Raw genomic sequence first — 57671 nt, forward strand, 5'->3', positions numbered from 1 at the left:
CTCTGGATACTCAGGGCGACCCCCAGTTGCAGCAGGATCACGAAGCAGATGGCCAGGATCCGCGCCTTGCGGGTCGGCTTGATGTGCTTGATCGAATCGACGCAGGTCAGGGTGGTCAGTTTCGCGCTGTAGATGTTCATCGCGATCACCGGCAAGAAGGCCAGGATCGTGACGACCACCACGGCGGTGCCCATCAGTGGCGAAACCGTGTTGCCGACTTGCCCAAGGGCTACCAGCACATCAGTGGAGTGCAGGTGATCGGCCAGCCAGCCACCCACGGAAATCATCCACGCACCGGACAACGAGGCGCCGAGAAACACCACGGCGATCAGTTTTCCGCTGGAGGTGTTCTTCGGCAGGTAACGCGAATAGTCGGACACGTACGGGGCGTATGCGATGTTGTAACTGGCTGCCGCCGCGAACTGGGCAATGAAACCCGTCCAGTTGAAGCCCAGCGGCGCTGGCGCCACTTCACCGGTTGCGAGCACCGGCGCCAAGGCGTCAGGCACCCAGCCCATCAACACCGCCAACGTCACAAGGCCATACAGAGGGAGCGACAGAAACAACGCCCATTTGAAGCTGCGGTGCATCCAGTCATGACCGAGGATTGCCAGTATTGCCGCCGGCACTGTCACGGCCACCGCCACCACAACGGGGTTGAAGCCGAAAAGCGTGTGCAGGCCCTGCATCATCAACACCAGGTTGACGATGTTGAAACCGGCGAACACGAACAATGTCGCCAGCAACACCAGAATCACACCCCGGTAACCAAACTGCGCACGAGACTGGATCATTTGCGGCAGGCCAAGGTGCGGGCCTTGCGAGCCATGAAAAGCCATGAACAGCGTGCCGAACATAATGCCCAGCGTGCCGGCGAGCGTGGTCCAGAGCGCGGTCAGGCCGACGCTTGGACCGACGAAGCCGATGGTCATGGTGAAGAACGTGAAATTGCCGAGGAACCAGAACGGGCCCTGGCTCGACAGTTTGTCGGTGCGCTCATCCTCCGGTATGAAGTCGATCGAATGCGCTTCGACGATAGGTTTGTCGTCGAGGAGCGACATGCTTGGGGCGGCTTTGGCGTCAATGTTCATGATGTACTCTTATTTTTGGAAGATCATGACGAGATAACTGCATTCTTTTGAGTAAACGACGCACCTGTGGGAGCGCGCTCCCACAGGGGTTGAGTCAGCCATGACTCAGGGGAGCGTGATCCAGACCGCTTTGGTTTCGAGCAGGTAATCGAGCTGCTCCGCACCCAGGTCCTTGCCGAAACCGGACTGTTTGTAGCCACCGAACGGCATCGACGGGTCGAGGGTGCCGTGGGCGTTGACGTAGACCGAACCTGCTTTCAGTTGCGGGATCAGGCTGTGCACCTTTCCAAGGTCATTGGAATACAGCGCGGCCGCCAGGCCGTAGGGTGAGTCATTGGCCAGGGCCAGCGCCTCTTCTTCATCGTCGAACGGTGCGGTCACCAGCACCGGGCCGAAGATCTCTTCCTGGACGATGCGCATGTCGTTGCGGCAATGGGCAAAAATCGTCGGTTCGACGAAGAAGCCAGGGCCCTCGACAGGCTGGCCGCCATAGACCAACTGGGCGCCCTCTTGCTTGCCGGTTTCGATGTAATCGGTCACTCGCGCCTTTTGCAACGCCGAGACCAACGGGCTGATAAAGCAGTCGGGATCCAGGCCCGGCGCAATCTTCAACGTCCGTGTGTAGGCGATCAACTCGCGCAGGAACTCGTCGTAGACGCTGCTATGAATATAGGCGCGTGTGCCGGCGTCACACACTTGGCCCGAGTTGAAAAACACGCCGTTGGCGATGGCTTGGGCGGCGGCTTTCAGATCGGCATCGGCCAATACGATTACCGGTGATTTTCCTCCGAGTTCGAGAGTGAGTCGCTTCATTTCGTCCAGCGCGGCGCGCCCGACGGTGCGACCGACCGGTGTAGAACCGGTGAAGGTCAGTTTGTCGATGCCAGGGTGTGTGGCCATCGCGGCACCGACCACGCTACCGCGCCCGGTGACGATGTTGATCACCCCGTCCGGGATGCCGGCTTCCTTCACCAGTTCGGCAAAGCGCAAGGCCGACAGCGAAGTCAGTTCGGCCGGTTTGACCACCACGGTGCAACCGGTGGCCAGGGCGGCACCCAGCTTCCAGGCCATGGTTTGCAGCGGGAAGTTCCACGGCACGATGGCGCCGACCACCCCTACCGCTTCCTTGCGTGTATAGGCCAGGTAATTGCCCGGCAGCGAGGGCTCGACGGTGCGCCCGTGAAGCTTGGTCGCCCAGCCGGCGAAATAGCGCAGGGTGTCGACTGTGCCCTGGATGTCAACATCCTTGGCGAACGCTGCGGACTTGCCCATGTCGATCGATTCGATTTCCGCCAATTCAGCGGCGTTGAGTTCAATCAGGTCGGCCAGGCGCTGCATCATCCGCTCGCGTTCCGCCGGTTTGGCCTGACGCCAGGCACCGCCGTCAAACTGGGCGCGGGCGGCTTGCACGGCGCGATCCAGATCCTCTGTCGTGCCCATCGGAATCCGAGTGATCAGGCCCTCGGTTGAAGGCTCGATGACATCGGACGTCTGCCCGTCACTGGCTTCGACGAAGGCACCGCCGATGAACATCTTCTGCACTTTGCTCAGGAACGTCTGGGTGGCTTCGGATACACCGAATTTCTGCAAATACTGTTTAACGATCGCGTCCATTTTTGTTCTCTCTGTCAGGCGGTCTGGTCACGCCGAGGCCGTGGTGGTTTCGCTCATGACGTGTCGCGCCTGAGCCCGTTCGTGGAAGATGAAACCAATGCTGTTGAGCAGCAGTTGCGCCGCCAGAATCGAGGTCATGCCGGTAGGGTCATAAACCGGTGCGACCTCCACCAGATCCATCCCGACGATGTTTCCTTGGCTGCGTTTGGCCAGGGCCTGAATGATTTCCAGCACTTCGTAGTAGAGGAAGCCGCCATGGCTGGGCGTGCCCGTGCCGGGAGCGATGGACGGGTCGAAACCGTCGATGTCGATGGTGATGTAGTAGTTGATGTTCTGCGGGATCAACGCCAAGACACCGTCCACGCCGAGACGGCGCACATCGCGCACCGAGAGAATTTTCGAGCCGGCCGCGTGAGCCGCTTCGTAGTCATCGCGATTGGACGAAGACACGTTGCGGATGCCCATCTGGGTCATGCCGACAATGTGGTTCATTTCGGAGGCGCGGCGCAGTGGGTTGCCATGGCCGTAGCGGACGCCGTGGCGTTCGTCGACGAAATCCAGATGCGCATCGAAGTGGATGATGTGAATCGGGCCGCGGCCCTCGAAGGCCTTGATCACCGGGGCGTGAATCGAGTGGTCGCCCCCCAGCACCACGGGCATGACACCGGCATCGAGAATCTTGCGCACGGCGTACTCGGTATTCTCGTTACTGGTGACCATGTCGGTGTGCACGATGTCGGCATCACCGACGTCGACCATGCGCACGTCCGAGGCGGTCAGGTACATGACGTCATCTTCGTGGTCATAAGCGCCGGCATGGCCGAACGAAAACAGGGTCGATGCCTCGCGAATGCCGCGTGGTCCAAAACGTGCGCCGGAGCGCCACTGGGTGCCCATGTCGTTCGGTGCGCCGAGGATCGCGACGTCGGCGTCGAGCGCATCCCAATCGGTGCACACCGGGGATTTGGCAAAGGTGCAGTGGCCCACGAAAGGCAGGTTCAGGCGACCGGATTCATAACCGTTCTTCGACATTTCAGGCATCTCCAATTCTTGTTATCAGCAAGCAGTCGTGGAAGGCGACTGCTGTTGGAATGACTATGGGCGCAGGTTTTCGTGGAAAAAATGCTAAACATCAGATACTCATATCGGCATTACCGATGCATCCACACGCGGGAGGTTCAAGGTGATCCAGCTGCACGATGTCGATCTGAAACTGCTCAGGGTGTTTGCCACGATTGTCAGGTGCGGAGGGTTTTCCGCAGCCCAGGCGGCGTTGAATGCCGGCCAGTCGACCATCAGCGAACAGATGACCCACCTGGAAACAAGGCTTGGGGTCAAACTCTGCCAACGCGGGCGCAGCGGCTTTCGCCTGACCGAGCAAGGCGTGGCGATTCATGAGGCGACTCAACGCCTGCTGTCGGCGGTAGAAAACTTCTGCATGGATGCCGACGTGCTCAAACAGCACATCAGCGGCAAGCTGAATCTGGGGATCATCGACACCACCATCACCGATCCCGATTCACCGCTGCCGCGCACCACCCAGCGCTTCGTGTCGAGGGGGCATGACGTGCACCTGAACGTGTACGTCGGCACCCCGGCGGAACTGGAAGAACGCGTACTCGACGGCCGACTGCACCTGGCCATCGGGCACTTCCCGATCTACGTGCCGGGCCTGTTGCACTCGCCGCTGTATCAAGAGGCCCTGGGGTTGTATTGCGGGCGACGGCACCCGTTGTATGGCAGCAAGGCCGAGGGTGATGAACTGCTCGAAGAAATTGCCGCAAGCCGGATCGTCGTCCGGGGCTACATGCAGCAATACGACCTGGAACACCTGGGCGTGAGCAAGGCCGCGGCCACCGTGGACAACATCGAAGCGCTGGCGATTCTGTTGATCTCCGGCGCCTACCTGGGATTTCTGCCGATGCACTTCGCTGCCCAGTGGATCAAGACCGGCGAGATGCACCAACTGGCCCCCACCAGCCTGCAACTGATGTCACCGTTCGACGTGATCACTCGCCGAGGCACTGCACCGCCGCCGATCCTCCAGGCGTTTCTTGAGGATTTGGCCGCGTGTTCGCGCAGCGTCGGCAACACCTGACAGACTCGGCACAGGCCGGTCATACTCATTTTCATCCACCACCTTGCAGGTCACCCATGCGCATCCATGTCACTTTCATCGACCGCGTCGGCATCACCCAGGAAGTGCTGGCCCTGCTCGGTGGGCGCAGTTTCAATCTGGACGCCGTCGAAATGGTGCCGCCGAATGTCTACATCGACGCCCCGACGCTCGGTGCCGATGTCCTGGAAGAATTGCGCGGCGCCTTGCTTGATGTGAAGGGCGTGCAAGCGGTGACGATGGTCGACATCCTCCCGGGGCAACGCCGACGCCTGCAACTGGATGCCTTGCTCGCGGCCAGCGTCGATCCTGTGCTGGCGGTGGATACACGGGGCCATGTGCTGCTGGCCAATCCGGCGCTGATTGCACTGTGCGGACGGGAGCCGGCCGGTGAACCGCTGACGGCGCTGTTTGATGATCCTGCCTTGCAAAACACCCTGATCGAGCACGGTTTCCGTCTGCCCATGCATGAGGTCAGCCTGGGTGGCCGAACGTTGCTGTTGGACGCCATGCCGATTACCGACGCAGGCGCCCTGCTGACCTTGTATCAACCGAACCGCATTGGTGAACGCCTCTCCGCACTGCACCACGACCATGCCGAAGGCTTTGATGCGCTGCTCGGTGAATCGCCGGCGATCCGCACCCTCAAGGCCCGTGCCCAACGCGTGGCAACGCTCGATGCGCCTTTGTTGATTCAGGGCGAAACCGGCACCGGCAAAGAGCTGGTGGCCCGCGCCTGCCACGCCATCAGCACGCGGCGTGACGCCCCCTTTCTTGCGCTGAACTGCGCGGCACTGCCGGAAAGCCTGGCCGAAAGCGAGCTGTTCGGCTATGCCGCCGGCGCTTTCACCGGCGCGCAACGGGGCGGCAAACTCGGCTTGCTGGAACTGGCGGACCAGGGCACGGTGTTCCTCGATGAAGTCGGCGAGATGTCGCCCTACTTGCAAGCCAAGTTACTGCGCTTCCTCAGTGATGGCTGCTTCCGGCGAGTCGGTGGGGATCGTGAGGTCCGGGTCAATGTACGGGTGCTCAGCGCGACCCACCGTGACCTGGAAAAAATGGTCAGCGAAGGCAGCTTTCGTGAGGACCTGTTCTACCGCCTCAACGTACTGAACCTGCAAGTACCGCCGCTGCGTGAACGCGGCCACGACATCCTGTTGATGGCCAATCACTTCATGCAGCAGGCCTGCGCGCAGATCCAGCGCCCGGTCTGTCGACTGGCCCCCGGGGCCTTCGCGGCGCTGCTGGGCAACCGCTGGCCGGGCAATGTGCGGCAACTGCAAAACGTGATCTTTCGTGCTGCCGCGATTTGCGAAAATCCGCTGGTGGACATCGACGACCTGGACATCGCCAGAACCGCCATGGAGCGCCAGAACGATGGCGAGGTCGGTAGTCTGGAGCAGGCCATCGAAGGGTTTGAAAAGAACCTGTTGGGGCAGCTTTACCAAAGTTATCCCTCCAGCCGTTTGCTGGCTGCCCGCCTGCAGACTTCACACAGCGCGATTGCCATTCGACTGCGCAAGTACGGCATTCCCTGCAAGACCTGATCGCTTAACCACAACACAATCCCTCGCCTGACACTTGCCCCTGTGGGAGTGAGCCTGCTCGCGATTGCGGTGTGTCATTCAACGTAAATTTCGCCTGCCACGCCCTCATCGCGAGCAGGCTCGCTCCCACAGGGACTGCGTGTCTATCAATCGATACAGTGTATCGAAATCAAGACAAAACCCTTGCAACCTGTCTGGCCCGGGGTTCACCCCCTCCTCCACGACTGCCTGTATTGATTTCAATACAAACCCATTGCCTCGAATCACCCGGATTCATACCAAGCTATTGATTTAAATAGATAAAACAAGATTGGCACCACCCTTGCTATCAACCCTCAAGCCACGCTCGCTGCCCCGGCACGAGCCTGTCCATCGCTATCCGCCATCAGTAGCGGATGAGTCTGAACAATGAGGAGTTGATATGAGCGAATTGCGTTTTACCGTCGATCACGAATGGCTGCGTCTTGAGCACGATGGCCTGATCACCGTGGGTATCACCGCTTATGCCCAACAGGCCCTGGGGGATGTGGTGTTCGTTCAGGTGCCCGAATTGCGCACCTTCGGTGCCGGCGATGAAGTGGCCGTGCTGGAATCGGTGAAAGCCGCGAGCAGCGTGTACATGCCGTTGGACGGTGAAGTGGTCGAGGTCAATTCGACGCTGGAAAGCTCCCCCGAATTGATCAACGAAGACGCCCTGGGTGAAGGCTGGTTTTTCCGTATGCGCCCCAGCGACGTGGGGGCTTTGGACACCCTCCTCGACCAGGCCGCTTACGAGCGCCTGACCCACGACGACGCGTGAGGACTTCCGTATGACCCTCCTCCTCGACACCCGTAACGAATTCATCGCCCGTCACATCGGCCCACGCGCCGGTGACGAGCAAGCCATGCTCAACAGCCTCGGCTTCGACTCCCTGGAAGCCCTGAGCGCCAGCGTCATCCCCGACAGCATCAAAGGCACCAGCGTCCTCGGCCTCGAAGACGGCCTGAGCGAAGCCGATGCCCTGGCCTTGATCAAGTCCATCGCCGGCAAAAACCAGCTGTTCAAGACCTTCATCGGCCAGGGCTACTACGGCACGCACACGCCGTCGCCGATCCTGCGCAACCTGCTGGAAAATCCGGCCTGGTACACCGCCTACACCCCGTACCAGCCAGAAATTTCCCAGGGCCGTCTCGAAGCGCTGCTGAACTTCCAGACCCTGATCAGCGACCTGACCGGCCTGCCGATCGCCAACGCATCCTTGCTCGACGAAGCCACCGCCGCCGCTGAAGCGATGACCTTCTGCAAACGCCTGAGCAAGAACAAGGGCAGCCACGCCTTCTTCGCTTCCGTGCATTGCCACCCGCAGACCCTCGACGTGCTGCGCACCCGTGCTGAGCCACTGGGCATCGACGTGGTGGTCGGTGACGAGCGTGAACTGGCCGACGTGACGCCATTCTTCGGCGCGCTGCTGCAATACCCGGCGAGCAACGGTGACGTCTTCGATTACCGCGAACTGACCGAACGCTTCCACGCCGCCAACGCGCTGGTCGCCGTCGCGGCGGACCTGCTGGCCCTGACCGTGCTCACGCCGCCGGGTGAGTTCGGCGCCGACGTGGCCATCGGCAGTGCACAACGCTTCGGCGTGCCGCTGGGCTTCGGTGGCCCGCACGCCGCGTACTTCTCCACCAAGGATGCGTTCAAGCGCGACATGCCGGGCCGTCTGGTCGGCGTTTCCGTGGACCGTTTCGGCAAGCCGGCCCTGCGCCTGGCGATGCAGACCCGCGAGCAACACATCCGCCGCGAGAAAGCCACGTCGAACATCTGCACCGCCCAGGTGCTGTTGGCCAACATCGCCAGCATGTACGCCGTGTACCACGGCCCGAAAGGCCTGACGCAGATCGCCAATCGCGTGCATCACCTGACCGCGATTCTGGCCCAAGGCCTGAAAGCCATCGGCCTGAACGTCGAGCAGGAAAGCTTCTTCGACACGCTGACTCTGAACACTGGCGCCAACACCGCCAAGCTGCACGACAAGGCTCGCACCCAGCAGATCAACCTGCGCGTGGTCGATGCCGAGCGTCTGGGCCTGTCCCTCGACGAAACCACCTCGCAAGCCGACGTGGAAACCCTGTGGGCCCTGCTGGCCGACGGCAAAGCGCTACCGGACTTCGCGGCATTGGCCACAAGCGTTCAAAGCACTATTCCGGCTGCGCTGGTGCGCCAATCGCCGATCCTCAGCCACCCGGTGTTCAACCGTTATCACTCGGAAACCGAGCTGATGCGCTACCTGCGCAAGCTCGCCGACAAGGACCTGGCGCTGGATCGCACCATGATCCCGCTGGGTTCGTGCACCATGAAACTCAACGCCGCCAGCGAAATGATCCCGGTGACCTGGGCTGAATTCGGTGCCCTGCACCCATTCGCCCCGGCCGAGCAAAGCGCCGGCTACCAGCAACTGACCGACGAGCTGGAAGCGATGCTCTGCGCCGCCACCGGTTACGACGCGATCTCGCTGCAACCGAACGCCGGTTCTCAAGGTGAATATGCCGGCCTGCTGGCGATCCGTGCTTACCACCAGAGCCGTGGCGAAGACCGTCGCGACATCTGCCTGATCCCGTCTTCGGCCCACGGCACCAACCCGGCCACCGCCAACATGGCCGGTATGCGCGTAGTCGTCACCGCGTGCGACGCCCGCGGCAACGTCGACATCGAAGACCTGCGCGCCAAGGCCATCGAGCACCGCGAGCATCTCGCGGCATTGATGATCACCTATCCGTCGACGCACGGCGTGTTCGAAGAAGGCATCCGCGAAATCTGCGGCATCATTCATGACCACGGCGGCCAGGTGTACATCGATGGCGCCAACATGAACGCGATGGTCGGCCTGTGTGCGCCGGGCAAGTTCGGCGGCGACGTGTCGCACCTGAACCTGCACAAGACCTTCTGCATTCCGCACGGCGGTGGCGGCCCGGGTGTTGGCCCGATTGGCGTGAAGTCGCACCTGACGCCGTTCCTGCCGGGTCACGGCACCATGGAACGCAAGGAAGGCGCGGTCTGCGCGGCACCGTTCGGCAGCGCGAGCATTCTGCCAATCACCTGGATGTACATTCGGATGATGGGTGGCGCGGGTCTCAAGCGTGCTTCGCAACTGGCGATCCTCAATGCCAACTACATTTCCCGTCGCCTCGAAGAGCACTACCCAGTGCTGTACACCGGCAGCAACGGCCTGGTGGCGCACGAATGCATTCTCGACCTGCGTCCGCTGAAAGACAGCAGCGGCATCAGCGTCGATGACGTCGCCAAGCGCCTGATCGACTTCGGCTTCCACGCTCCGACCATGTCGTTCCCGGTCGCCGGCACGCTGATGATCGAGCCGACCGAAAGCGAATCCAAGGAAGAACTGGACCGCTTCTGCGACGCCATGATCCGCATCCGCGAAGAAATCCGCGCCGTGGAAAACGGCACCCTGGACAAGGACGACAACCCGCTGAAAAACGCGCCGCACACCGCTGCGGAAATCGTAGGCGAGTGGACGCATCCGTACAGCCGTGAGCAGGCCGTTTACCCACTCGACACCTTGATCGACGCCAAATACTGGCCGCCCGTAGGCCGGGTCGACAACGTCTTCGGCGACCGCAACCTGATCTGCGCCTGTCCATCGATAGCCGACTATCAAGACGCCTGAAAGCCAACACAGCTCCAGGCCACCTTATTCAGAGAACACCAGAGGATTGCACCATGTTCAGCAAACACGACCAGATCAAAGGCTACGATGACGAACTGCTGGCGGCGATGAACGCCGAGGACGCGCGGCAAGAGCATCACATCGAGCTGATCGCCTCGGAAAACTACACCAGCCAACGGGTGATGGAGGCACAAGGCAGCGGCCTGACCAACAAGTACGCCGAAGGCTATCCAGGCAAGCGTTATTACGGGGGTTGCGAACACGTCGACGTGGTCGAGCAACTGGCGATTGATCGCGCCAAACAGCTGTTCGGCGCCGATTACGCCAACGTCCAGCCACACTCCGGCAGCCAGGCCAACGCCGCGGTTTATCTTGCGCTGCTGCAAGCCGGCGACACCGTGCTGGGCATGAGCCTGGCCCATGGTGGCCACCTGACCCACGGTGCAAAAGTCAGCTTCTCCGGCAAGCTGTACAACGCCGTCCAATACGGCATCGACACCGCCACCGGGCTGATCGACTACGACGAAGTCGAACGCCTGGCCGTCGAGCACCAACCGAAGATGATCATCGCGGGTTTTTCCGCTTACTCCAAAACCCTGGACTTCCCGCGCTTCCGTGAGATTGCCGACAAGGTTGGCGCCTATCTGTTCGTCGACATGGCCCACGTTGCGGGCCTGGTGGCGACCGGGTTGTACCCCAATCCGATTCCATTTGCCGATGTTGTCACCACGACCACGCACAAAACCCTGCGCGGCCCGCGTGGCGGCCTGATCCTGGCCAAGGCCAATCCGGAACTGGAGAAGAAACTCAACGCGGCGGTGTTTCCTGGTGGCCAGGGTGGTCCGTTGATGCATGTCATCGCCGCCAAAGCCGTGTGCTTTAAAGAAGCGCTGGAGCCAGCCTTCAAAACCTATCAGGCGCAAGTGATCCGCAACGCTCAGGCGATGGCCAAGGTCTTTATCGACCGAGGCTACGACGTGGTGTCGGGTGGCACCGACAATCACTTATTCCTGGTCAGCCTGATCCGCCAGGGGTTGACCGGCAAAGACGCTGACGCCGCGCTCGGCCGCGCCGGTATCACGGTGAACAAAAACGCCGTGCCGAACGACCCGCAATCACCGTTCGTGACGTCCGGCCTGCGTATTGGCACGCCGGCCATCACCAGCCGTGGTTTCAAGGAGGCCCAGAGCGTCGAGCTGGCGGGCTGGATCTGCGACATCCTCGATCACCTCGGCGATGCCGATGTCGAGGCTCAAGTCGCCCGGCAAGCCGCTGCAATGTGCAGCGATTTCCCGGTGTACCGCGACTGATCCGCTGCACTGACGATGTAGGAGCGAGCCTGCTCGCTCCCACAGGTTGCGATGCGATCTCGCTTTTCCCACTCGAACAGAAGACCACTACACATGAGCGTACTTGTGGAATCGACTGGCCAAAGCCCGGCCAAAATGGAAGTCGGCATCAAACTGCGCGGCGCAGAAAAGGTCGCGCGAATTCCGGTGAAGATCATCCCGACCGATGAGTTCCCGCGCAAACCCGACTGGATTCGCGTACGCATTCCAATCTCACCCGAGGTCGACCGGATCAAACAGCTGTTGCGCAAACACAAGCTGCACAGTGTCTGTGAGGAAGCCTCCTGCCCGAACCTCGGCGAATGTTTTTCCGGTGGCACGGCGACCTTCATGATCATGGGCGACATCTGCACCCGCCGCTGCCCATTCTGCGATGTCGGCCACGGAAGACCCAAACCTTTGGACACCGAGGAGCCGATGAACCTGGCAGTGGCCATCGCCGACCTGCGTCTGAAGTACGTGGTGATCACCTCGGTGGACCGCGATGACCTGCGCGACGGTGGCGCCCGTCATTTCGTTGATTGCCTGCGCGAGATCCGCAAGCTGTCGCCGGGCGTGCAACTGGAAACCCTGGTGCCGGATTACCGAGGCCGCATGGACGTCGCCCTCGCGATCACCGCCACAGAACCGCCCGATGTGTTCAACCATAATCTTGAGACCGTACCGCGCCTGTACAAAGCCGCACGGCCGGGCTCGGATTTCGAGTGGTCACTGGACTTGCTGCAGAAATTCAAACTGTTGGTCCCGCACGTACCGACCAAATCCGGCCTGATGCTGGGACTTGGCGAGACCGACGAAGAAGTCATCGAAGTCATGCAGCGACTGCGTGAGCACGATGTCGACATGCTCACCCTCGGCCAGTACCTGCAACCGTCGCGCAATCACTTGCCGGTGCAGCGTTTCGTACACCCGGACACCTTCGCCTGGTTCGCCGAAGAAGGCACCCGGATGGGCTTCAAGAACGTCGCATCCGGCCCGCTGGTGCGCTCGTCCTATCATGCCGATCAACAGATGATAGGGACGAAGTCCGGGAACGTGAGTGCTTGAGCTCAGACCGGCCTGAAAGCGCACTGACGCCTTCCCTCAGATCATCGGAGTGCTGCTCACCACCCGCAGGGCCAACCCTTCGTAGGCATCCAGCGTAATGGTGAACTCACCCTCAGGCGTGAGATCACCCTCGACTCGCTCGTTGATGATGTCGACCACGGGGCCCGGCGCAATATTGGGCAGGTGCAAGGTTTCGGTGATCGGCGTCGAGCCGAAGTTCAGCGCGGTGATTTGCGTGCCTTTGCCGGCCGGCAATTCGTGGACCATGATCAGCAGCCCCGGGTGCTGGACATCCGGGATCAGGATCTGGCGACTCGCGGCGATGTCATAGGAGCGCCGCACGGCGAGGATTCTGCGCAGTTGCGAGACGAACGAATCCGGGTCCTTCAATTGGCTGGGCAGGCTGCCATACAACGTCTTCGGACGCGGCATCTGGCCGGCGGACAGCGGCGCCTCCGGATTGAGGTCGACCAGATCGTAGGCACCCCGGTGAATCCAGCGCGTGTCGCCGTCACCCATCAAATGTGCAACCTCTTCAGCCGGCAACGGCAACGCGCCCACCAGGTCCCAGCCTGAGAGTGCGAACACGCCCGGTTGCATGGCGTTGTACATCACCAAGAGCAAATGGACCTGGCGAATCTGCTGGATATCTGCCGTCGAAATCGCGTCCAGATCACGAATCCCCAACGCCGCCGTGATGATGCTGACGGTGGTGCAGGACACGCCGTTGGTGACGAACTTCAAGTTGTAGGGTGCGTGTTCGCCGGACAGACGCTCGTACATCTGCTCGCGAATGTGTTCGCGCAAGATATTGCCGGGGAAGGTCTGGCCCTGAAAAAGGTAAGTGTCGTGGGCGTGCAGCGTCCAGAAATGCACCAGTTCCAGGGTCAACTCGTCGTGATTCTGCAGGGCATGGATCAGCGAACCCGGATCGATGCCCAGGGTGTGCATCTGGCGAAGCATCAAGCGCAGGAATTCGGTATCGCCCATCAGTAACGCGTGTTGGTAGGCCGGTCGGGTGATGAAGTCGTAGGACAGGTCGGCACCGCCGTGGGACATGCTGGCGATGTCGTCGACGGTCAGGTTGAGCTCTTGAAAACTGAAACCGCCAGCCTTGCGGATCGCGCCGGCCAGCAACTGGTTACCGGTGATCGATAACGGGTGGCTTTCAGACCAGGCCGTGCCGTCGAGCTTGCGCTCCACGCCGAGAAATCCGTTGGCGTCCAGGCGCAGGATCTTCGCGCCCATGACGTCAATGGCGTGCAAAGCATCGCCGATGATCATCTGCTGCGCGGCGAAGGTCGGGTCGAGCCAGTTCAGCGACGGCTGCCCTTCCTTGAAGTAATGCAGATAGACCCAGCGTCGCGGCTTGCCATCGACACCGATGACGATCGGTGTCGCGCTCCAGTCGGTTTCCTTGACCCCCGGTTCGAAGAAGATCACTCGCTGCAACTGGCCAACGATGTAGTGCTTGTCTCGCAGCACGTCGACCTGCAACGGGCTGAGGTTTTGTGAATCACGGCCGTCGGCGATGTCCGGCAGCAGAGGCCAGTCCTCTTCGCGGATTTCGACCATGTGGTAGAGGCCCGGATAGTCTTCGTAGGCCATCTCGGCCAGGCGGAAGTCCGCGCCTTTGCCGGTGTGCGAGGGAATAACGTCATCGATGATCACGGCGTTGTGCGCGGCGGCCATGCGCACCAGCGCTTGAAGCTGCGCTTCGGTGCCCAGTTGTGGGTCGATTTCGAAGCTGATGCGGTCGAAGTTGCCGTCAATGGTCGGCGTGAGTCGGGTGCCTGTGAGGCCGCCAGACATTTTCAGCGGGCCGTTGTGTATGCCCTGGATGCCGATTCTTGACAGTGCATGCCACAGGGTTTCGTCGCCCAGGGCTTCGAGCACGGTGCCGTTTTCGCGGGTGACGATGGAGGCCGGGTAGGCGGTGAACCATACGGACGCCAGCGCGGAGGCATCCCGGGGCCGGGTATGGGCATAGGGCTGCTGCCACATCCGACCTTGCCCTGAGTAGAGTTTGGCCCGCTGTCTGGCGGCATGAAGCATCGATTGTTCAACCAACCAGGTCACGTGGTTTTTGTCAGCCGCAGTCATAGAAACAATTACCTGTTGTCTGGGTAAATATCTGTTGGGGCATCGTTCGCTTGTTGGCGTCGGTGGCCACTTCCTTCTTATATGAGGGCCTGGGTTTGTATTCGTTGCATTGAGGGTTGATTGGGGTTGTTTAAACGAGGCCGCCTGCCGGCCAAACTGTTTGCTCAACCCTTGCGCGTGGTGATGGTGATCGTTCCCGGCTCTGCGTGGGAACGATCAACAGCATCGCGAGCAGGCTCACTCCCACCACCCAAAAACGGATATGTACACGACCAAAAAAAAACGCCCGACCAAAGCCGGGCATTCCAAACCACACAAGCAACGTAATCAGTCAGCAAACCCCAACCGCGAAACCCTGCCCTCCTGCACCTGCCCCCGCGTTGCCAGGCAATAGTAAAGCGGACAGGTCACCACCAACCCCACCAACCAGGACAAATCCGCACCGTCCACCAGATTGGCATACGGCCCCACATACAACGACGTATTGGCAAATGGCAGCTGCACAACAATCCCGATGAAATACGCCACAATCGCATGCCAATTGAACCGCCCGTAAATCCCGCCGTCCGCACGGAAAATCGAGGCGATGTCATAACACCCGCGCTTGATCAGATAAAAGTCGATCAAGTTGATCGAAGCCCAAGGCACCAACACCAGCAACAACGCCAGAATCAACCCGATGAACTGCGAAATGAAATCCGCCGAAGCCCCCAACGCCACCACACAGCAGCCCGTCAGCACCACACTCGACAACACCACACGCACCTTGATGCTCGGCGTCCATTGACTGGCAAACGTCTGGATCGAAGTAATGATCGACAGTACCGCGCCATACAGATTCAAGGCGTTGTGGCTGATGATATTGAGCAGAAACAACACCATCAAAATCGGCCCCAACCAACCGGTGGATTGCTTCACCGCTGCCATCGCTTCAGTGCCTTCCGGCGTCGCCAGCACTGCGACCGCACCAAAGGTAAAAGACAAAATGGTGCCCAGGGTTGCGCCCAGGTAAGTGGCGAAAAACGGACGGGCAATCCCGATGTCGGCGGGCAGGTAACGCGAATAGTCCGACACGTACGGCGAAAAGCTGATCTGCCAGATAATGCCCAGCGATACCGTCGCCAGCCAGCCGGACACATTGAAACTGCCGCGAGTGAAGAAGTCCGCTGGCAAATCGTGGGCAAAGATGTAGAGGAAACCGGCCAGCAAGGCACTGCCCATGACCCAGGTTCCGATGCGGTTAAGGGTATGAATGAAGCGGTAACCGATCACCCCGATCGCGGTGGCGCTCAAGGCACCGATAAGGATGCTCGCTGGCACCGGAACCGAAGGCGCAAGGCCGACGATGGATTTGCCGGCCAGCACGATGTTGGAGATGAAAAACCCGACGTAGATGAGTGCGGCAAAGAACACTATCAGCAGCGCACCATAACGACCGAACTGGCCGCGACTCTGGACCATCTGCGGAATGCCCATGCGCGGGCCTTGCGCCGAGGCCAAGGCAATCACCAAGCCTCCCGCCATGTGCCCAAGCGCAATGGCCAGCAACCCCCAGAACAGATTGAGGTGAAACACTTGCACCACCATCGCACCAGTGACGATAGGCAGCGGCGCAATGTTGGTGCTGAACCATAAAGTGAAAAGATCGCGGGCCTTCCCATGGCGTTCCGCGAGAGGGACGTAATCGACCGTATGATTCTCGATCAGGGGGTCTTGCCGGGACATCTGGGACATGTGCATGAACTCGAGTTTGTCTGATCTTATATTTGTATGAAGCCAAACCGGGGGAGCTCTTGGGCCGCCCCTCAGATGGCAGGCATATTATGGTATTCCAACTTTTTCACAAGACTGATCCGGTCTTTTTACGACGATCTGCCCCGCTATTCTGAGTCATACGAGATCGCACTTAATCGTTAAAGCCTCAGCAATCATTGGCCTAAACCAGAATTCAATACGTTTATCGGGCGACAAAAAAAGCCCTTGCAAACTATGTATTACGGTATACCATCAGACCTACAAACACATAAAAACCCGTACCACACCGCCAGAGGACCGTCCCATGATCGATGCCGCCATCTACAAACAAGTAATGGGTTCGTTTCCGTCCGGGGTCACTGTCATCACTACACTCGATGACGACGGACAGATCGTCGGCCTGACCGCCAGCGCCTTCAGCTCGCTGTCCATGGACCCGGCCCTGGTGCTGTTCTGCCCCAACTACAGCTCCGACTCGTATCCGGTACTGATCAAGAACAAACGCTTTGCCATCCACGTGCTGTCCGGCGGACAGCAAAGCGAAGCCTATGCGTTCGCCCGCAAAGGCAAAGACAAGGCGCAAGGTATCGAATGGACCTTGAGCGAGCTGGGCAACCCGATTCTGGCGAATGCCACGGCCGTGATCGAGTGCGAACTGTGGCGCGAATACGAAGGCGGTGACCACGCAATCATGGTCGGCGCGGTGAAGAACCTGATCGTGCCCCAGCAGAACGCCGGTCCACTGGTGTATTGCCACGGCAAGATGGGCGCCCTGCCCGTGCTCGCCTGATTCGACAATACTCAGGAATATTTTTGCGTAGATTGCGAATTCCTAGACTCCAATAAACAGCCTGTCGACAGGCCGACAACAAAAGAATCCGAGGTAAGCGTCATGAAATTTTCGCTGTTCGTGCACATGGAACGTTGGGACGAGAGCGTCAGCCATCGCCAGCTGTTCGAAGACTTGACCGAACTGACCCTGATGGCTGAAACCGGTGGTTTCAGCACCGTCTGGATCGGCGAACACCACGCCATGGAATACACCATCTCGCCAAGCCCGATGCCGCTGCTGGCCTACCTGGCAGCCAAGACCACCACCATTCACCTGGGCGCCGGCACCATCATCGCGCCGTTCTGGCACCCTCTGCGGGTCGCCGGTGAATGCGCGTTGCTCGACGTGATCAGCAATGGGCGTATGGAAGTCGGCCTGGCCCGTGGCGCTTACCAGGTTGAGTTCGACCGGATGGCCGGCGGCATGCCTGCTTCGTCCGGCGGTCAGGCACTGCGCGAGATGGTTCCGGTGGTCCGTGCGCTGTGGCAAGGCGACTACGCCCACGACGGCGATATCTGGAAATTCCCGACGTCCACCAGCGTGCCAAAGCCGATCCAGAAGCCCAACCCGCCGATGTGGATTGCCGCTCGCGACCCTGACTCCCACAACTTCGCCGTGGCCAACGGTTGCAACGTCATGGTCACGCCGCTGATGAAAGGCGACGAAGAAGTCCTCGACCTGAAGAACAAGTTCCAGACCGCGTTGGACAACAACCCGGACGTGCCGCGCCCGCAACTGATGGTGCTGCGTCACACCCACGTCCACGCCGTCGATGACCCGGAGGGCTGGAAAGTCGGCGCCAAGGCGATCTCGAAGTTCTACCGCACTTTCGACGCCTGGTTCGGCAACAAGCAAACACCGGTCAACGGTTTCCTGGCACCGAGCCCGGAAGAAAAATTCGCCGAGCGTCCGGAGTTCCAGCTGGAGAGCCTGCACAAGACCGCCATGATCGGCACGCCGGAAGAAATTATCCCGCGCATCAAGTATTACCAGGAACTGGGCGTCGACGAATTCAGCTTCTGGTGCGACAACAGCCTGCCCCATGCGGAAAAGAAAAAATCCCTGGAGCTGTTCATCAAACACGTGGTCCCGGCGTTCCGCTGAGTCCACCCTTGCGCCCCCGGATGCGAAGCCCGGGGGCTGACTGACGTGTAGGGTCGATTGCAATGTTCAATAGTCGCCGCCCATCACCCGCCCTTCCCTCCAGCGCTGCGCAGGCTTATCTGCGCGGCGAATGGACGGCTTCGCATATCCATCTCAAACGTCTGCGTGCCAGCGTTTCCGCCAAGCAGAACGGCTTCTGGCAAATAGTTAACTGATCAATCCGAACAGAAACCCACGCACCTCACGTCCCGCCATGGCGCACGTCTGCGGTGCATTGTGCTTCGGCTCATGATCAGGTTTGCCCAATGAACAATAAAAACGCTCTGTTGATCATCGACATGCAACAGGAGGACGGTTTCGTCCTGGAAAACATCGACACCGTGGTCGCCAATACGGCGGCACTGCTCGATACCGCCCGCCTTGCACAGGTGCCTGTGATCTTTACCCGGCACATCAATCAGGCCGACGGCAGCGACATGCCGCGCGGCGAACCCCGGGCGACCGACGGCGGCCCGAGCAGCTATCGCGCGGGCACCCGGCAAGTGCAAATCCTCGAACGCCTGGCCCCACGGCCAGAGGAATGGGTGCTGGATAAAAGTCGCTACAGCGCCTTTCACCGCACAGACCTGGATGCCCGACTCAATGCGCTGGGCATTGACACGTTGACCATCACTGGCGTGTTGACTGACGTCTGCGTGCTCAGCAGCGTGTTCGATGCTTTCGCCCTGGGCTACCACATCCGCCTGGTCAGCGACGCTTGCACCACCACGACCCAATCAGGCCACCATTCGGCCCTGTTGATCATGGCCAACTGGGTCTATTCGCTGGAAATCCTGAGCACCGAGCAATGCCTGCGAGCCCTTGAAAACCTCGAGTACGTGAGCCTGACCCCGGGGCGGCCGGACTTCTTTGCCCACCAGCCTCATGAGTTCGAAAGCACCATCGCCCGTTTCCAGTCCCACCTCGCCCGGACTCAGGAGTAATCGCCATGCAAGTCGAAAAAAGAAGCATCGATTTCATCCCTGAGTCCGAACGCCACGGCCACCCCGGCTCGCTGTTTTTCATTTGGTTCGGCGCCAACATGAACATCACGACCATTGCCTGCGGCGTGCTGCCGGTGGTCATGGGGCTCAATCTTTTCTGGAGCGCCCTGGCGATGATCATCGGCTCGCTGCTGGGAGCGATTTTCATGGCCTCGCATTCTGCCCAAGGCCCCAAACTGGGCATTCCGCAAATGATCCAGAGCCGCGCGCAGTTCGGCGTTCTCGGCGCCATCTTGCCGCTGCTGTTCGTGATGTTGATCTACCTTGGGTTCTTCGTCAGCAACACCCTGCTCGCCGCCCAGGCGCTGGCGTCCGTCAGTCCGTTGCCGGCGACCGGCAATGTCTACCTGATCGGTGCCTTGTGCTTCGTTGTCGCGCTGTATGGCTATCGATTGATCCACCGTTTGCAGAAGTGGCTGTCGCTGCTCTCGCTGGGGGTATTTTTCGCCGCCACGCTGCTTGCATTGCAATTGCCTATACCCGCTGAACAATGGCTGCCGATGGGGTTCTCGCTCTCGAAGTTTCTGGTAGCGGTCAGCATCGCGGTGACCTGGCAGCTGTCGTACGCCCCGTATGTCGCGGATTATTCGCGCTACCTGCCGAGCACGACGTCCACGGCAAAAGTGTTCTGGTACAGCTATGCCGGCACCGTCAGTGGCGGCGCGTGGATGATGATCCTCGGCGCGATCCTGAGCGTCGGCATCGGCGACTTTTCCAGCAATGTCGGCGGCCATGTCGCCGGATTATTCGGTGCTGGCGCGGTGTTGTTGTTCGCCTTCATCCTTTATGGCCAGGTGTCGATCAACGTCTTCAACCTGTATGGCGCCTTCATGTCGACCATCACGGTGATCGAGCCCTTCGCCCGGTTCAAGGTCACGCCACGGGTACGCGGCGTGTTCATGCTAGTGATCAGCCTGATCGCCACGGCGCTGTGCACCATCGGTCAGGACGACTTCATCAACTTCTTCCTCAACTTCATTTTCTTCATGAGTTATTTCCTGATCCCCTGGACGGCGATCAATCTGGTGGACTACTACTGCCTGCGCAAAGGCCAGTACCGGATTGACGATATCTTCGACCTCAACGGCATGTACGGGCGCATCAACTGGATCGCGTGTGGCAGTTTCCTGCTGGCCATCGCCCTGCAAATTCCGTTCATGAACACCACGTTATACGTGGGGCCGGTGGCCACTGCGCTGGACGGTGTGGACGTGGCCTGGATCGTCGGGCTGCTGGTTCCGGCCTTGAGTTATTACGGGTTAATGAGGCTGGGCAAACGCACGCTGGAGGTGAATCCGCTGTCCAGCTAGCCATTGAAAAGTACAACGCCGGCTCATGGCCGGCGTTGTACTTTCAGCGAAGGGATCGACGGTTGATGATCAAGCAGCGACTCTGCCGCTCCTTTACTTCACCGACACAGCACTAGTCAGATTTTGCTGCATATAGGCAAGAAAGCGTCGCTGGAAAAGCATCGTATGCTCGTGAGCGGCTTGCTCGGCCTGATCGGGATTGCGTGCAGCGATGGCGTCGATGATTTCATCATGGTCGCGTCCCAACCGCGTGGTCGTGCTCGCGGCACTGATGATGTAGTCAAAATGCAAATGCGCGAGTCTTTGGCCCTCTCCCAACAGTTTCTCGTAGTAGCTGATGAAATAGGGATTCTTTCCTGCCTGGGCAATGGCAATGTGAAAGGCCTTGTTCGTCTCCGACATTGCCTGAAAATCCCCCGAGGTCACTGCATCGAGATAGGCCGCATCAGCCGAGCGTATCCGCTCCAGATCTTCCTCGTCGTGCTGAGTCGCTGCCAGCCGCGTGACAGCCCTTTGAATAAGATCGAGTGCGGAAATATAGTTTGGAAAATCTTCAATCTCGAACGGCGTTACCAGCGTTGTCCTGTTAGGCAGGATAGTGACCAGCCCCTCACTGATGAGTCGTGCCAGGGCGTCCCTTACCGGCGAACGGGAAAGTCCGAACTGCGCAGCCAATGACACCTCATCCAGCGGAGATCCTGGTTTGAGCTTGAGTGTCAGTATTTGTTTACGAAGCTCTTCATAGATATAGCGCCCACCATGGCGTTTGACGCTTGCGTTGGTCTCTGGGGTATCGTTGCTCATTGAGTAGCTCTCAGGGAACTGGCTGGTCGTTTGGCCGGACGTAAGCCTAACACCAGCCATCATTCAGTTAGAAACCTTCGCCCCAAGTGTCGCTCAGCATAAATCCATCAGCGAGCGGATCATCAGGGTCGACGCCAATCTGATGCATGCCATACACCCATGCTCGGCCGGTGACTCTGGGCAATACCGCGGCCCGATCTCCAACTTCCGTCAAACCCAGAAGTTCGACCTTGAACTCGCCGCCAATGGTTGAGCGAGAGGTCAGTTGATCGCCCGGCACCACTTGCCCACGGGCGCTCAGGGTGGCCAGGTTCGCCGAACTGCCAGTACCACAGGGTGAGCGATCTACCCGACCAGGGGGCAATGTGGTGCAGGTTTGCCAGGTGAATTGATCGATGCGGTTGCGGAACATCACGTAGGCGACCTCATTCAGACTATCGATCAGCGGATGCTTCACCGACACCTGTTCGTTGATGATGCCTCTCAAGCGCACACCCGCATCGGCAAGTTCTCGGGCCTTGCCGGGCTCGATACTCAGCCCCACCTGCTCGACATCGATCAGGGCGTAATAAACGCCCCCAAAAGCGATATCCGCTTTGACGGGACCAAACTCGTCGGTCTGTATGACAACATCCAGATGCTCCACAAACGAGGGCACCATATCCAGCGAGACACTCACACAGCGGCCATCTGCACAGTGCGCACGTGCGGTGACCAAGCCGGCTGGAGTATCCAGCACGACCGTCGTATACGGCTCCTCCATCGGCAGGATGCCGAGTTCAAGCAATGCCGTGACAACGCAGATACAGTTACTGCCCGACATCGGATGGGCCTTGTCAGCCTGCAAAACGATGAAGCCTGCCTGAGCCTCGGGCCGTGTCGGCGGCAGTAACAGATTGACCGACATCTGCAGACATCCACGCGGCTCCAGCACGACCAGGCGACGAAGGCTGTCATCGACCTCGTTGATGTAGTTCATCTTGTCGAGCATGGTCTTGCCGGGGATGTCGAGGACACCCCCGGTGATGACTTTGCCGATCTCACCTTCGCAATGCACATCGACCAATTGAAGCGTTTTCTTCCAGCGCATGACGCCCTCTCTTACTTGATGTACCAACCCCAGGGTTGATCGCTGTCGTATCGGGTGATCTGTTTGGTTTCGAGGTAGTTGTTCAACCCCCATTCACCCAACTCCCGACCGATACCGCTTTGCTTGTATCCACCCCAGGGTGCCTCGGTAAACGTCGGTTGCGAGCAATTGATCCAGACGATACCGGCGCGCAGACGGCGTGCGATCCGCTCTGCGCGAACCAGGTCTTTTGACATGACTGCCGCCGCCAGACCGAACCGCGAATTGTTGGCACTTTTAAGCGCTTCGACTTCATCGTCGAACGGGCGTACGCAAACCACCGGGCCAAAGATCTCTTCATTCCATAACCAGCTGTCGACTGGCACGTCCGCAAAGATAGCGGGAGTGATGAAATACCCCGATTCGCAATGCGCCGGCTTCGTGCCACCGTACAGCAGAGTGGCGCCTTCTTCCTGGCCGCGTGCAACGGCTTGCAGAATCTTGTGGTATTGACCGCTGCTGACCAAAGGCCCGAGCAGCACGCCTTCCTTCAATCCGTCACCAATGCTGAGTTTGCTCGTCTCCTCGACCAGCCGTTTCAGCAAAGGCTCGTATAGGCTGCGTTGTACCAACACCCGCGAGGTGGCTGAACAGACCTGACCCTGATTCCAGAAAATGCCGAACATGATCCATTCGACGGCCGCTTCGATATCGGTGTCATCAAAAATGATAAAGGGTGATTTACCACCCAGCTCAAGACTGATGTTTTTGATGTCACGCGCCGCCGCTTGCATGATTTTGGAACCGGTCGGGACACTGCCGGTAAACGCCAGCTTATCGATGCCCGGATGTTCGCTTAGCGGAGCGCCTGCATCAGGCCCCAAGCCGGTCACTACGTTCAGCACACCTGCCGGCAGACCTGCCTCGTGTGCAATTTCAGCCAACTCCAGCGCTGTCAAAGGCGTGAGTTCGGAAGGTTTGAGCACCATGCTGCAACCGGCAGCCAACGCAGGGGCCACCTTCCAGGCGGCCATCAGCATTGGGAAGTTCCACGGAATGATCGCCCCAGCCACACCCATCGGTTCCTTGCGAGCGATGCAGCTGAAACGCTCATCAGCAAGGTTGATGCGCTTCTCTTGCTGAGCATCGAGTTCCTCTGCGAGGTCGGCATAGAAATCGAAGCACCCCGCCGTATCACCAATGTCCCACTGAGCCTCCGGTAGAGGCTTGCCATTGTCACGCACCTCAAGCTCTGCAAGAACGTCAAGGCGGTCCCGGATACCCGTTGCGATGCGGCGTAAAACGGCTGCTCTTTCGGTGCCAGCCATCAGCGGCCAAGGGCCCTCGTCGAAGGCTCTGCGTGCCGCTTTTACTGCCAGGTCGACATCTGTCGCCGTGGCTGCAGCAACGTGCGCAATGACCTTTTCATGACTGGGGTCGATGGTTGCGAAAGTGCCGCCCAAGGCAGGTTTTACCCATTGGCCGTCAATATAGAGATGGTCGTAGGATTTCATGATTTACCTCAGTTGAACGCAAAGCGTTTGGCGCTGAAAGGAGTCAAGTCTTGGGCCGGTTGGCGCCCTGCGACCATGTCGGTGATGAGGCGTGCGGTGGTTGCCCCCAGTGTCAGTCCGAGCTGGCCATGGCCGAATGCAAGGAAGACATTCTTGAGGCGCGAGCTCCTGTCGATTACAGGCTTTGTGTCCGGCAGAAACGGCCGATAACCAATGCCGTATTCGATGTCGTCAAGTCTTAGCTGTGGAAGGATTTTGCGGGCCTTTTCCAAAATGATGTCGGCCCGTTTGAAATTTGGCTCGGCGTTAGGGCCGGAGAATTCGATGGTGCCGCCGATCTGCAATCCTCGCGTCATCGGTGCGAAACAGAAACCGCCGTCGGCATAGATCACCGAATGACGTACTTCCACGCCCGAATGCGGTAACAACACCTGATATCCGGCAATGCCGGCCAGTGGCACCGATCCGCCAATCTGCGAGAAAAACTGACTTGAACCGGTGCCCGCAGCGATGACGACGTGGTCAGCTTTGTAACGATCTCCATTGGCCAATGTCACGCCGTTGGCGCGGTCAGAAACCTCGTCGATCTTTTCGACCTGACCACGAACGCGGACGCCTCCTTGCTCGATGAAGCTTTGTGTCAGGGCGGCGATGAATCCTTTGGTATCACTGACCGCGCGCCAATCAGGGAACAATAAACCGTGGCTGAATTTTCCAGCCAATGCAGGTTCCAGATCCGATATTGCCGCACGATCCAGCACTTCGGACCTGAAACCCAGGGATCGACGCAGATCCATATGCCCCCCCTCTTGGGCTAACCCTTCAGGGGTGTCAAATACCTCAATGATTGGCCGTTCGCCCATCAACGTTTTGTCTGCGCATCGCTCCAGTAACGGCGCGTAGTCTTCGTAGACGTGGTGAGTCAATGTCGCCATCTCATTGGCGATTTCGACGATGCGCGAATGACGAGCACAAGCAACGAAGCGCAGGAACCACGGCAAGATTCCAGGCAGAGCGCTTGGTCGAAGCGCCAGCGGCCCCTTTTGATCAAGCAGCCAGGCAGGTATTTTCTTGAGAATGCCCGGCTTGGACAGCGGGATAACCTCACTCACCGCCATCTGCCCACAACTCCACTTGGCGGTGCTGTCGCCCGGTGCTTGAGGGTCGACCAAGGTGACTCGATAACCTTCGCGTTGCAGATACAAAGCGCAGCACACCCCAACGATGCCACCGCCAATGACGACGGCCGTTTCGCCATTGATGGTCTGATGGGTTGGCGGTTGCATAGTGTTCATAAAGACTCTCGATTAGCGCGGAACCTGCAGGCATGAGTCCATCATGGACATTCATCAGTGACTGAAGAATCCGCATCAGCGCTTATCGCCGATGCGGGATAGATCTCAGCCCTGAAGCCTCTCGAACTCTTTGCGGAATTCGGCTTTTTCCTCATTGGTCAGTGGCAACAACGGCATGCGGGCGATACCGACGTTGAACCCGGCCAACTCGCAGCCATACTTGACCTTTTGAATGAATTTGCCACTTTCCAGGTTGTTCATCAGTGGAAACAGCGAGCGTACGATTTGCTGGGCTCCTGCGAGTTGCCCGCTGACGTAGTTTTCATAGAACGCCACGATTTGCGGTGCCAGGAAATTCGCTGGTGCGCAGATCCAACTGGTGGCGCCCCATAGGAAAAAGTCCAGAGCCTGATCATCAGAACCGCACGAAAGCTGGATTTTTCCCTTGTAGCGGTCATCGATTTCGATGGCACGCAGCAAGTTACCTGCGCTCTCTTTGATGGCAATGACCCGGTCATGGTCCTTGAGTGCATCCATGACGCTGTATCCCACCTCCACATTAGTGCGGATCGGGTAGTTGTACAGAACGATGTTCACGTCGGGCACCGCGTCGAGAATTGCGTTGTAGTGCCCGATGAGTTCGTCTTGAGTCGGGATCGCGTAATACGGCGGAGCAATCAGCAAATTGCTGTATCCGGTATCCCGCGCCTGCTTGACCTGCTCAATGACTTCGCGGGTACAGGCGCCATTCGCACCGGCAATCAGCATGACGCGATCATTGGCGACCTCTCGAACGGTCGCCATCACCTGACGCCGCTCCTCATTGGTCAGTGCGTAGTATTCACCGGTTGAACCCAAGGGAACCAAGCCGCCTACACCCTGCTTGATTTGGTACTCGACCAAGGACGCCAACACGTCGTAATCGACTGCGCCATTTTTATCGAACGGGGTCACCAGGGCTGGCATGATGCCGTTAAGTTGCTGCATGGGAGAATCTCCAGTGTGATTGTCAGTATGCGTAGCGTTTGAGCATCCGGGTCTCGACCACCCCAACCAGTCGGGTCAGGGGGAACGCCACCAGGAAATAGATCACCGCCACCGCCGATAAAAACTCCACCGGGCGGGCAGTGCTGTTGGAAATGTTTTGTCCTACGAACATCAGATCAGCGATGCCGACAGATGAAATCAGCGCACTCTCCTTGAACAGGCTTACTACGTTGGAAAGAAGCGGAGGCACCGCTCTGAGAAGCGCTTGCGGAAAAATGACGTAAAGCACCTTGTTCCACTGGGCGACACCCAGGGCCGTACAGGCATCGTGTTGCTCGCTGGGAATGGATTTCAGCGCTCCACGAAATGTCTCGCTGGTAATGGCCGTCATGTACAGGGTCAACGCCAGCATCACGGAGACGTAAGGCGCAACGGATATGCCGAACACCACAGGCAGGCAGAAAAAAATCCAGAACAATTGGATCAACAACGGCGTGCCGCGAAAGAGCTCGACATAAAGCCCTGTGGGAATGCTGATAAAGCGGTTTTTCGAGAGGCGCAAAAGGCTCAATAGAAAGCCAAGCGCACTGCCCAACACCGCGCAGCTGACCGTGAACGCCAGCGTCAGCGCGAGCCCTTTCGCCAAGACCTGCCAGTAAGAAAAGACCACCGTAAAATCAAGCTGCATGACGATCTCCTCAGCGCGCGAGCGCAGTGTCCTGACGACGTTCGATCCACTGCACCCATTGCGCGATGGGCAGTGAAAGCGCGAAGTAGATCAAGGCAATGAGTGAGTAAGTTTCCAGTGGGCGATACGCTTCAGTGGCAATGCTCTTGCCGACGTACATCAGGTCAGCAACAGCCACGATGGCGACCAGCGCACTCTGTTGAAGTATCGAGATGCCATTAGTCATCAACACCGGCAATGCGGTACGAACCGCTTGCGGCAAAATCACATAGATCGTTCGCTGCCACGGACGCAGACCCAGCGCTACACAGGCGTCTTCGTGTTCCCTTGGAACAGCCTGCACACCCGCCCGATACGCTTCAGCATTGAACGCGGTGAGATTCAGGCCCAAGGCAAGCACGCCCATGGTGATAGGGTCGATGAACACGTTGAACAGCATCGGCAAGCAGTAGAAGAACCACACGATCTGCAGCAGTGCTGGCGTGCAACGGAAAAACTCAATGAACAACTGAGCGGGCCAACGAATGAAAAACCACCGGTTAAGCGTCAAGAGACAAAGCCCAAACCCCAGCACCAGACCCACCACGTTCGATATCAAAGCGAGCTGCAATGTGACCTTCAGGCCATTCCAGAGCGCTGCGGCATTACCGGTCAGAAAGTGAAAATCGAATTCATAGTTCATGGACACGAGCCTCAATCCAGGTGCAGGACTTTTTCCAGGAACTCGCGGGTTCGCGGCTCCCTGGGCTTAGTGAAAATCTGCTCTGGCGGCCCTTGCTCCACTACTTTTCCGTTGGCGCAGAACACAACACGCGAAGCGATGCTGCGGGCAAAGTGCATGTCGTGCGTGACAATGATCATGGCCATTTTTTCTTCAGCCAATTGCATCATCACGCTCTGCACTTCGGTGACCATTTCGGGATCGAGCGCCGAGGTGACCTCATCGAAGAGCATCAGCTTTGGCTCCAGCATCAAGGCGCGGGCGATTGCCACTCGCTGTTTTTGCCCGCCTGATAGCTGACTCGGATAAACATTCAGTTTGCTTTCCAGGCCCAGTCGAGCGAGGAATACACGCGCTTTTTCTGTCGCCTGAGCCTTGGAAAGACCATGCACTTTCATCGGTGCAAGAATCAGGTTGCCCAAGACCGAAAGATGCGGGAACAGGGTGTAGTGCTGGAAAACCATACCGACCTGAGCCTGCAATTTTGCATCCAGAGGCTTACCGGCCCCTCGGGCTGAGCCGTCAATGTACGGCTTGCCCCGAAAGAAGATTTTGCCTCCCTGAATACTCTCAAGCCCCATCATGACCCGCAGCAACGAACTCTTGCCGCTACCGCTCGGGCCAATGATCACCAGACGATCATCCGAGCGCATGTCGAGATCCAGGTGATCCATCACCACCAAGCCTTCGCCATACGATTTGTACACATCACGCAACTGGATAAAGTCGCCCTTGGCCGAATTAAGGGTGAGCGAATCCTGCGGCTGAGCAGCCACCAGATAAGGAGCGGTCATAGAACTGTCTCCAGGAGAACGCTAAATCAAAGCCGTTCTCGGGATCGTCGAAAAATTACTGAGGGGTTTTATCGCCAGCGTTGGCGAGTGCAGACGCCTTATCAACAAGCGCGGAGATCTCGCCTGTTTCTCGACGTTGCGTGAGATAGATATTCAGGACTTGCAGGTCAGACGGTGTGGCATTACGCGAAAGACCGAACGCCACTCCCTGCTTTGCCAAGGCGGGCACGGGCAATACTTCCTTCGTCCAGTCAGGGTTGGCGATTGCGAAGAGATGGTTCGTATCGCTGGCATCGACCAGCACATCCGCGCGTTTGGACATCACGGCCAGGCGTGTTTCGTCCATACCAGGAAGACGCATGATCGTGGCGTTCTTCACCACTGCAGTGATTGCTTTATCTGCCGCCGTGCCGGACATCACGGCCATCGAAACGCCTGGCTTATCGTAGTCGGCCACAGCATTGCCCGCGCCTGCAAATTTCGGATTGTCTTTGTTGGTCAGAAGCGAAATCTGGTAGTCGGTTGCTGGAACCGAAAAGGTCACCGCCATCGCACGCTCGGGTGTCTGATTCAGGGCCATGGCCAAATCCCATTTGCCGCCTTGAAGCCCCGCCACCAGGTTGTCCCAGTTCGTGTCCACGAACTCAACCTTGACCTTGAGAACCCTCTCGCCGAAGTCACGGCACAGATCCACAAAGTAACCGCTGTATTGACCGGAACGCGCATCGCGCATGACGTACGGTGCAGCCACCGCGGCCCCGCAACGCAGCACACCTGCCTTCTGAATGCCTTGCCAAAGTGTCGAATCTGTTGCGTTCGCAGGCGCTTGGGCTAACAACGCACCAAGAAAAGAAACGCCTACGAGCATTTTGCGGAGGGTGGAAGAGAAGAGCCGTGTCATGTTGACCTCACCGATATTTAGTTTTTCTTGGGCAGAAAGGTTCAAGCGTTTAAGCTGAGCGCGCCGTCATGTATGCAGCGCTGTATGCAGAGTAGATTTGAACGAATTGATGTGTCAACAGGGCTCGTGAATTTTTTGCCATGGAGTGATTGACGGTAAGTGGTGCAATTGAGGCGAGTGCCGGACGAATGGCCGTGCAGGAGGGAAACACAGAGGGGCTGCGAGTGCAGACCCTCTTTAAGAACAGCACATGCACAAGCTGCAGTGCTTGTGGGGCCAGAAAGTCATTCAGCGGGAAAAGGAATGCGCAGCACGGCATGCGATTCAGATTGCGTGGTATCCGAGCTGCAAGGCGCCGGTCGTTCAACAGTCACTTTCGTCAATATCAGCCTTTCGGGACGAACAGCGTTCGCCCCTGTAGCTGCCGGTGAAGCGACAAGTCACATGCCGCCCCGGCCAATTAGTTTTCCGCCCGACCAATCAAGGTTGCCGACTGCTGACTGGCTGCCCGCCTTTCTCGAACATCGCTTCGAAACGAGGCTTGTTGGCCGCGTAGTAAGCGGCCACAGCCTGGTCAGAAGAGCTTTGGCGCGCCTGCATCATCAGCGCTTCGAGGTCAGCCTGGGGAATCGAGTAATGGGCAAAGAAATAGGCCATTTTTTTACCTGTTTTGGCTTTTGATCAGGAAACGGAATTGGCATTGATACCGTCCATGCTTGGGCCAGCACGCTCTTGAACGATCAACTCACGCAACGTATCGAGAAACAGCTTGAGCACCGGCGAGTCATCGTCTGCGCGGTAAGTGGCGTACAACGGCACCTCCGGCAACGCTGGCGTCAGGCGGCGGAACACCAGCCCGGCCGGCGCCATCTGCTCGATGGAGGCTGGCAATAACGCCACGCCGAAACCGGCCCGCACCAGGCTGAGCAAGGTTTGAACCTCGATCACCTGTTGGCGGATTTGCGGGGTGAATCCGGCCTTTATGCAGCACTGAAAGAGAAAATCGGCAAACCGCGACTGCTTCAATTCCAGCGCCACAAAAGGCTCCTGCGCAAGATCCGCTGGCGCCAGGGTTTCGCGTCGTGCCAAGGGATGATCATGGGGCATGACCACGCGAATCGGTTCGTAGATCAGCAGTTCATTGCGTAGTTGCGGATCGTCATAGCCGACCCGAAACACACAGGCATCGATGCGTTTTTCCTTCAACGCCATGACCTGTGCCGCCGGCGTCATTTCATGCAGACGCCATGACACCTGAGGATAACGCTCGCGAAACAGGTGCAGGGCCCGTGGCAGCACGCCCACCATCACCGAACTGATCATGCCGATTTCCAGCTCACCCAACTGCCCCCGACCGGTCTGGCGTGTCAGGTCCAGCGCGCGGTTCAGTTGTTCGAACACCAGCGGCGCCTGTTCCTTGAGCATGTGTCCGGCCGCTGTCAGCTCGACCCGGTGATGACTGCGCTCGAACAGCGGCGTCCCCAGTTCTTCTTCCAGCAGACGAATCTGCTGGCTCAAGGGCGGCTGGCAGATGTGCAGGCGCGTGGCAGCCCGGCCAAAGTGCAGCTCTTCGGCAAGGGCCATGAAATACCGCAGTAATCGCAGGTCCATGCCGGCTTATCCCAAGGTCAGTGGCGTCGAGCGCTGGCGCACTCCGGTCAGGCTGAACAGCGCATTGGCGATGGCCGGGGCCACTGATGGGCTGCCCAGTTCCCCGACGCCACCGGGTTTGCCCGGTTCACCGTCCAGCAGCAGGATGTCCACCGCCGGCATGTCGGACATGCGTGTCACCCGATAGTCATGGAAGTTGCTCTGCACCACCCGGCCCTGCTTGATGTCCATGCGGTCGAACAACGCGTGACCCAAACCCCACATCAAGCCGCCGTAGATCTGCTCTTCGACACCGCCAGGCGATACGGCCAGGCCGCAATCGACCACGCAGGTGAGCTTATCGACCTTGATCACACCGTCCTTTTTCGACAGCCTGGCGACCACCGCGATGAAGCTGGTGTAGCCCTGATTGGTGGCAATGCCCAATGCGGTGCCTTGCGGTAATGGCTGGCCCCAACCGGCGCGTTCGGCGGCGCTTTTGAGCACCGCGACGTGCCGGGGTCGATCGTGCATATTGGCCAGGCGAAAAGCCAAAGGATCCTGCCCGGCACCGTGGGCCAGTTCATCCATGAAGCTTTCCACGGCGAACACGTTGGGAATGAAGCTCACCGAGCGATACCAGCCGCTGGGCACGTTACTTTCATGCCGGACCCAGGCCAGGTCCAGATTCGCCGGGCGATAGGCGAAATCCCACGCGGTGATGGCTTCGGTGGTGCTGTAATCCATATGGTCCGGGCGCTCGAAATAGCCAGGCTCCCACTGCTCCGGCGAAGCGGGCGACACCGCGTTGAGTTGCAATGCGGTCAATCGCCCCTGCGCGTCCAACGCACCTTTGGCCCGATGCAACGTGGCCGGGTGCATGAACAGCGCACGCATTTCGTCTTCACGGCTGTTCATCAACTTGACCGGCACCTTGGCCTGTTGCGCCAGGTACGCCACTTCGAACAACCAATACTTGGCCTCCCGCGCACCGAAACTGCCGCCGGACACCGTCTCATTGATGGTGACTTTATCCTTGGCGATGTTGCACACCGTTTGTGCAGCTTCCAGCGCTGATGACGGCACCTGCACACCGCCCCAGTAGGTGATGGCGTTGTCCGCCACCTGCGCGGTGATGCACACCGGCTCCAATGGGTTTTGCACCTTGTACGGCATGCGATAGTCGGCTTCGAGCAACTTCGCGGCAATCGGCCATTGCGCGGCGACATCCCCCGCCGCCATGGCGGACACCCGTTGCGCAGCCTTGTCGTCGATTGCCGCTGCTTGCGCCGTTGCCAGCTGATCACTGTCAAACCCGGCGAGTGGCGACTCGCTCCATTGCACGTTCAGCAACTCGCGCCCCTGATGCGCGGCCCAGTAGTTATCGGCCAGGACGGCGACACCCTCCTGGTTACCACCGAGGACATCGGGCCGACCCGGAATCGCGATCACTTTGCGCACGCCCGGCACCTGCAGCGCAGCGCTGGAATCCACTTTCAGCACGGTCGCGCCGATCACCGGTGTGCGCTGAATCACCGCCACCAGCATCTGCGGTAACACGACATCGATGCTGTATTTGAAGCGCCCGCACACCTTCGCCGCCGCTTCCCGTTTTTGCCGCAACTTGCCGATGTATTTGAACTGCGCCGGGTCCTTCAGGGTGACCTTGTCTGGCGCGGACAACTGCGCAGCAAGCCCCGCCAATTCACCGTAACCGAGGCTGCGTCGACTGGCGGCATGCAGCACTCGACCGTCTTCGGTTGTGCAACTGTCGGGGCTGACGTTCCACTGCTGAGCTGCCGCCGTCATCAACAATGCGCGGGCCGTGGCGCCGGCCATGCGCAACCGGTCGTATTCCAGCGACACGCTGGTGCTGCCGCCGGTCGAGTAAACCTTCCAGACCGGGTGAAGGTAGGCCTCGAAGAATGGATTTTCCGGAGAAATCACCTGCACGGTCATCGGGTTGACGTCCAGTTCCTCGGCCACGCACGCGGCCAGCGCGGTGTGGGTGCCAGTGCCGGAATCGTGCTTGTGCACCACCAGTTTTACCGTGCCGTCGGGCAGCACCCGAACCCAGGCATTCGGTTCGAACTCAGCGGCAGTCATTGGCGCCTTGGGCGCTGTCGCGGTGAGGCCCGAAGGCAGATAAAGCGCAATCGCCAGGCCGGAAGCGAGCGTAATCGCCTGCTTGAGAAAAATGCGGCGCGGCGGTTCAATCTGAGTGTCGTCGATAAAAGGCATCACGCCTCCTTCGGCGCAGCGGCCGCGCGCTTGATGGCTTTGTTGATTCGCCCGTATGTGCCGCAGCGGCACAGGTTGCCGGACATGGCATTGCGGATCGAGTCATCGGTGACCGCCGCTCCGGTGTTGAGCAGCGCGGCAGCGGACATGATCTGACCGGATTGACAGTAACCGCATTGCGGCACATCTTCGGCAACCCAGGCCAATTGCAGCGGATGCTGTTCGGTAGGCGACAAGCCTTCGATGGTGGTGATGCGGTGCCCCGCCACGGCAGCGACCGGCAATTGGCAGGAACGTACCGCGACACCGTCCAGGTGCACGGTGCAGGCACCACACAGGCCCATGCCGCAACCGAACTTGGTGCCGGTGAGTTTCAAGTGATCTCGCAACACCCATAACAAGGGCATGGAGGGCGATGGCTCGACCAGCTCGTGTCGTTCGCCGTTTACCGTGAATTCGATCATTGTCAGGCTCCAAGAGAGCGGCCCGTCTTTATGCGGGCCTGGTCGCCGATTATTGGAAGCCTGCGCAAAAACGGGCCAGCGACGATTTCTGCCATCCTGTGTAAGTAGGACTAACAGCATGTACAAGCGATACCCGTCGGTGCAGTCCATGAATGCCTTCATCCAGGCTGCTCGCAGCGGAAGTTTTTCCAGCGCTGCGCGCAAACTCGACTTGACCCACAGCGCTATCAGCCAGCAAATCCGCAGCCTGGAAGACTTCATCGGTCAGCCGCTGTTCGTTCGCGAAGGCGGCGGCAGCAACCTGACCGATGCCGGTCAATTGTTTGCCAGCGTGCTGTCCGATGGCCTCGCGCAGATCGACCGGGCGCTGTCCTCGGTGAAAAACCGTAGCGTCGCGCAACGGCTGACCCTGGATGTCGACAGTGAACTGGCGCAGAGCTGGCTCAATCCGCGGCTACCGCAACTGCTTGATTTGCTGCCCGACCATGAAGTGGTCCTGCTGTCGATGCCACGTTCGGATCGCAGTTCATTCGAGCGGGTCGACCTGGCGTTGCGCTACGGCTATGGCGATTGGGAAGACTGCGAGATGACGCAGATTTGTGGCGACAGCGTCCGCGCGGTGGCTTCGCCCGCACTGTTGGAACGACAGGGTTTACAGGTGCCCATGACGCCTGCGCAGGTGTTGCAATTGCCGTTGTTGGGGTATACGCGCCGGTCATGGATTCCCTGGCTCGAGGCCTCTGACATGGCGCCGAGCGAGCCGGCCGCGCGCGTGATTTTCGATAACGCGGCGAACCTGATCGCCGCCGCCGAGGCCGGGATTGGCGCGGGCCTGGTGCGCGGTTTGCTGGCCGCTGATGCGTTGCGCTCGGGGCGGTTGGTGGCATTGAACGACACGACGATTGCAGCGCATTACAACCTGTACGCGGTATGGCCGCAGGGTCAGGCCGAGCGGGTGGCGCCGGTGGTTGAGGTGATCAAGACGCTGGCTCGGCAGACACTGAGCTGACGTCATCGCGAGCAGGTTCGCTCCCATAAAAGATCGCCAGTGGGGAGCGAGCCCACTCGCGAAAAGGGCCACACATCCATCACCAAAAACCTGCCCGATATCGAACAGGTATCAACCCCTCGCCCAATTAATATTGTACGAACCCGATCCCCCCTTCCAATACTCCTCCCCAAGCAGACAGCGTCCCGAGCCGGATGCGACCAGGCGAGGGAATGCGCAGCAGTGCGCATAGAAATGGCCGATTGCCCGGGACGTGGCTGCTGCGAACCGCAAGGTTCCCTTCCCCGCTATCAGGAGATCGACTTCAATGATCATCGATATCAGTTGCTATCCCACCGACCTGGTGGACCTCGCCTGGAGGCATGACGGTGACCCGTTCACCGGCGAGCGTCTGCTGGAGATGATGGATGGCCCGTACATGGTCAACGGCAAACCTCGCCGCATCGACAAAGCCTTCATCCAGCCGCCCCAAGGCAACACCATTTACACCTGGACCGACGGCGATCTCACCGGACGCGAATCCATCGATGCCTACATGGCTTACACACTGAAGATGGTGCAGACCTACCCGGATCGCTTCATTGGCTGCTTCGTCTACAACCCGCGCTGCGGCGTGGAAAACGGTGTCGAGGCGATCGAGCGCTACGTCAAGGAACACGGGTTCAAGATGGTCCAGATGCAGGCCAACATGCACGCCTATCGCCCGGACCGGGCGCTGGACTGGGTCCGTCCAGCCTTCGAGAAATGCGCCGAGCTGGGCATCCCGGTCAAGCTGCACACCGGCGACGGCCCCTACAGCATCCCGTCAGAATGGGTGCCGATGATCAAGGAATTCCCCAACGTCGATTTCATCATGGCGCACTTCGGGGTACAGACGGGCGGCGTCTATGTCTTCGAACCGATGCAATGGGCGATGGAGCTGCCCAACGTCTACTGCGAATCAGGCTGGTGCCTGCAATCGCGGATCGTCGAGTTCGCCAAGGTCTTGCCGACGCACAAGATCCTCTTCGGGACCGACACCCCTCCCAACGAGCCGGGCATGTGGCTGCGCCTGCTGGAAGTGCTCTGCCATGAGCCACCGCAAGGCCTGAACCTGGACGAGGACACCCTCGAAGAGTACCTGGGCAACAACACCGCACGGATGATCGGCCTCGAACCGACCCCACCACCACGAACCGTGTCCGAAGCCGAGGCGCAGTTGAAGCGCCCTGTCACCACCCAGCTGGCCAGGAGTTGAACCGATGATTATCGATACCCATCTGCACCCCACCAACCTGGTCGATGAGGCCTGGCGCCACACCGGCGAACCGTTCACCGGCGAGCGCATGCTCAAGCTGATGGACGGCCCGTACATGATCAACGGCAAGCCACGGCGCATCGACATGGGCTTCATCCAGCCGCCACCGGGCAACACCGGTTATCGCGACGGCAACCGTCGGGGCCGCGAAGGCGTACGCGACTACATGTCCTACGTCGCTGAACTGTGCGTGAAATACCCGGATCGCTTCATCGGCAACTTCAACTTCAACCCGCGCTGGGGACCGGAAAACGGCGCAGCAGAGCTGGAATTCCACATCAAGGAATACGGCTTCAAGATGCTCAAGCTGCACGCCAACATGCACGGCTATCGTCCGGACCGGGCACTGGACTGGCTGCGGCCGGCGATGAAAGTCTGCGCCAAATACAACATTGTGGTGCTGATCCACACGGGCGACGGGCCGTACACCATTCCGACCATGTTCTACCCGATCATCCGCGAGTTCCCGATGGTCAATTTCATCATCGGTCACTTCGGCATTCAGACCGGCGGCAACTACTCCTTCGAAGCGTTCTGGATGGCCATGGACACGCCGAACGTGTACTGCGAATCCGGTTGGTGTTTCCAGTCGCGGATCGTCGAATTCGCCAAGGATCTGCCACGCAACAAGATCGTCTTCGGCACCGATTCGCCGCCGAACGAACCGGGCATGTGGTTGCGCGAGCTCGAAGTCCTTTGTTCGCCTGCGCCGCAAGGCCTGGGGATCGATGAGGATCACCTTGAGGACTACCTGGGCAACAACATCGCCCGGTTGTGCGGCATCGAACCGACACCGCCACCCAAGGACCTGATCGAGGCGGACATTCGTCTGACCACGACGTACCTCCAGGCTTTTTAAAACAAGCGCACAGCGACCTTTCAGGCGTACAGATGAACCGGCGTTCGATCGACCGGCAGGCCAACGGTTTGTCGATCGAACGTCGCCGATCCCCTGCGCGCCTGCTTTTTACGAGGTGAAACCATGACCCTCTCCACGCTCGGCGATACCCAGGATTTCCACGATTTCATCGACGCCTATCGCCGCCAATACCCGGACGATGTGCTGACCGTTCACGAAAAACTGTCCGCCGACCAGGACGTCACTGCCCTGGTCGATGCCCTCGCCTCACAAGGTCGCGATCCGCTGCTGATCTGCGACAACGTCGGCCATCTCGGTGTGCCGGTCGCAACCAACCTGTTCGCCTCCCGAACCCGCATCGCACGAATGTTCGGGGTTGCCCCGGCGCAGTTGCACGAAACCTTTCAGGCACGCGCCAATAACCCCATCGCCCCGCGTTACGTTGAAACCGGACCGGTACTGGACGAAATCTTCGAAGGCGAAGCCGTGGACCTGGCGCTGCTGCCAATGCTCAAACACTTCGACAGCGACCGTGGCCCGTACATTACCAACGCCATCATCATCGCCGAGGACCCGGTCACCGGCATCGCCAACATGAGCTACCACCGCTCCATGCGCCATGCCCGGCAGACCCTCGCTACCAGCCTGCATTCGCGCGGCCACTTGTGGCGCATGCTGCAAACCGCCCGCGAGCGCGGCGAAGAATTGCGTGTGGCCATGGTGGTCGGTGCCCATCCGTTGTTCATGCTTGCCGCCGCTGCACGCTTGCCGTTCGGCAGTGATGAACGCGCGGTGGCCGGCGGCCTGTTCGGTGCCCCGCTGGAATTGGTCAAGACCCCCCTTTACGGTATCGGCGTGCCGGCATTTGCCGAGTTTGTACTCGAAGGCGCCATCGACCCGGCGGCCTATGCCGAAGAAGGTCCGTTCGGTGAGTTCAGTGGCTATTCCTCAGATCGCTCAACCAATAACGTGCTGCGGGTCGACACGCTGATGCGGCGCAAGGACGCCTGGCTGGTGGACGTGGTCGGCGGGCGTTACGCCGAACACCTGACCCTGGCGCGGCTGCCACGGGAAGCGGAGATGAGCGAAAAACTCAAGGCCCGCTTCCCCGCTGTCACTGCCGTGCATTACCCCAACTCCGGCACGCATTTTCATTGCTATGTGGCACTGGACCAAAGCCGTGACGGCGAGGCGCGGCAGATCATGCTCGCCCTGCTCGGCTGGGACCCCTACCTCAAGACCGTGATCGCGGTGGACAGCGACATCGACATCAGCGACGACAGCCATGTGCTCTGGGCGCTGGCCACACACTTTCAGCCCCATCAGGATATTTTCGTCATCGACGGTCTACCGGGCAGTCCGCTGGACCCTTCGTCCTCGGTCAATGGCACCACCTCGCGCATGGGGCTGGACGCCACGCGTGGATCGGGATTCGACGGCATCAAGGCGCAGCTGGATCAGCAGGTGGTCGAGCGCGCACTGACGCTGCTGAAGAAGTATCCATCATGAACCGCCAGCGCATGGTCGTCGGCATCAGTGGCGCGTCAGGGTTCATCTACGGCGTAAGACTGCTGGAGTTGCTGGCTGAACTGAACATCGAAAGCCACCTGATCATCAGCCGTGCTGCGCTGCTGACCATGGCCCATGAAACCGACTACAAGCTGGCCGACGTCAGCGCATTGGCCAGCCACTGCCACCGCGCCGACGATGTGGCCGCCGGGATCGCCAGCGGATCGTTCCGCTGCCTGGGCATGGTGGTCGCGCCATGCTCGATGCGCACTCTGGCAGAGATCGCCACCGGCACCTCTTCAGGGCTGATCGGCCGCGCTGCCGACGTCACCTTGAAAGAGCGCCGCACCTTGGTGCTGATGGCCCGGGAAACGCCGCTGACCCTCGCCCACCTGCGCAACATGACCGCTGTCACCGAGATGGGCGGGATCATCGCCCCACCGGTTCCGGCGTTCTACGCCCGCCCTCAGAACCTTTCGCAAATGGTCGATCACAGCCTCGGCCGTGTCCTCGACCTGTTTGGCCTCGACGCCGGGACCGCGCTGCGCTGGGGTGAAGCCCCGAAACCCTGCACGAGCGATGAAGCCAAAGCAGTTCGCAGGGGTATCGGCTGATCGACCGCTTCGCGAGCAAACCTGTACCAAAAAAAATCTCACCCGGCAATTCGATCAGTCATCAAGGAGCTCTACATGAACCTTCCATTCAACGCCCCGACCCCGAACCGCAAAATCCCGGTGACCATCCTCACCGGTTTCCTCGGTGCCGGCAAAACCACTCTTCTCAACTACATCCTCAAGGAAAACCACGGGCGCAAGATTGCCGTGATCGAAAACGAATTCGGAGAAGTCGGCATCGACGGTGACCTGGTGCTCAGTTCCGAGACCGAAGAAATCTACGAGATGGTCAACGGTTGCGTGTGCTGCACCGCCGAAGTCCGCGAAGACCTGGTGCGCATCGTCCGCGAACTGGTGGCTCGCCCGGTAAGACTCGATCACATCCTGATCGAAACCAGCGGCCTGGCCGATCCATACCCGGTAGCACAGAGCTTCTTCATCAACGACCCGATCGCCGATGAAGTGGAACTGGACGCCATCGTAACCATGGTCGATGCCAAGCACATCGCCCAGCATCTGGAAGATTTGCACCTCGACGGCGTGGACAACCAGGCCGTGGACCAGATCGTCTGCGCCGACCGCATCGTGATCAACAAGGTCGATCTGGTGAGCAAGGACGACGTCACCGCGCTGCGGGGCAAGATTCGCGGGTTGAACGCCACGGCGCAGCTGGTGACGTCCAGCTACGCGCAGATCGACCTGACGAAGATCCTCGGCATAGGTGCCTTTGAGTCAACGCAGAAGCTGATGGAAATCGGCGCTGAACACGATCACCACGCCCACGAACATCACCCGGATCTGGATCACGACCACGACCCGAGCGTGACGTCAGTCGGCATTGCCGTGGAAGGCGCGGTGAATCTGCTCGCCTTCCACCAGTGGATCAGCGCATTGCGCACTGAGCAGGCCGACAACCTTTATCGCATGAAAGGTGTGCTGGCTGTCGCGGATCAGGATCAGCGCTACGTGCTGCAAGGTGTCCACAGCCTGGTCGAGTTCCGGGCCTCCACCGCATGGGGCACGGAACCACGCTCCAGCAAGATTGTGTTCATCGGCCGCGACCTGGACCGCGCGGCGCTGAACCAGGGCTTTGCCGCCTGCCTGGCAGGCTGAAAGAACGGCATCGGAGCCGGTGGATGGCGGCTCCGGGCACGCAGAACGAATACCCCTCTGTACCGAATAACAACAGCTAGAGGTGTTTCCCCATGTCGTCAGCCACATCCCCATCAAAAACCCCTTCCACCGTCCACCCGGTCGACCAGATTCTGCCGGTCCGGCAAATGCTCACCCTCGGCCTGCAACACATGGCCGTCTCGTACATCGGCGCCATTGCCGTGCCGTTGATTGTCGCAAGCGCCCTGAAAATGTCCCAGGCCGATACCGTGGTGCTGATCAGCACCACCTTGTTTTGCTCTGGCATTGCCACGCTTTTGCAAACCGTCGGCTTCTGGAAATTCGGCGTGCGTTTGCCGATCTTGCAGGGTGTGGCGTTCAGCAGTGTCGGCCCGGTCATCGCCATCGGCACCAACCCGCAGGTGGGTTTCGCCGGAGTCTGCGGGGCAGTGATCGGCGCGGGGATCTTTACGATGCTGGTCGCGCCGTTCGTGGGCCGATTGCGCCGCTACTTTCCGCCCGTGGTCACCGGCTGCATTGTCACCGTGATTGGTCTACAGCTATTCCCGATTGCCTATGAGTGGGTCGGGGGTGGCCGCAACGCCAGCGATTTCGGGGCGCCGGCCTACCTTGCCGTCGCCGCCGTGGTACTCACGACCATCCTGTTGATCAACCGCTACGGCGGGCCGATGTTGCGCAACATGGCGGTGCTGATCGGAATGCTGGTGGGCGCGGGACTGGCTTATAGCCTGGGCATGGGCAGTTTTCACAGCGTGCAGCAATCACCCTGGTTCACCGTGCCCTACCCGTTCTACTTCGGCCTGCCGACCTTCAGCCTGATCCCGATTGCCACCATCATCGTGGTGATGATCGTGCAGATGGTCGAGTCCATGGGGCTGTTCGTGGCCATCGGCGACATCGTCGACAAACCAGTGGAAGAAAAACAGGTGATCAACGGCCTGCGCGCCAATGGCCTGGCGAGCACCATCGCCGGGATGTTCGCCGCGTTTCCGTTCATTGCCTTCATGGAGAACGTCGGGCTGGTGATTCTGACCGGCGTGCGCAGTCGCTGGGTGGTGGCGATCAGCGGTTTATTGATGTGTTGCGTGGCGTTGGTGCCCAAAGCCGGGGCGATTATCGCGTCGATGCCGACGGCGGCCCTTGGCGGTGCCGGGATTGCCATGTTCGGCGTGGTCGCCGCTGCGGGCATTCAAACCCTGGCCAAAGTCGATTACGAGCACAACCGTTTCAACGTATTGATCGTCGGTTTCACCATCGCTGCCGCCCTGGTGCCGGTGCTGGCGCCGGCCCTGTTCAAACAAATGCCCGAGTGGTCGCAGCCGTTCCTGCACAGCAGCGTGGTGATTGCCTGCCTGGTGTCGGTGCTGCTCAACGCGGCGCTCAACGGCGTCAGCGTTGCCGACAGCACAGCCACCAAGCCTGCCCCCCACAGCCTTTGACTGGAGAAGCACATGACTCGACTTCAAGACATCCTGATCAAAAACCCGGCCGCGGTGATGACCGGCCTGCGCGGTCCGCGCGCCCGGGCCGGTAACGTAGACATCCGCATCGTCAACGGTCGCATCGCTGAAATGGCCACAGGCTTGGTGGCACACCCCGGCGAACGGGTGATTGATGCCAGCCACTCGGTGGTCTACCCAGGCTGGATCAACACCCATCATCACCTGTTTCAAAACCTGCTCAAAGCCGTGCCCGAAGGGATGAATCAAGACCTGCAAGGCTGGCTGGCCAGCGTGCCTTACCCGCGCCTCAACCGTTTTACCCCACAACTGGCGCAGATCGCCGCACGCTTGGGCATGGCCGAGCTGCTGTTGTCGGGGGTAACGACCTGCGCCGATCACCATTACCTTTATCACGCCAACGGCACTACCGAGACCGGCGACCTGCTGTTCAACACCGCTGAGACGTTCGGCATGCGTTTTGTTCTGTGCCGCGGCGGTGCACTGGAATCCGCCAGCGCTCATCCGGGATTCTCAAAAACGGCACTGCAACCCGAGACGCTTGATCAGATGGTCGGCGACATCGAACGGCTCAAATCGCTGTATCACCAGGACACCCCGGATGCGATGCGTCGCGTGGTGGTGGCGCCGACGACTCCAACCTTCTCCCTGCCGCCGACCTTGCTGCGAGAGCTTGCCCACACCGCTCGCGGCCTCGGCTTGCGCCTGCACACGCACCTTTCGGAAACACAGAACTACGTCAATTTCTGCCGTGAAAAATACAACTGCCTGCCGGTGGAATTCGTCGCCGAGCATGAATGGCTCGGTCCGGATGTCTGGTTCGCCCACGCGGTGCATTTGCAACCGGCGGAAATCCGCATGCTCGCGCAAACCGGCACCGGCATTGCTCATTGCCCGGTGAGCAACGCACGCTTGGGCAGCGGCATCGCGCCAGTGCCACAAATGCAAGAGGCCGGGGTGCCGATATCCCTCGGGGTCGATGGCGTGGCGTCCAACGAGTCCGGGAGTATGGTCGGTGAAGCGCACACGGCGTGGTTGATTCATCGGGCCGAACAAGGGGCTTCAGCCACCACCGCCGAAGAGGTGATTCATTGGGGCACGGCCGGCGGCGCGCAGGTGTTGGGGCTGGGATCGGTCGGAACGCTGGAAATTGGCCAGGCGGCGGACCTGGTGATCTATGGTCTCGATCATCCACGGTTCTTTGGTTTCCATGATCTCGCGATTGCGCCGGTGGTTGCCGGTGAGCCGATTGCCGTGCGCTACAGCATGATCGGTGGGCGGCTGGTGGTCGACGACGGGGTGATTCCGGGACTGGATCTGGAACGCATGCGCGCTGAAGCGTGGGAGGGGGTGCAGCAGTTGATGCATGTCGTCGACTGATACCCGCTCTCCCCTGTTGGAGCTGGCTGCCAGCGAGTGCCCCGGCCAAAGGCACCTCGTCAGCATCCGGCTCCTGCAGGATTCACCGGGATGACACCATCGCAACAGGCGTGCTTGACGCGTCGGCTGATTAAATGGGAAAACGTGAATGGCCCGGATGGACGCGCTGGCTAATTCACGAATCAAGGAAGCCCCCATGAAAACCCTGTTGTGTTTGCTGATCGCCATCGGCGTCGGCACGGCGCTGCAATACGCCGGTGTCCCCCACGGCCTGTTGCTGGGCTCGATACTCGCGACCGCGTTAATCGCCAGCAACCTGCGTTTTTCCCCTGCGCTGCCCTTCAGTCTGGGTTATGTGCAGATCGTATTGGGCATTGCCACCGGTTTGATGTTCAAGTCATGGGACAGCCACACCGCCGCCGCCATGCTCCCCAGTCTCGGTTTCATGCTGCTGTGCCTGATGGTTCAAAGTAGCTTGGCCGGCTTCTGGTTGTTCCGGGTTTCGGGCTGGAATTTGAAAGACTCGCTATTGGCCGTGTACCCCGGTGCACTCGCTGCCGTGTTCGACTTGCTTGAATCCGAACGCGCGTCCGGCAAAGTGATTGTCGTGCACCTGATCCGCCTGCTGTCGATCACCGTGCTGGTGAGTGTGTGCATTCCCGGACACACCGACACGGTGCTTGCCCAAAGCAGCCCGCTGGTCATGAGCACTGTGTTGACCCTGCTGTCGCTGATTGCCTTGTGCCTGTTGCTCGGGCGCTTGCTGTTGAAGGCCGGCGTGCCCGCACCGTTCATGCTCACCGCCATCGTCCTCACCGGGATCTCGCTCAAGGTCGGCTATCTTCAGGACTTCCACCTGCCACAATGGAGTGTCGACTCGGCCACAGTCCTGCTGGGTATGCTGATCGGCTCGAAATTCAAGGACATCACCCTCGGGGAACTGGTCCGCCACGGCCGCGCCGGACTGATGTCGATTGCCCTGATGTTGCTGATCGCAACAGCGTTTGCAGGCGTGGCCGCACGGGTGCTGGGCAGCGATCCCTTGTCGTTGTGGCTGGCCTACATGCCGGGCGCCATCGAGACCATCGCCATCGTCGCGTTCAGCGGCGGTCTGAACGTGGTGTTCATCCTCACGCATCACTTGATGCGCATGGTCGTGCTGCACTTTGCACCGGCATTGGTCGTGCAGGCGCGGCGCTGGCGGGCAGATGCTTGAAGGGACTTTGTTCAAACGCCTCCCAACGTGGAGGCGTCGCGTTCTGCGTAGCGTGCGCCAAGGAACTACGCAGGAGAGATGGTGGCCAGGGCTCCAATCAAAATGGTTAACAACAGAAATCCACCGAGGAAAATCGCCATCTTGCCCATAGGGCCTCCTACATAATGAGTTTACGGTGCAGTGGCTGCGCGACTGCGGACCGTGGCGTCATTGTGAGCTGCAGGCGTTATGCATAACAGATGCAGATAACGATGGAAAAACCGGATCAGAGCCCCGGGAGGACTATCTCAATAACAGCGCCTGCTCCGCCTCGCACAACGCCACCACGTAATCCCACAGCACCCGCAGCCTGACCGATTTGTGCAGCTCGCGCCGGGTGCTGATCCAGTAGCTGCGCAGGATATTTTCATCCGGCAGCAGCGGCACCAACTGCGGATCGGCACTGGCCATGTAGCACGGCAACACCGCAATACCCAGTCCCGAACGGGCCGCCTGTTGCTGGGCGATGACGCTGGTGCTGTGGAACACCACCCGCGGATTGCGGCAAAAGCTGTTGAGGAACATCAGTTCCTGGCTGAACAGCAAATCGTCGACATAGCCGATCCAGGCGTGGCGCCCCAGGTCTTCGCGGCTGTGCAGCGGCGGTGCCTGGTCGAGGTAGGCCTGGCTGGCATACAACGCCAGTCGATAGTCGGTGAGTTTGCGCGTGACCAGCATGTCGGCGGCCGGGCGTTCGAGGTGGATGCTGATCTCGGCTTCGCGGTTGAGGATGCTGACGAAGCGCGGCACCGCCACCAGCTCTACTTCCAGCCCGGGATAACGTTCGAACAGCCCGTTCATGCGGCTGGCGAGGAACATGATCCCCAGCCCTTCCGTCACGCCAACGCGGATCTTGCCCAGCGGCGCGGTGGACTGGGTGATTTCTTCCTGGGCCAGCAACGCGACGTTTTCCATGGCTTCGGCATGTTTGAGCAACGCTTCGCCCGCCGGGGTCAGCTCATAGCCTTGGGCATGCTGGACGAACAACGCCGTGCCGAGGCTCTTCTCGATGGCTTCGATGTGTCGGGCCACGGTGGCATGCGTGGTGTTCAAACGGCGGGCGGCGGTGAGCAAACGCCCGCTGCGTTGCAATTCGAGAAAAAACCGCAGGTCATTCCAGTCGAACATGAGTCGTCCTTGGGTCTACGCTGTTGGAGGCGCTGTTTAAAAACGCACAGCGGCTGCGCAAAAACTAACATTCTTTTGACGAAAGCTAACAACTAGGATGACCGACAACAAGAACAACAATACGAGGTCAGGGATGCAGACTTCCCTTGATGAATTCGACTACATCGTGGTTGGCGCCGGACCGGCCGGTTGTTTGTTGGCCAATCGGCTGTCGGCCAACCCGCAACACCGGGTGTTGCTGCTCGAAGCCGGTGGCCGCGATAACTATGCGTGGATTCACATCCCCGTCGGTTACCTGTTCTGCATAGGCAACCCGCGCACCGACTGGTGCTTCAAGACCGAAGCGCAACCGGGCCTGCAAGGTCGTGCCTTGAGTTACCCGCGCGGCAAAGTACTGGGCGGCTGCTCCTCGATCAACGGCATGATCTACATGCGTGGCCAGGCGGGCGACTACGATGGCTGGGCCGCCGACGGCAACCCGGGCTGGAGTTGGGACGATGTCCTGCCGCTGTTCAAGAAAAGCGAAAACCATTTTGCCGGCGACTCGGAGTTTCACGGCGCTGCCGGGGAATGGCGGATCGAGCGTCAGCGGTTGTCGTGGCCGATTCTGGACGCGTTTCGCAGTGCCGCCGAGCAAAGCGGCATCGCCAGCATCGATGACTTCAACCAGGGCGACAATGAAGGCTGCGGCTATTTTCAGGTCAATCAGAAGGCCGGGATTCGCTGGAACGCGGCCAAGGCGTTTCTCAAACCGGTGCGCAACCGCCCCAACCTCACCATATTGACCGACGTCGACGTTGATCGCGTGCTGCTGGAAAACGGTCGTGCATCGGCGGTCAGCGCGCGCTATCAGGGTCAGGCGAAAACCTTCAAGGCTCGCAAGGAAATCGTCCTGTGCGCCGGCTCCGTTGGCTCGCCGAGCATTCTGCAACGCTCGGGGATCGGCCCTCGCCCACTCCTGGAAAAACTCGGGATCGGCGTGGCCCATGAGCTGCCCGGCGTCGGCGGCAATCTGCAGGATCACCTGCAACTGCGGCTGATCTACAAACTGGAAAACGCGCGCACCCTGAACCAGATCGCCGGCAGTGTGTGGGGCAAGATGGGCATGGGCCTGCGTTACCTGTATGACCGCAGCGGCCCGCTGTCGATGGCGCCGAGTCAGCTCGGCGCGTTTGCCCGATCCGGGCCGGAGCAAACCTCGGCCAATCTCGAATACCACGTGCAGCCGCTGTCGCTGGAGCGTTTCGGCGAGCCGTTGCATGCCTTCCCCGCGTTCACCGCATCGGTCTGCGATCTACGGCCGCAAAGCCGTGGCCGGGTGGAGATTCGCTCGGCCAATGCGCAGGATGCACCGCTGATCCAACCCAATTACCTGAGCCATCCGGAGGACTTGCGGGTCGCCGCAGACGCGATTCGCCTGACCCGGCGTATCGTTGCCGCACCGGCCCTGCAGGCGTTCAAACCGGTGGAATACCTGCCCGGCGCCAGCTTGCAGACCGAAGAACAATTGCACGAAGCCGCAGCGCGGATTGGCACGACGATTTTCCATCCGGTGGGCACCTGCCGCATGGGCAACGACGTGGACGCGGTGGTCGACGCCGAGCTGCGTGTTCACGGGATTCCTGGCCTGCGCATCGCCGATGCCTCGATCATGCCGCGCATCACCTCGGGCAACACCTGTTCGCCTACGCTGATGATTGCCGAAAAGGCTGCACAGCTGATCCTCAACCCATTGACTGTTAACCCCTCCCCTGTGGGAGCGAGCTTGCTCGCGAAAGCGGTAGACCATCAACATTGATGAGCACTGGCACGACGCATTCGCGAGCAAGCCCGCTCCCACAAGGGATCGCATCAGATTTACCGACGTAGAAATACCCCGCTGCAAGGAATACGCAACACCAGTGGAACAACAAAAAAAATCACTGTGAGGGATACCGATATGTCAGAACATGTTCAGCCGCTGGACGCCACGCTTAGCGTCGACACCAGCCCCGACACCCGCAAAGTCATCTTCGCCTCGTCACTCGGAACGGTTTTCGAGTGGTACGACTTTTTCCTCTATGGCGCCCTCGCGGCGGTGATCAGCAAGCAGTTTTTTGCCGGGGTCAACGACACCACGGCGTTCATTTTTGCCCTGATGGCGTTCGCCGCCGGCTTCATCGTCAGGCCTTTCGGCGCGCTGGTGTTCGGACGGCTGGGGGACATGATCGGACGCAAATACACGTTCCTGGCGACCATCATCCTCATGGGCCTGGCAACCTTCTGCGTCGGACTGCTGCCGACCTACGCCAGCATCGGCATCGCCGCGCCGATCATCCTGGTGTTGTTGCGCATGCTTCAGGGCTTGGCCCTGGGCGGTGAATACGGCGGCGCTGCCACGTATGTCGCCGAACACGCGCCAATCGGCAAACGTGGTTTTCACACCAGCTGGATTCAATCCACGGCCACCCTCGGCTTGTTGCTGTCACTGCTGGTGGTGCTCGGTTGCCGCTATTTCACCGGTGACCAGTTCGAAGTCTGGGGCTGGCGGATTCCGTTTCTGTTTTCGATCGTTTTGCTGGGCATCTCGACCTGGATTCGCATGAGCCTGCACGAGTCGCCGGCCTTCGTGAAAATGAAAGAAGAAGGCAAGCTCTGCAAGTCGCCGCTACGCGACTCCTTCGGCAAGTGGGAAAACCTCAAAGTGGTGCTGATCGCCCTGTTCAGCATCAACGCCGGGCAAGCGGTGACCTTCTATGCCGCGCAATTCTACGTGCTGTTCTTCCTCACCCAATTCCTGAAAATGGACCCGGCCCTGGCCAACAGCCTGCTGATCGTCAGCGTGATCATCGGCGCGCCGTTCTTTATTTTCTTTGGCTGGCTGTCGGACAAGGTCGGGCGCAAACCGGTGCTGATGATCGGCCTGCTGCTGGCCACTGCGCTGTACTTCCCGATTTTCAAATCCATCGCCCACTACGCCAACCCGGCCATCGACCAGGCCAGCCGCCAGGCACCGATCACCGTGCTGGCGGACCCGGCCACCTGCACCTTCCAGTTCGACCCGGTGGGCAAGGCGAAATTTGACAGCCCCTGCGACAAGGTCAAAACCTTCCTGGTGAAACAAGGCCTGCCTTACACCAGCGAAGCGGCCCCGGCTGGCAGTGCCGTGCAGGTGAGCGTCGGCGAAGTGAAAATCGATGGCTACGATGAAGCGGCACTGCGCGGCGCCGTGACCCTGGGCGGGTATCCGTCACAAGCCGATACCCAGTTGGTCAACAAACCGATGATCGTGGCGCTGATCGTCGCGCTGATCATTATCTCCGCCATGTGCTACGGCCCGCTGGCGGCGCTGATGGTCGAACTGTTCCCGACGCGCATCCGCTACACCTCGATGTCCCTGCCCTACCACATCGGCAATGGCTGGTTCGGCGGCTTCCTGCCGACGGTGTCGTTCGCCCTGGTGGTGTACACCGGGGATATTTTCTACGGACTTTGGTACCCGGTGGTGATCACCGCAGTGAGCCTCGTGGTGGGGATGATCTGTCTGCGTGAGACGAAAAACGTCGACCTCGATAAAAACTGACCGTCCCTGCAGAAAAAACGCCCCGCACACGCGGATAATGCTGTTCACTTAAGACCGTTTTTGGGTTGGGGTTGGGGGCATATCCGTTTCTGCGGTAACGGCGGCTATTGGTTCCGCCCTGACGGCGGGTCACTTGGAGAAGCGCCAAGTAACCAAGCGCTAGCGCCCCTGACGTCCGGTGCCTCGCTGTGGCTCGGCATTCCCTCACTCCGGTCCTGCTCCGTGGGCCCGCCGCCATCGGCCATCCATGGCCGGGGGCGGCTAACCCGGCATCCATGCCGGGTTGCCCACTACGCAGAACCTGCGTTCGGCCTTCTGACGGAGCAGATCAAGATCAAAATCAAAAGCTAAAGGCGAGCTAACGCTCGGCCTGAAGAGTGGTGAGAAGCCACGGGTGTACACCGTCAAAATGTGGGAGCGAGCTTGCTCGCGATGAGGCCCTGTCAGTCGGTTGTGATGTTGCCTGTAATGCCGCCATCGCGAGCAAGCTCGCTCCCACAGGTATTGAGTACATCTGCCAAAGCCAGGTTGGCCGGAAGGCTACTTCGCGTGATCGCGCCCACGCTCTGGAGAATGATCAGGACGCGCAAGCGTTGAGGAACCAGGCCGGCCGGTAGGCCGCCTCGTTTTGCTTTGGCAGTACACGCCCCCTCGAGAGGCCGAGTGCAGGTTCTGCGCAGTGGGCACCGCGGCAAGGATGCCGCGGTAGCCGCCCCCGGCCATGGATGGCCGATGGCGGCGGGCCCACGGAGCAGGACCGGAGCACGGGCATGCCGAGCCTAGGCGAGGCGCCGAACGTCAGGGGCAAAAGCGCTTGGTTACTTGGCGCTCTTCCAAGTGACCCGCCGTCAGGGCGGAACCGCCAGCCGTCGTTACCGCAGCAACGGATATGTACCCAACCCGCAACCCGCAACCCGCAACCCCAAAACGTTCTTAAGTGAACAGCATTACGCACACGCGGGGCGTTTTCGTTAACCTGAAGCAACGCACTTCGCAGCCCCGCCACTGACCAGAACGAGGCATCAGCACCCCATGATCATTTCATCCGCATCGGATTACCGTGAGGCCGCACGCCGCAAACTCCCGCGTTTTTTGTTCGATTACATTGATGGCGGCGCTTACGCCGAGCATACGTTGCGGGCCAACAGCGCCGACCTGACGGGCATCAGCCTGCGTCAGCGGATTCTGAAAAACGTCGAAACCCTGAGCCTGGGCACCACCCTCTTCGATCAGCCGCTTTCCATGCCCATCATTCTCGCCCCGGTCGGCCTGACCGGCATGTTCGCCCGCCGAGGTGAAGTGCAGGCTGTCAAAGCGGCGCAAAACAAAGGCATCCCGCTGTGCCTGTCGACCGTATCGGTGTGTTCGATCGAGGAAGTCGTAGCGCAGAGTCAGCAATCCATCTGGTTTCAGCTGTATGTGTTGAAAGACCGGGGCTTCATGAAAAATGCGCTGGAGCGGGCGAAGGCAGCCGGGGTCAAGAACCTGGTATTTACCGTCGACATGCCCACTCCCGGCGCTCGCTACCGGGATGCGCATTCGGGGATGTCCGGGCCTTTTGCTACATCGCGGCGAATGTTGCAGGCCATGACCCGACCCGACTGGGCGTTCAACGTCGGCCTCATGGGGCGCCCGCATGATCTGGGCAATATCTCGAAGTACCTGGGCAAAGCCGTCACCCTCGAAGACTACATGGGTTGGTTGGCCAACAATTTCGACCCGTCGATCAGCTGGAGCGATCTGGAGTGGATTCGTGAGTTCTGGAAAGGCCCGATGATCATCAAGGGCATCCTCGACCCTCAGGATGCCAGGGATGCGGTGAGCTTCGGCGCGGACGGGATTGTGGTGTCGAACCACGGGGGGCGGCAGCTCGATGGGGTGCTTTCTACTGCCAAGGCACTGCCGCCGATCATGCAAGCGGTGGGGAACGACCTGACGGTGCTGGTCGATTCGGGGATCCGCTCCGGGCTCGATGTGGTGCGGATGTTGGCGTTGGGGGCGAAAGGCGTATTGCTCGGTCGGTCGATGGCTTATGCATTGGCGGCTGATGGCCAGCGTGGGGTGGAAAACATGCTGGATATTTTCGCCAAGGAGATGCGTGTGGCGATGACGTTGACCGGGGTGACTTCGATTGGTCAGATTGATGAGTCGACGTTGGTGGGGGCTGGTGTTCGTTGAGCGAGTACGCTTTGGGTGTATATCCGTTGTTTGGGTGATGGCTGCTATTGGTTCCGCTTTTACAGCGGGTCACTTGGAGAAACGGAACGCCGCCCGGCGCCAAGTAACCAAGCGCTTTTGCCCCTGACGCTCGGCCTCTCGAGGGGGCGTGTGCATCAAGATCAAAAGCTGAAGGCGAGCTAACGCACGACCTGATGAGTGGTGAAGATCAACAGCTTTGCGCCGATCCGCTTTTATGTGGGAGTGAGCTTGCTCGCGATGCTTTGGCTTTTCCTTTCGATCTTGGTCGGGTTGCCCCTCGCCTGGAAATCCGTCAGTCGATATTTTTCAGAACTTCAAACGTGACTTGATCGGGATAAAACGCCACGTATCCGCGAATCTGTTCTACGGACACTTTGGGGTTTTCATAGCGCCACACTGCATTCGCGGCCTCATGCCCCGTGACTTTCAAACTGTAGTAAGTGGCGTCGCCCTTGTACGGGCAATAGGTTGTGTGGTCGGTACGCGCGAAATATTGTTCGGCGATGTCCTCCCACGGAACGTAGTACACCGGAGGATAATTGGCTTCCAGCATCACCAGCGCACGTGTCGAGGCGGCGACTTGAATACCGTGATACTTCACCAACAGGGTGCCCGGCTGTTCCGCGATGGTAATGACAGGACTGGGACCAGTGCTTTTCATGGAATGCGTTCCTCATGACGGTGATAGACCTGTGCGGCGCGCTGCGACGCCAAAACCTGAGACCAGGGTTTATCAGGTATAACGCAATTTTCGCGACAATGACTATCTCACAGCTGAACGGGCCGTTTGGGTCGTCGCAACCTGACGCAACAGCTTTGCCTGTACATCCATACAGATAAAGATTGCTCCATCGCTCGCCACCGGCCATTCTGTGCGCCTCTTGCCAACTTGATGAACGATGGTGGTTATGCGGCTGTACCTCTGTGAGAAACCTTCCCAGGCCAAAGACATCGCGGCCGTGCTCGGCGCCAAACGGCGTGGCGACGGTTGCTGGCTGGGAACGGACGTCACGGTTACCTGGTGCATTGGCCATCTGCTGGAAACCGCACCGCCGGACGCCTACGACGCACGTTACAAGCGCTGGGTGCTGGCGGACCTGCCGATCATTCCCGACAAATGGAAGATGACCGTCAAGCCGCGCACGGCCAGTCAGTACAAGGCGGTCAAACGCCTGCTTGGCGAGGCCGATGAACTGGTGATTGCCACCGACGCCGACCGTGAGGGCGAAATGATCGCCCGGGAGCTGGTGGAACATTGCCGTTATCGTGGGCCGATCCGTCGGCTGTGGCTGTCGGCGCTGGACGATGCCTCGATACGCAAGGCGCTGGCGGCGCTCAAACCGGGTGAAGAAACCTTCAGCCTTTATCACTCGGCGCTCGGACGGTCCCGGGCCGATTGGCTGATCGGCATGAACATGAGCCGGTTGTTCACGCTACTGGGGCGTCAGTCCGGTTATCAGGGCGTATTGCCGGTGGGCCGGGTGCAGACGCCGACTTTGCGCCTGGTGGTGGACCGCGACCGCAGCATTGCCGATTTCGTCCCGGTCGCCTACTGGGCCATCGACGTGCAGCTGCTGCACGATGGCACCGCGTTCACCGCGCAATGGCGTGCCGCATCCGACGCCTGTGACGATCAGGATCGCTGCCTGAACCAGGCGCTGGCCCAGCAAGCAGCCGCCGCACTGCGCGGTGCCGCGAGTGCCCGGGTGATCAAGCTGCGCACCGAGCGGATGCGTGAAGTCGCACCGTTGCCGTTCGATCTGGGCACCCTGCAGGAAGTCTGTTCGAAGAAACTCGGGCTCGGCGCCCAGGAAACCCTCGACATCGCCCAGGCGCTTTACGAAACCCACAAGGTCATCACCTACCCGCGCAGCGATTGCGGCTTCCTGCCCCTGAGCCAGCACAGCGAAGCGCCAGGCATTCTCGCCGCGCTGCGCCAGGCCGATCCGTCGCTGAATGCCTTGAACGACCACCTGCAGCCCCAGCGCCGCTCTCGGGCCTGGAACGATGCCAAGGTCACGGCGCACCACGGCATCATCCCGACCGCCGCCGCCAAGAATCTCGACCGGCTGGTAGGCAAGCAGCGCGCGGTCTACACGCTGATCCGCGCGCGTTATCTGGCGCAGTTCCTGCCCAACCATGAATACGACCGCACCCAGGCCGACTTCGATTGCGCCGGCGAAGCCTTGCGTGCCGTCGGCAAGCAAATCGTCGAACCGGGCTGGAAACGTGCCCTGCCCGAGGCGCTCGCCCCGGCGAAAGGCCGCGAGGCACCGGCGCCGCAACCGCTGCCGGCATTGGCCGAAGGGCTTGATTGCGCCGTCGCCGAGGTCAAGCTCAAGGACCTCTGGACGCAACCGCCCAAGCCGTTCACCGAAGGCGACCTGATCAAGGCAATGAAGAATGTCGCGAAACTGGTGGAGGATCCGCTGCTCAAGCAAAAACTCAAGGACACCACCGGCATCGGCACCGAGGCGACACGCGCCTCGATCATCCAGGGTCTGCTGGATCGCGGTTACCTGATCAAGAACGGCAAGGCCCTCGCCGCTACCCCCGCCGCCTTCAGCCTGATCGATGCGGTGCCGCGCGCAATTGCCGACCCGGGGACCACGGCCATCTGGGAGCAGGCGCTGGACATGGTGCAAAGCGGCGAGATGAGCCTGGAAGAATTCGTCACCAAGCAGGCGGCGTGGATGAGCAAGCAGGTCGCCCGTTGCGCCGGTCTGAGCCTGACCATCAGCGGGCCGGCAAGCCCCGCCGGTCGTGGCGCCACACCGTGGAAAAACAAACGCAAGCCCACCAAACGAAAGCCGTCGACGGGCACCAAGCGCGTGGCAAAACCGGCCAGTAAAGCTTGAGGGCACTTCGAATGGACGGTGATGGTCTAGTGTTCTTCAAGCTCACGACCGCCTATTTCTGACAAGACATCGCAGCCTCGTTTCACTCGACAGCTGCCACAGGGAAAATATTTATGATTATCGTGCACCACCTGAACAACTCCCGCTCCCAACGGATTCTCTGGTTGCTGGAAGAACTGGCCATCCCATATGAACTGAAAACCTACCAGCGTGACCCCAAGACCAACCTGGCACCGCCAGAACTGAAAGCGGTCAACGCCCTGGGCAAGTCGCCAGTGATCGAAGACGGCGCGCAGAAAGTCATCGAGTCCGCCGCGATCATCGACTACCTGATTCGCCGTCATGGCCAGGGACGCCTGCAACCCGATCCATCCACCGCCGCCTACGATGAATACATCCAGTGGCTGCACTTTGCCGAAGGCTCGGCCATGCTGCCGCTAATGCTGAACCTGTACGTCGGGCGCCTCGGTGAAGCCGGTGCGCCATTGCATCCGCGTATCAACTCGGAAGTGGCCAACTACCTTGGCTACCTCGACACGGCACTGAGCCAGTCCCCGTTCTTGCTCGGCGACGAGTTCAGCGCCGCCGATATCCAGATGAGTTTCATCGGCGAGATCGCCAGAGCCCAGGGCAAACTCGGCAGCTATCCTCATGTGACCGCGTGGATTGAACGGTTCCAGGCCCGCCCTGCTTATGCCGCCGCTTTGAAAAAAGGCGGGAAGTACGACTTCGCGCCCCACTGAGTGATCCCGAACGGGCCACGGATGGCCCAGCGATCAGGAGCGACCCGCATGCCTTCAATTGAGCTGCACGCCGCGCACCGCGATGAAGTGGAAACCATCGAAAACCTGATGCAGTTTTACCTGTACGACTTGAGCGAATGGCTGCCGTTGAAACTCGGTGAACACGGGTTCTTCAACTTCCAGCCCGCTTGGGATTACTGGCGTAAACCCGCGACCCGGCCGTTTCTGATCAGGGTGGACGCAGAACTGGCCGGTTTCGTGACCGTGGACGACAACACCCATATCGACGGTGCCGACTACAACATCGGCTATCTCTTTGTCAGTCGACGCTTTCGTGGCCAAGGTGTCGCGAAGTTTGTCGTTTCCACCCTCTTGAGCCAGCTCCCCGGTCAATGGCAGATTTTCCACATCGACGCGAACCAGCCGGCCCGGCTGTTCTGGGCCAACGTCATGCCCGAACTCGCCGGCACTGACTTCACCCTGCATCAGCGCCCGGTAGACGGTTATCCCTGCACCTTCTACCGCTTCCAGCGTTTGCCGTCATCGGCCTGACAGACCCGCCTCGCCCACCCTTTTTTAATTCCAAACGGCTTTGTCCGACAATATGTAGTGACCAAAAATAATCACTACATAACGGTTGACGCCTTCGATTTGCCCTTGCATGATGCAGACATCTCCCCGATCGGGAGTACAGCAACATGTTTGAGCAAGCTCGTCTGACCGCCGAGCTGTTTTTCCCGGATACACGCTGCCCACAAGGCAGATTGAAGAAGCTGACCTGGCCCGAACGTCCAGTACAAGGACGAGAAGCGCTGGCGATCAATCCTCATGAAGCTTGTGGCCGACCCTGAAAAAGTCGGCAGTGGCCTCCAGGTTTTCGCTGCTTCTCCTCGTTGTGACGCTAACGCGTAGCAGTTATTCAACACGACTACATGCAACAGACGCGCAACCCCGTCGATTTGACGGCCGACCGCTGACGTCCTGGTTTCGGTGCCAGGGATCAACTAACCGATGGGCTACTTGTATTAGCGAATCAACTTTGAAAGATCACCAAATGGTCAAGGGGCATATTATGAATCTGAACAATCAACCTACTATCGATGAACTGGCTCGTATCTTCGCTGCGCAAAAAGACAGCCACGACAGCCACATTCTGTGGATCAGCAAATCGGGCCAGGTTCATATCGACTGCCTGTCGCCTCACGCTCATGAAGCGGAGTTCGACCAGAACAACCAGAACCTGCTCGCTCGACTGAAGATGTACCGTCGCGGCCAGGGCTATGTCGGCAAGAAAGCTGCAGCCGACAGGGACTTCATCGGTAACGTTCTGCAAACGCTGAAACAGGCATGGGCCTCGATGCAGAACCAGAATGAAGTTCGGGTGATTGACCGGTTCTACTGAAATCCGCCAAGGGTTTACCCCGCCTCTGAACAATAAAAAGGCCCCGCTCGAATGATCGAGCGGGGCCTTTTTTTGTTTGTCTTGTGTGCGCTAAATAAAGCTATCGTTACACCTACGTGCGGCCAGCCCTTGGAGACTTGCGATGAAAAATACCCTGACTGTTCTGCTGTGGTTGGCAATCGCCAATGCCGCCCATGCCGATATTTCCAGCCTGCCTTCATTCGATGCAGACTGCCCCGGAAAAATAGCGGTACATGCGGACTCCGGAGGCCCGGTCACCATCGGCGGCAAGGAAGCCGAAACCAAATCCATCGATGATCGCCACTTCGAAGCCAAGGCTTCGGGTATTACTGTTTCGATTGAAGTAATCGATGACGATACGGTCAAGGTGACAGCCGCCGGCAAGGGCTCGAATGGTGTGTGCCCAACACTGGATGATTGATCCTGTCGACTAACGAGCCACCGTCCCCAACACCAGATTCATAAACGCCACCGACGCTGCGCTGTGATAGTTGTTTTTACGCCGCAGCAACGCAGCGCCCCGGGTGGGCGCCTCTCCTTGCAACGGGATTTTTCGCAATGCCCGGTCCTGGGTGGCAATGGGCTCCGGGAGAATGGTGGCAATGGCCGTGTGCCGAATGACTTCCAGCAAGGTGTTCACCGAGTTGACCTCGATGACCACCTTCGGCGTGATCTGCTCCTGGGCAAAATACTCATTGATGCGGGTACGGGTGACGAAGCCAGGCGCCAGCAGCGCGAAGTCCAGTTGCGCCACCTGTTCAGCGGACAGTGCGACCTGGCTTTCATACAACGGATGATCGCGCCCCACCATCACGCCCAACGTCTCGGTAAACGCCGGGATGGATTCGATGTCGGCATTTCTGACCTGGGTAAACGCGATGGCAACGTCCAGTGAGTCATCGAGCAGCCCGGCCTCGATGTCGTCCATCGACAGCTCGAAAATCTCCAGGTGAATGTTCGGAAATTGCGCCACGTAATCGCGCACCAACGGCCCCACCAGGTACGCCATGAACGTCGGCGTCATGGCCAGGCGCAAGCTGCCGCGGGACAAGTCCTTGACGTCATGCAGCGCACGTTTCCCCGCTTCCAGCTCGACCAATACCCGACGTGCACACTCGATGTAGGCCGCCCCGGCATCGGTCGGTTTGACCGTGCGCGAGGTTCGGTCGAACAGGCTCACGCCGAGGGTTTCTTCCAGCTGGCGGATCTGCTGGGACAGGGTCGGCTGTGAAACGTGCAACGCCTCGGCAGCGCGGGTAAAGCCGCCGTGGTCGGCAACCGCCAGCAAATAACGAAGATGTCGCAGCAACATGGGGCTCACCATCTATAGGCAGGGCTTATGCGCAGCATTGTATATCGGTCTTGGACGCTATGGATCAATCGGCAGAAGATTGCTTCACACCCAAGCAATACCACCCCGATAGGAGAATCACCATGCAACAGTCCCACGCTTACAACGACCCAAGCCTGGCCCTGACCACGTCGATTCTCGATGCCAAGGCGCGTAAAAATCTGTCCTGGCAGGACCTGACCGACGGCACCGGCCTGGGCCTGGCCTACGTCACCGCCGCCCTGCTCGGCCAGCACCCACTGCCAG

49 protein-coding genes and 1 pseudogene (2 of these 50 running past the window's edge) are annotated in these 57671 nt (G+C 59.7%); 29 read left to right on the plus strand and 21 right to left on the minus strand.

Annotated elements, in window-relative coordinates:
* The 3 genes from ACM6I0_RS13055 to speB all read right to left on the minus strand — a co-directional run.
* A protein-coding gene (locus ACM6I0_RS13055) for a purine-cytosine permease family protein (protein ID WP_414922475.1) crosses the window boundary here: on the minus strand, positions 1–1091 show its 5' portion. It extends 478 nt beyond the left edge of the window; only the first 1091 of its 1569 coding nucleotides appear in the window; the start codon lies at positions 1089–1091; the stop codon falls past the left edge of the window.
* A 105-nt stretch (positions 1092–1196) separates the two neighbouring features.
* The gene (locus ACM6I0_RS13060) at positions 1197–2705 is read right to left on the minus strand and encodes an aldehyde dehydrogenase family protein (RefSeq protein ID WP_414922476.1); all 1509 of its coding nucleotides are present in this window, start codon (positions 2703–2705) and stop codon (positions 1197–1199) included.
* A gap of 27 nt (positions 2706–2732) precedes the next feature.
* On the minus strand, positions 2733–3737 hold the full coding sequence (speB, locus tag ACM6I0_RS13065; RefSeq protein WP_285431322.1) for an agmatinase: 1005 nt from the start codon (positions 3735–3737) through the stop codon (positions 2733–2735).
* Positions 3738–3888: 151 nt separating this feature from the next.
* Here speB and ACM6I0_RS13070 point away from each other — a divergent pair, with 151 nt between their 5' ends.
* The 6 genes from ACM6I0_RS13070 to lipA all read left to right on the plus strand — a co-directional run bounded on the left by ACM6I0_RS13070 (position 3889) and on the right by lipA (position 12429).
* Positions 3889–4803 carry a LysR family transcriptional regulator gene (locus ACM6I0_RS13070; RefSeq protein WP_285431062.1) on the plus strand — a complete coding sequence of 305 codons (915 nt, stop codon included), beginning with the start codon at positions 3889–3891 and terminating at the stop codon, positions 4801–4803.
* A gap of 56 nt (positions 4804–4859) precedes the next feature.
* Positions 4860–6368, plus strand: a complete 1509-nt coding sequence (locus ACM6I0_RS13075) for a sigma-54-dependent transcriptional regulator (RefSeq protein WP_285431061.1) — start codon at positions 4860–4862, stop codon at positions 6366–6368.
* A gap of 421 nt (positions 6369–6789) precedes the next feature.
* On the plus strand, positions 6790–7167 hold the full coding sequence (gene gcvH / locus ACM6I0_RS13080) for a glycine cleavage system protein GcvH (protein ID WP_285431060.1): 378 nt from the start codon (positions 6790–6792) through the stop codon (positions 7165–7167).
* 10 nt (positions 7168–7177) lie between these two features.
* Entirely contained in the window at positions 7178–10033 is a 2856-nt protein-coding gene (gcvP, locus tag ACM6I0_RS13085) for an aminomethyl-transferring glycine dehydrogenase (RefSeq protein WP_414922477.1), read from the plus strand.
* Positions 10034–10086: 53 nt separating this feature from the next.
* Positions 10087–11343 (plus strand): serine hydroxymethyltransferase, encoded by a 1257-nt coding sequence (gene glyA, locus ACM6I0_RS13090; RefSeq protein WP_285436243.1) that lies wholly within the window; start codon positions 10087–10089, stop codon positions 11341–11343.
* 93 nt (positions 11344–11436) lie between these two features.
* On the plus strand, positions 11437–12429 hold the full coding sequence (gene lipA / locus ACM6I0_RS13095) for a lipoyl synthase (RefSeq protein ID WP_414922478.1): 993 nt from the start codon (positions 11437–11439) through the stop codon (positions 12427–12429).
* Between the two features lie 36 nt (positions 12430–12465).
* Here lipA and treS read toward each other — a convergent pair whose 3' ends face one another.
* Both treS and ACM6I0_RS13105 read right to left on the minus strand, forming a co-directional pair.
* Entirely contained in the window at positions 12466–14532 is a 2067-nt protein-coding gene (gene treS / locus ACM6I0_RS13100) for a maltose alpha-D-glucosyltransferase (protein ID WP_285436239.1), read from the minus strand.
* 327 nt (positions 14533–14859) lie between these two features.
* Positions 14860–16266 (minus strand): purine-cytosine permease family protein, encoded by a 1407-nt coding sequence (locus ACM6I0_RS13105; protein WP_285436237.1) that lies wholly within the window; start codon positions 16264–16266, stop codon positions 14860–14862.
* Between the two features lie 325 nt (positions 16267–16591).
* Here ACM6I0_RS13105 and ACM6I0_RS13110 point away from each other — a divergent pair, with 325 nt between their 5' ends.
* The 4 genes from ACM6I0_RS13110 (at position 16592) to ACM6I0_RS13125 (ending at position 20576) form a co-directional block, all read left to right on the plus strand.
* Complete coding sequence (locus ACM6I0_RS13110; RefSeq protein ID WP_056740501.1) at positions 16592–17077, plus strand: flavin reductase family protein; 486 nt, start codon at positions 16592–16594, stop codon at positions 17075–17077.
* A 102-nt stretch (positions 17078–17179) separates the two neighbouring features.
* Positions 17180–18223, plus strand: a complete 1044-nt coding sequence (locus ACM6I0_RS13115; RefSeq protein WP_285436235.1) for an LLM class flavin-dependent oxidoreductase — start codon at positions 17180–17182, stop codon at positions 18221–18223.
* 305 nt (positions 18224–18528) lie between these two features.
* Complete coding sequence (locus ACM6I0_RS13120) at positions 18529–19206, plus strand: cysteine hydrolase family protein (protein WP_414922479.1); 678 nt, start codon at positions 18529–18531, stop codon at positions 19204–19206.
* 5 nt (positions 19207–19211) lie between these two features.
* Positions 19212–20576 carry a purine-cytosine permease family protein gene (locus ACM6I0_RS13125; protein WP_414922480.1) on the plus strand — a complete coding sequence of 455 codons (1365 nt, stop codon included), beginning with the start codon at positions 19212–19214 and terminating at the stop codon, positions 20574–20576.
* A gap of 93 nt (positions 20577–20669) precedes the next feature.
* On the opposite strand, the gene ACM6I0_RS13130 is transcribed toward ACM6I0_RS13125, so the two are convergent.
* The 13 genes and pseudogenes from ACM6I0_RS13130 to ACM6I0_RS13190 all read right to left on the minus strand — a co-directional run bounded on the left by ACM6I0_RS13130 (position 20670) and on the right by ACM6I0_RS13190 (position 33644).
* A complete protein-coding gene (locus ACM6I0_RS13130) occupies positions 20670–21380 on the minus strand; it encodes a GntR family transcriptional regulator (RefSeq protein WP_285436231.1) in 711 nt (236 codons plus the stop codon).
* A gap of 67 nt (positions 21381–21447) precedes the next feature.
* Positions 21448–22470 carry a proline racemase family protein gene (locus tag ACM6I0_RS13135; RefSeq protein ID WP_414922481.1) on the minus strand — a complete coding sequence of 341 codons (1023 nt, stop codon included), beginning with the start codon at positions 22468–22470 and terminating at the stop codon, positions 21448–21450.
* An 11-nt stretch (positions 22471–22481) separates the two neighbouring features.
* Positions 22482–23963 carry an aldehyde dehydrogenase family protein gene (locus ACM6I0_RS13140; RefSeq protein WP_414922482.1) on the minus strand — a complete coding sequence of 494 codons (1482 nt, stop codon included), beginning with the start codon at positions 23961–23963 and terminating at the stop codon, positions 22482–22484.
* Between the two features lie 8 nt (positions 23964–23971).
* A complete protein-coding gene (locus tag ACM6I0_RS13145) occupies positions 23972–25249 on the minus strand; it encodes an NAD(P)/FAD-dependent oxidoreductase (RefSeq protein WP_414922483.1) in 1278 nt (425 codons plus the stop codon).
* A 114-nt stretch (positions 25250–25363) separates the two neighbouring features.
* Positions 25364–26245 (minus strand): 4-hydroxy-tetrahydrodipicolinate synthase, encoded by an 882-nt coding sequence (dapA, locus tag ACM6I0_RS13150; protein WP_414922484.1) that lies wholly within the window; start codon positions 26243–26245, stop codon positions 25364–25366.
* Positions 26246–26267: 22 nt separating this feature from the next.
* Positions 26268–26933, minus strand: coding sequence for an amino acid ABC transporter permease (locus tag ACM6I0_RS13155; RefSeq protein ID WP_414922485.1), 666 nt, complete (start codon positions 26931–26933; stop codon positions 26268–26270).
* A gap of 10 nt (positions 26934–26943) precedes the next feature.
* Positions 26944–27615 carry an amino acid ABC transporter permease gene (locus tag ACM6I0_RS13160; RefSeq protein ID WP_285436220.1) on the minus strand — a complete coding sequence of 224 codons (672 nt, stop codon included), beginning with the start codon at positions 27613–27615 and terminating at the stop codon, positions 26944–26946.
* Positions 27616–27626: 11 nt separating this feature from the next.
* Positions 27627–28448, minus strand: coding sequence for an amino acid ABC transporter ATP-binding protein (locus ACM6I0_RS13165; RefSeq protein WP_285436218.1), 822 nt, complete (start codon positions 28446–28448; stop codon positions 27627–27629).
* Between the two features lie 55 nt (positions 28449–28503).
* A complete protein-coding gene (locus tag ACM6I0_RS13170) occupies positions 28504–29394 on the minus strand; it encodes a transporter substrate-binding domain-containing protein (protein WP_285436216.1) in 891 nt (296 codons plus the stop codon).
* Positions 29395–29829: 435 nt separating this feature from the next.
* A pseudogene (locus ACM6I0_RS13175) lies at positions 29830–30009 on the minus strand (glycine/betaine ABC transporter substrate-binding protein); the annotation flags it as partial.
* Between the two features lie 21 nt (positions 30010–30030).
* A complete protein-coding gene (locus ACM6I0_RS13180) occupies positions 30031–30960 on the minus strand; it encodes a LysR substrate-binding domain-containing protein (RefSeq protein ID WP_285436214.1) in 930 nt (309 codons plus the stop codon).
* A 6-nt stretch (positions 30961–30966) separates the two neighbouring features.
* Positions 30967–33180, minus strand: coding sequence for a molybdopterin cofactor-binding domain-containing protein (locus ACM6I0_RS13185; protein ID WP_414922486.1), 2214 nt, complete (start codon positions 33178–33180; stop codon positions 30967–30969).
* Positions 33180–33644 carry a (2Fe-2S)-binding protein gene (locus ACM6I0_RS13190; RefSeq protein ID WP_414922487.1) on the minus strand — a complete coding sequence of 155 codons (465 nt, stop codon included), beginning with the start codon at positions 33642–33644 and terminating at the stop codon, positions 33180–33182. Before ACM6I0_RS13190 ends, ACM6I0_RS13185 begins: the two co-directional genes overlap by 1 nt.
* 118 nt (positions 33645–33762) lie before the next feature.
* On the opposite strand from ACM6I0_RS13190, the gene ACM6I0_RS13195 reads away from it, so the two are divergent.
* From ACM6I0_RS13195 to ACM6I0_RS13235, 9 genes are all read left to right on the plus strand, one after another.
* The gene (locus tag ACM6I0_RS13195; RefSeq protein WP_414922488.1) at positions 33763–34653 is read left to right on the plus strand and encodes a LysR substrate-binding domain-containing protein; all 891 of its coding nucleotides are present in this window, start codon (positions 33763–33765) and stop codon (positions 34651–34653) included.
* Between the two features lie 307 nt (positions 34654–34960).
* Entirely contained in the window at positions 34961–35890 is a 930-nt protein-coding gene (locus ACM6I0_RS13200; protein ID WP_150715251.1) for an amidohydrolase family protein, read from the plus strand.
* A 4-nt stretch (positions 35891–35894) separates the two neighbouring features.
* The gene (locus tag ACM6I0_RS13205; protein ID WP_285436207.1) at positions 35895–36809 is read left to right on the plus strand and encodes an amidohydrolase family protein; all 915 of its coding nucleotides are present in this window, start codon (positions 35895–35897) and stop codon (positions 36807–36809) included.
* Positions 36810–36932: 123 nt separating this feature from the next.
* On the plus strand, positions 36933–38318 hold the full coding sequence (locus ACM6I0_RS13210) for a UbiD family decarboxylase (protein ID WP_285436206.1): 1386 nt from the start codon (positions 36933–36935) through the stop codon (positions 38316–38318).
* Entirely contained in the window at positions 38315–38932 is a 618-nt protein-coding gene (locus ACM6I0_RS13215; protein WP_414922489.1) for a UbiX family flavin prenyltransferase, read from the plus strand. Before ACM6I0_RS13210 ends, ACM6I0_RS13215 begins: the two co-directional genes overlap by 4 nt.
* A gap of 75 nt (positions 38933–39007) precedes the next feature.
* Positions 39008–40045, plus strand: coding sequence for a CobW family GTP-binding protein (locus tag ACM6I0_RS13220; RefSeq protein ID WP_285436203.1), 1038 nt, complete (start codon positions 39008–39010; stop codon positions 40043–40045).
* A 92-nt stretch (positions 40046–40137) separates the two neighbouring features.
* Positions 40138–41505, plus strand: coding sequence for a nucleobase:cation symporter-2 family protein (locus tag ACM6I0_RS13225; RefSeq protein ID WP_285436200.1), 1368 nt, complete (start codon positions 40138–40140; stop codon positions 41503–41505).
* A gap of 12 nt (positions 41506–41517) precedes the next feature.
* A complete protein-coding gene (locus ACM6I0_RS13230; protein WP_285436198.1) occupies positions 41518–42906 on the plus strand; it encodes an amidohydrolase family protein in 1389 nt (462 codons plus the stop codon).
* A gap of 196 nt (positions 42907–43102) precedes the next feature.
* The gene (locus ACM6I0_RS13235; protein ID WP_414922490.1) at positions 43103–44122 is read left to right on the plus strand and encodes an AbrB family transcriptional regulator; all 1020 of its coding nucleotides are present in this window, start codon (positions 43103–43105) and stop codon (positions 44120–44122) included.
* A gap of 282 nt (positions 44123–44404) precedes the next feature.
* Here the strand turns inward: ACM6I0_RS13235 and ACM6I0_RS13240 are convergent, their stop codons facing one another.
* On the minus strand, positions 44405–45289 hold the full coding sequence (locus tag ACM6I0_RS13240; protein ID WP_285436195.1) for a LysR family transcriptional regulator: 885 nt from the start codon (positions 45287–45289) through the stop codon (positions 44405–44407).
* Positions 45290–45422: 133 nt separating this feature from the next.
* Between ACM6I0_RS13240 and ACM6I0_RS13245 the strand changes: the two genes are divergently transcribed.
* From ACM6I0_RS13245 to lldD, 3 genes are all read left to right on the plus strand, one after another.
* Complete coding sequence (locus tag ACM6I0_RS13245) at positions 45423–47087, plus strand: GMC family oxidoreductase (protein WP_285436194.1); 1665 nt, start codon at positions 45423–45425, stop codon at positions 47085–47087.
* A gap of 141 nt (positions 47088–47228) precedes the next feature.
* Positions 47229–48851, plus strand: coding sequence for an MFS transporter (locus ACM6I0_RS13250; RefSeq protein WP_285436192.1), 1623 nt, complete (start codon positions 47229–47231; stop codon positions 48849–48851).
* Between the two features lie 1032 nt (positions 48852–49883).
* Positions 49884–51029 carry an FMN-dependent L-lactate dehydrogenase LldD gene (gene lldD, locus ACM6I0_RS13255; RefSeq protein WP_414922491.1) on the plus strand — a complete coding sequence of 382 codons (1146 nt, stop codon included), beginning with the start codon at positions 49884–49886 and terminating at the stop codon, positions 51027–51029.
* Positions 51030–51342: 313 nt separating this feature from the next.
* Here the strand turns inward: lldD and ACM6I0_RS13260 are convergent, their stop codons facing one another.
* The gene (locus tag ACM6I0_RS13260; RefSeq protein WP_285436247.1) at positions 51343–51711 is read right to left on the minus strand and encodes a DUF427 domain-containing protein; all 369 of its coding nucleotides are present in this window, start codon (positions 51709–51711) and stop codon (positions 51343–51345) included.
* Positions 51712–51958: 247 nt separating this feature from the next.
* Here ACM6I0_RS13260 and ACM6I0_RS13265 point away from each other — a divergent pair, with 247 nt between their 5' ends.
* The 6 genes from ACM6I0_RS13265 to ACM6I0_RS13290 all read left to right on the plus strand — a co-directional run bounded on the left by ACM6I0_RS13265 (position 51959) and on the right by ACM6I0_RS13290 (position 56495).
* Complete coding sequence (locus ACM6I0_RS13265) at positions 51959–53908, plus strand: DNA topoisomerase III (RefSeq protein ID WP_414922492.1); 1950 nt, start codon at positions 51959–51961, stop codon at positions 53906–53908.
* 113 nt (positions 53909–54021) lie between these two features.
* Positions 54022–54651, plus strand: a complete 630-nt coding sequence (locus tag ACM6I0_RS13270; RefSeq protein WP_414922493.1) for a glutathione S-transferase family protein — start codon at positions 54022–54024, stop codon at positions 54649–54651.
* A gap of 48 nt (positions 54652–54699) precedes the next feature.
* A complete protein-coding gene (locus tag ACM6I0_RS13275) occupies positions 54700–55203 on the plus strand; it encodes a GNAT family N-acetyltransferase (protein WP_414922494.1) in 504 nt (167 codons plus the stop codon).
* 146 nt (positions 55204–55349) lie between these two features.
* On the plus strand, positions 55350–55502 hold the full coding sequence (locus ACM6I0_RS13280; RefSeq protein ID WP_007946257.1) for a hypothetical protein: 153 nt from the start codon (positions 55350–55352) through the stop codon (positions 55500–55502).
* Between the two features lie 221 nt (positions 55503–55723).
* Entirely contained in the window at positions 55724–56053 is a 330-nt protein-coding gene (locus tag ACM6I0_RS13285) for a hypothetical protein (RefSeq protein WP_208667882.1), read from the plus strand.
* A 142-nt stretch (positions 56054–56195) separates the two neighbouring features.
* Positions 56196–56495 (plus strand): hypothetical protein, encoded by a 300-nt coding sequence (locus ACM6I0_RS13290; RefSeq protein ID WP_285436253.1) that lies wholly within the window; start codon positions 56196–56198, stop codon positions 56493–56495.
* A gap of 9 nt (positions 56496–56504) precedes the next feature.
* On the opposite strand, the gene cynR is transcribed toward ACM6I0_RS13290, so the two are convergent.
* A complete protein-coding gene (gene cynR, locus ACM6I0_RS13295; protein WP_285436254.1) occupies positions 56505–57386 on the minus strand; it encodes a transcriptional regulator CynR in 882 nt (293 codons plus the stop codon).
* Between the two features lie 122 nt (positions 57387–57508).
* Here cynR and cynS point away from each other — a divergent pair, with 122 nt between their 5' ends.
* On the plus strand, positions 57509–57671 hold the beginning of the coding sequence (cynS, locus tag ACM6I0_RS13300) for a cyanase (protein ID WP_201112519.1). 305 nt of this gene lie beyond the right edge of the window; the window shows 163 of its 468 coding nt (coding positions 1–163); the start codon lies at positions 57509–57511; its stop codon lies beyond the right edge, outside the window.

The sequence above is a fragment of the Pseudomonas sp. IT-P294 genome (assembly GCF_949767865.1).
In the GTDB taxonomy this organism is placed as follows: Bacteria; Pseudomonadota; Gammaproteobacteria; order Pseudomonadales; family Pseudomonadaceae; genus Aquipseudomonas.

What these genes read in the sequence shown, in the direction of transcription:
- ACM6I0_RS13275 (WP_414922494.1), top strand. Translation starts at nt 54,700, where the DNA reads ATGCCTTCAATTGAGCTGCACGCCGCGCACCGCGATGAAGTGGAAACC.
- gcvP (WP_414922477.1), top strand. Translation starts at nt 7,178, where the DNA reads ATGACCCTCCTCCTCGACACCCGTAACGAATTCATCGCCCGTCACATC.
- ACM6I0_RS13160 (WP_285436220.1), bottom strand. Translation starts at nt 27,615, where the DNA reads ATGAACTATGAATTCGATTTTCACTTTCTGACCGGTAATGCCGCAGCG.
- ACM6I0_RS13265 (WP_414922492.1), top strand. Translation starts at nt 51,959, where the DNA reads ATGCGGCTGTACCTCTGTGAGAAACCTTCCCAGGCCAAAGACATCGCG.
- ACM6I0_RS13125 (WP_414922480.1), top strand. Translation starts at nt 19,212, where the DNA reads ATGCAAGTCGAAAAAAGAAGCATCGATTTCATCCCTGAGTCCGAACGC.
- ACM6I0_RS13235 (WP_414922490.1), top strand. Translation starts at nt 43,103, where the DNA reads ATGAAAACCCTGTTGTGTTTGCTGATCGCCATCGGCGTCGGCACGGCG.
- ACM6I0_RS13185 (WP_414922486.1), bottom strand. Translation starts at nt 33,180, where the DNA reads ATGCCTTTTATCGACGACACTCAGATTGAACCGCCGCGCCGCATTTTT.
- ACM6I0_RS13250 (WP_285436192.1), top strand. Translation starts at nt 47,229, where the DNA reads ATGTCAGAACATGTTCAGCCGCTGGACGCCACGCTTAGCGTCGACACC.
- ACM6I0_RS13290 (WP_285436253.1), top strand. Translation starts at nt 56,196, where the DNA reads ATGAAAAATACCCTGACTGTTCTGCTGTGGTTGGCAATCGCCAATGCC.
- ACM6I0_RS13060 (WP_414922476.1), bottom strand. Translation starts at nt 2,705, where the DNA reads ATGGACGCGATCGTTAAACAGTATTTGCAGAAATTCGGTGTATCCGAA.
- ACM6I0_RS13245 (WP_285436194.1), top strand. Translation starts at nt 45,423, where the DNA reads ATGCAGACTTCCCTTGATGAATTCGACTACATCGTGGTTGGCGCCGGA.
- ACM6I0_RS13195 (WP_414922488.1), top strand. Translation starts at nt 33,763, where the DNA reads ATGTACAAGCGATACCCGTCGGTGCAGTCCATGAATGCCTTCATCCAG.
- ACM6I0_RS13120 (WP_414922479.1), top strand. Translation starts at nt 18,529, where the DNA reads ATGAACAATAAAAACGCTCTGTTGATCATCGACATGCAACAGGAGGAC.
- ACM6I0_RS13165 (WP_285436218.1), bottom strand. Translation starts at nt 28,448, where the DNA reads ATGACCGCTCCTTATCTGGTGGCTGCTCAGCCGCAGGATTCGCTCACC.
- treS (WP_285436239.1), bottom strand. Translation starts at nt 14,532, where the DNA reads ATGACTGCGGCTGACAAAAACCACGTGACCTGGTTGGTTGAACAATCG.
- ACM6I0_RS13115 (WP_285436235.1), top strand. Translation starts at nt 17,180, where the DNA reads ATGAAATTTTCGCTGTTCGTGCACATGGAACGTTGGGACGAGAGCGTC.
- speB (WP_285431322.1), bottom strand. Translation starts at nt 3,737, where the DNA reads ATGTCGAAGAACGGTTATGAATCCGGTCGCCTGAACCTGCCTTTCGTG.
- ACM6I0_RS13130 (WP_285436231.1), bottom strand. Translation starts at nt 21,380, where the DNA reads ATGAGCAACGATACCCCAGAGACCAACGCAAGCGTCAAACGCCATGGT.
- ACM6I0_RS13220 (WP_285436203.1), top strand. Translation starts at nt 39,008, where the DNA reads ATGAACCTTCCATTCAACGCCCCGACCCCGAACCGCAAAATCCCGGTG.
- lldD (WP_414922491.1), top strand. Translation starts at nt 49,884, where the DNA reads ATGATCATTTCATCCGCATCGGATTACCGTGAGGCCGCACGCCGCAAA.
- ACM6I0_RS13230 (WP_285436198.1), top strand. Translation starts at nt 41,518, where the DNA reads ATGACTCGACTTCAAGACATCCTGATCAAAAACCCGGCCGCGGTGATG.
- gcvH (WP_285431060.1), top strand. Translation starts at nt 6,790, where the DNA reads ATGAGCGAATTGCGTTTTACCGTCGATCACGAATGGCTGCGTCTTGAG.
- ACM6I0_RS13105 (WP_285436237.1), bottom strand. Translation starts at nt 16,266, where the DNA reads ATGTCCCAGATGTCCCGGCAAGACCCCCTGATCGAGAATCATACGGTC.
- ACM6I0_RS13155 (WP_414922485.1), bottom strand. Translation starts at nt 26,933, where the DNA reads ATGCAGCTTGATTTTACGGTGGTCTTTTCTTACTGGCAGGTCTTGGCG.
- ACM6I0_RS13110 (WP_056740501.1), top strand. Translation starts at nt 16,592, where the DNA reads ATGATCGATGCCGCCATCTACAAACAAGTAATGGGTTCGTTTCCGTCC.
- ACM6I0_RS13140 (WP_414922482.1), bottom strand. Translation starts at nt 23,963, where the DNA reads ATGAAATCCTACGACCATCTCTATATTGACGGCCAATGGGTAAAACCT.
- ACM6I0_RS13210 (WP_285436206.1), top strand. Translation starts at nt 36,933, where the DNA reads ATGACCCTCTCCACGCTCGGCGATACCCAGGATTTCCACGATTTCATC.
- glyA (WP_285436243.1), top strand. Translation starts at nt 10,087, where the DNA reads ATGTTCAGCAAACACGACCAGATCAAAGGCTACGATGACGAACTGCTG.
- ACM6I0_RS13285 (WP_208667882.1), top strand. Translation starts at nt 55,724, where the DNA reads ATGAATCTGAACAATCAACCTACTATCGATGAACTGGCTCGTATCTTC.
- ACM6I0_RS13260 (WP_285436247.1), bottom strand. Translation starts at nt 51,711, where the DNA reads ATGAAAAGCACTGGTCCCAGTCCTGTCATTACCATCGCGGAACAGCCG.
- cynR (WP_285436254.1), bottom strand. Translation starts at nt 57,386, where the DNA reads ATGTTGCTGCGACATCTTCGTTATTTGCTGGCGGTTGCCGACCACGGC.
- dapA (WP_414922484.1), bottom strand. Translation starts at nt 26,245, where the DNA reads ATGCAGCAACTTAACGGCATCATGCCAGCCCTGGTGACCCCGTTCGAT.
- ACM6I0_RS13145 (WP_414922483.1), bottom strand. Translation starts at nt 25,249, where the DNA reads ATGCAACCGCCAACCCATCAGACCATCAATGGCGAAACGGCCGTCGTC.
- ACM6I0_RS13205 (WP_285436207.1), top strand. Translation starts at nt 35,895, where the DNA reads ATGATTATCGATACCCATCTGCACCCCACCAACCTGGTCGATGAGGCC.
- ACM6I0_RS13215 (WP_414922489.1), top strand. Translation starts at nt 38,315, where the DNA reads ATGAACCGCCAGCGCATGGTCGTCGGCATCAGTGGCGCGTCAGGGTTC.
- ACM6I0_RS13225 (WP_285436200.1), top strand. Translation starts at nt 40,138, where the DNA reads ATGTCGTCAGCCACATCCCCATCAAAAACCCCTTCCACCGTCCACCCG.
- ACM6I0_RS13190 (WP_414922487.1), bottom strand. Translation starts at nt 33,644, where the DNA reads ATGATCGAATTCACGGTAAACGGCGAACGACACGAGCTGGTCGAGCCA.
- ACM6I0_RS13270 (WP_414922493.1), top strand. Translation starts at nt 54,022, where the DNA reads ATGATTATCGTGCACCACCTGAACAACTCCCGCTCCCAACGGATTCTC.
- ACM6I0_RS13180 (WP_285436214.1), bottom strand. Translation starts at nt 30,960, where the DNA reads ATGGACCTGCGATTACTGCGGTATTTCATGGCCCTTGCCGAAGAGCTG.
- ACM6I0_RS13075 (WP_285431061.1), top strand. Translation starts at nt 4,860, where the DNA reads ATGCGCATCCATGTCACTTTCATCGACCGCGTCGGCATCACCCAGGAA.
- ACM6I0_RS13280 (WP_007946257.1), top strand. Translation starts at nt 55,350, where the DNA reads ATGTTTGAGCAAGCTCGTCTGACCGCCGAGCTGTTTTTCCCGGATACA.
- ACM6I0_RS13200 (WP_150715251.1), top strand. Translation starts at nt 34,961, where the DNA reads ATGATCATCGATATCAGTTGCTATCCCACCGACCTGGTGGACCTCGCC.
- ACM6I0_RS13135 (WP_414922481.1), bottom strand. Translation starts at nt 22,470, where the DNA reads ATGCGCTGGAAGAAAACGCTTCAATTGGTCGATGTGCATTGCGAAGGT.
- lipA (WP_414922478.1), top strand. Translation starts at nt 11,437, where the DNA reads ATGAGCGTACTTGTGGAATCGACTGGCCAAAGCCCGGCCAAAATGGAA.
- ACM6I0_RS13240 (WP_285436195.1), bottom strand. Translation starts at nt 45,289, where the DNA reads ATGTTCGACTGGAATGACCTGCGGTTTTTTCTCGAATTGCAACGCAGC.